This is a genomic window from Bacillota bacterium, assembly GCA_013177945.1.
Classification (GTDB): domain Bacteria; phylum Bacillota; class DSM-12270; order Thermacetogeniales; family Thermacetogeniaceae; genus Ch130.
Window position 1 is genome coordinate 1 of record JABLXW010000016.1, and the last position, 54956, is coordinate 54956.

The following is a 54956-nucleotide window of genomic DNA, read 5'->3' on the forward strand; positions in this document are numbered from 1 at the left end:
TAACCTCGAGAGATATGAGGTTGGCATCTTGCATCGTTATTATGAAAGCTAACGACTGAGGTTTGCCAGGAGCCGTGTACGTGGCCCGTACGCACGGTTCTGTGAGAGGGACAGCGCTAGACTGATCACCTAGCGCTGCCCTACTCGATGGCTCTTTCGCCGCGATCGATCACCTGATTTTTCCTGTTCCCGGCGGCGGCCAGGGATGGGTTAAAAGGTTTTGTGAGATTCCCCGGCCTTTTTCTCGTATTGACAGGGGTACGGGACTGTGCTAAAGTAGACGCGGTACGTTGCAGTTCAGGAGGTGGCGCCATTGCGCGTTGGGATTACGCTGGCATGTACGGAGTGCAAGAACCGTAACTATGCAACGGAAAAAAATAAGAAAAAAAATCCCGAACGTCTGGAGCTGAAGAAATACTGTCCTGTTTGTAAGACACATACCCTTCACCGGGAGACGAAGTAAGGTGTTCTTTTCTGGGAAAGGGATCAATTGAGAAGGAAGTGAGGGCCAGATGGGAAAGAAGGCCGGAGCGGTAAAAGCGCGGAAGGGCGGGAAGATTCGGTCTGAGGGGGCAAAGCCCGGAGCGGCAAAGGAAAAAAGCGAGAATACGGGGGAAGTTGTTCCGCAGTGGAAAGCGGGTTCACTCTTGAGGCTCGTCAAGCCGCGCGGAAATCAATCCCGGGAGAAAGAAGAGAAGAAAAGCGCGGTCAAAGGCAGAGAACATGCCGCGAAAGAGAGCCGGCCCCACCGGGCAAAAGATGTCAGGGAGAAGGCCAAACGGAGATTTTTCCAGGAAGCCGCCCGGTTTTTCCAAAGTGCATGGGGTGAACTCAAGAAAGTACACTGGCCCAACCGTTCAGAAATTATTGTTTATACTTCGGTGGTCTTAAGCTCGGTGGCTTTTGTGGCATTCCTGATCTGGATCGCGGATTCAATTCTCAGCCGGATCCTGGAATTGCTCCTGTAGGTTGCCCGTTTCTATCAAAACGAACCGGGGAGGTGGGGGCCGCGAGGTCCCTTGTCTTTATGGAAAAGAAGTGGTTTGTAATTCACACCTATTCCGGCTATGAAAACAAGGTGAAGGCAAACCTGGAAAAGCGGGTGGCGTCCATGGGGATGCAGGACAAGATTTTCCGCGTCCTCGTGCCCATGGAGGATGAAATCGAAATCAAGGATGGAAAACGCCGCGTTTCCAAGCGAAAGGTTTTTCCCGGTTATGTTTTGGTGGAGATGATCTTGACAGACGACTCCTGGTACGTGGTTCGGAATACACCCGGTGTAACCGGTTTTGTTGGGACTGGGAACAAGCCGGTTCCCCTGCAGCCGGCCGAGGTGCGGGCGATTATGCGGCAGATGGGATTGGAGGAGGCGCGCACAAAGATCGATCTGGACCTGGGCGAAAGCGTCCGCGTGATCGCCGGGCCCTTTGAAAATTTCATCGGCACGGTGGAGGAGATTTACCCTGAAAAGAACAAACTGAAGGTGCTCGTCTCGATGTTCGGGCGGGAGACCCCGGTTGAACTGGACTTCACGCAGATTGAAAAGTTAGATTGAGAAATTTATTTTTAAGAAGGGAAGGACAGGAAATGGCAAAAAAAGTTACTGCCGTGGTAAAGCTTCATATCCCGGCCGGTAAAGCCACCCCGGCGCCCCCGGTAGGATCAGCTTTGGGCCCGCATGGTGTCAACATTATGGCTTTCTGCAAGGAGTTCAACGAGCGTACCGCCGCCGAGGCAGGAATGATTATTCCTGTTGAGGTGACAATATACCAGGATCGTTCCTTCAGCTTTATCTGCAAGACGCCGCCGGCTTCCATTCTTTTGAAGAAGGCGGCGGGAATTGAGTCTGGTTCCGGCGAGCCCAACCGTAAGAAGGTCGGGAAGGTAACGCGCGCCAAGGTCCGGGAAATTGCCGAACTAAAAATGCGGGATCTCAATGCAGCAGATCTCGAGGCTGCGGCAAGGATGATTGAGGGGACGGCCCGGAGCATGGGAATCGAGGTTGTCGATTAGGAGAATGTGGGAGGAGCAATCCGCGCGAACCACAAAGGAGGGGTAGTGATGCCGAAGCGAGGCAAGAAGTACCGGGAAGCTTTAAAGAAGATCGAACGAGGCGTTTTATACGAACCCGAAGCAGCCCTGAGGCTGGTCAAGGAGACAGCCCTGGCCAGGTTTGACGAAACTGTAGAGGTTTCTGTGCGCCTGGGAATCGATCCCCGCCACGCTGACCAGCAGGTGAGGGGAGCGGTTGTGCTTCCCCACGGCACCGGAAAATCCCGCAAGGTGCTTGTTTTTGCGAAGGGCGAAAAGGCCGAGGAGGCTCAAGAAGCGGGAGCCGACTATGTGGGAGCAGAAGAACTGATCGAAAAAATCCAGGGCGGCTGGCTGGACTTTGAGGTTGCCGTTGCCACGCCGGACATGATGAGCAAGGTGGGAAAACTGGGGAAACTGCTCGGGCCGCGGGGGTTGATGCCCAACCCGAAGACGGGAACGGTAACCTTTGACGTGGGCCGGGCGGTGAAAGAGATTAAAGCGGGTAAAATCGAGTACCGCGCGGATAAGACGGGAATTCTGCACGTCCCGATCGGGAAGGTTTCCTTCCCGCTGGAAAACCTCCTTGAGAACTTCAGGACCTTCATGGAGGCCGTAATTAAGGCAAAGCCTGCCGCAGCCCGCGGCCAGTACCTGAAAAGCATCACCGTTTCTTCGACAATGGGCCCGGGGATTAAGATCAACCCCCAGAAAGCCGCCAGCTAAGTTCTAGAAAAGCTTGACCGAGGTTTTCTTGTTTGCTATATTAAATTTGCGCGACCGGAGACAGTAGGTGCCAAAGGGCTTAAAGGTTGCTGCCGCCTACCGAGGTCAGGGGATCAGGATGCTTTTTGCCCTCTGCTGTCTGCGGAGGGTTAACTTTTTGTGAGGAGGAGCAGAATGCTAAAGCTCGAAGAAAAGAAGAGGGTTGTAGCAGAACTCGAAGCAAAGCTTAAGTCCTCCCGGGCAGCCATTTTCACCGATTACCGGGGCCTGAATGTGGCCGAAGCCAACCAGCTCCGAAAGTCCTTCCGGGAGGCTGGTTCCGAATTCCGCGTTGTTAAAAACACCTTGATCAGGCTGGCGGCGCAGCAGGGCGGGATTGAAGGGATCGATCGGTTCCTGACGGGGCCCACGGCGGTTGCCTTTGATTTCCGGGACCCTGTGGTTCCTGCCAAGCTGCTGATGGATTTCACCAAAACAACCCGCAGCCTCGACATCAAGGGTGGCCTTGTTGAAGGCCGGCTCGTGGGGTTTGAGGAAATAAAATACCTGGCCGACCTTCCCGGCCGGGAAGTTTTGATTTCGAGAGTGGTGGGAGGTTTTCTTTCACCCCTTGTGGGGCTGAGTTCGGTTTTACAGGGGCCTTTGCGGAAGCTGGTTTACGCCCTGAAGGCGGTTCAGGAACAAAAACAAAAGGCAGCCGGCTAATTTTCCGGAAGACCTGATTAAAAAAGTTTTATTAAAATCAGTTAGGAGGTTAACAATGAGCAAGGTAGCGGAAATTATCGAAGCGGTTAAGGGAATGACGGTTCTGGAGCTTGCAGAACTGGTAAAAGCCCTGGAGGAGGAGTTTGGGGTAACCGCTGCGGCTCCGGTTGCGATGGCAGCAGGCCCTGCCCCCGCGGCTGTAGAAGCCCCGGCCGAAGAGGAGAAAACCGAATTTGACGTTATTTTGAAAGCTGCCGGAGACAAGAAGATCAACGTAATCAAGGTGGTTCGAGAGATTACGGGGCTTGGGCTGAAAGAGGCAAAAGAGCTTGTTGACAATGCTCCAAAGCCGGTGAAAGAGAAGATCGGCAAAGAAGAGGCAGAGGCCATCAAAGCAAAACTCCAGGAGGCCGGAGCGGAGGTTGAAGTTAAGTAGTCGTCCCGCCGGCAGACAGGGGCTGCAGGCCGCCTGACGGGAGAGATCTCTCTGAGGAAAAACGCTCCCCATGAAAGCGAGGGAAGAAAAGCTTCATCCGGTAAAGAGACTCTCTTCGGGAAGCCAGGAGGGGAGCTCTTTACATTTTTTCAGCCATGCCCCGCGCTTTTTTCAGGGGCCGTCCGGCTCTTCCAGACCGCCTGCGTGGCGGCAATCCGCGGCCTTCCGCATCTGATTTGTGCAGCGGCTGAGTACTCACTGCGGCTTTGAAGTGGCACAAGATTTATCCGTGAGTGAGCCATTTCCCTCTTGGTAAAATTTTAAAAATGAGTGATCGCGGAGACTTGACAGGGCATTACTTTTATGCTAGCATTATAGAATGTCCGTTGGGTCTGCTTTTGTCTTTTTCTGGCAAAGAGTGGTTTGGAATCCGGTGAGCAGGGGCATAATGTAAATATTGCAGTAGCTTGATTTTTAAAGGTGTACTGGAAAAGTTTCAGGTAAAAGTGAGGGATGGTGCCGTGGCTTATCCGTATCCGATTCAGGCAGGACAGCACCAGCGCTGGAATTACGGGCGCATTTCAGAAGTACTCGAAATGCCGAATTTAATTGAAATTCAGCAGCAGTCTTATGAATGGTTTTTAAAAGTCGGATTGCGTGAATTATTTCGCGATGTTTCACCGATCCAGGACTTTACAGGCAACCTGGCTCTTGAGTTTATAGATTACACCTTGGGAGAACCAAAATACACTGTAGAGGAATGCAAGGAGCGGGATGTTACTTACGCCGCACCGCTGCGGGTAAAAGTTCGCCTGACGAACCGGGAAACCGGAGAGATTAAGGAGCAGGATGTTTTTATGGGGGACTTCCCCCTGATGACTGAAAAGGGAACCTTTATCATTAACGGAGCAGAGCGGGTCATTGTCAGCCAGCTTGTCCGGTCGCCCGGTGTTTACTACCACGCCAGCAGTGATGCGGCAGGAAAGAAGATCTATGGAGCTACGGTGATCCCGAACTGGGGGGCCTGGCTGGAACTGGAAACAGATCCTCATGATGCCATCTACGTAAGGGTTGACCGGACCCGAAAACTTCCCGTGACCGTTCTCATCCGCGCCCTGGGCTATTCGACAAATGCAAGCATTCTCGAGCTTTATGATGACAACGAGAGCATCAAAGCAACCCTGGAGCGGGACAATACCCAGTCTTACGAAGAGGCCCTTGTGGAGATTTACAAGCGCCTGCGGCCCGGGGAGCCTCCCACGATAGACAGTGCAAGGGCGCTTCTGGAGGGTCTCTTCTTCGACCCCCGGCGCTACGATCTGGGTTACGTGGGCCGCTACAAGTTAAATAAAAAGCTGAAGCTGGATGTCCCGAGGGAAACCAGGTGCCTGACCAGAGAGGATATTATTAAGGTGGTCGAATATCTCCTGAAGCTCATCAAAGGGGAGGGCCAGGTGGATGACATCGACCATCTGGGAAACCGGCGCCTCCGCTCTGTAGGCGAACTCCTGCAAAACCAGTTCCGGATTGGCCTCGCCCGGATGGAAAGGGTTGTCCGGGAGCGGATGACCATTCAGGACGTTGATACGATCACACCCCAGGCCCTGATCAACATCCGGCCGGTGGTGGCAGCCATAAAAGAATTTTTCGGAAGCAGCCAGCTTTCGCAGTTTATGGACCAGACGAATCCCCTTGCAGAGTTAACCCACAAGCGCCGGCTGAGCGCCCTGGGGCCGGGTGGTTTGAGCCGGGAGCGGGCCGGTTTTGAAGTGCGGGACGTGCACCACTCCCATTACGGGAGGATGTGTCCGATCGAAACTCCTGAAGGGCCGAACATCGGATTAATCGGATCTTTAAGCACCTACGCCCGCGTCAACGAATACGGTTTTATCGAGACCCCCTACCGGAAGGTGGATAAAGAGCGGGGGGTTGTAACCGACGAAATCGTTTACCTTACGGCCGATGAAGAAGATGAATACATCATTGCGCAGGCCAACGCTCCCCTTGACGAAGAAGGGCGCTTTGCAACACCCCGGGTCAACGCCAGGCGCGGACATGAAATCATTGTTGTTCCCTCCTCGGAAGTTGATTACATGGACGTTTCTCCGAAACAGGTGGTGAGCGTCGCGGCGGCTTTGATTCCCTTTCTGGAGCACGATGACGCCAACCGGGCCTTGATGGGCGCCAACATGCAGCGCCAGGCGGTGCCTCTTCTCCGGACCGAGCCGCCCCTGGTGGGCACCGGAATCGAACACCGGGTGGCTCGGGACTCCGGGGTGATCATTACGGCCCATCACGACGGGATCGTTCAGAGCGTAACCGCCGACAAGATTTGCATCAGGCGTGATGATGGGATTGTAGACACCTACACCCTTACTAAGTTTGCCCGGTCGAACCAGGGGACATGTATCAATCAAAAACCTATTGTTACCAAGGGCCAGCGCGTGTCTGCAGGGGATGTGATCGCCGACGGCCCCTGTACTTCAGGAGGGGAACTGGCCCTCGGCCGGAATGTCCTGATCGCGTTTATGCCCTGGGAAGGGTATAACTTTGAGGACGCGATCCTCATCAGCGAAAAGCTTGTCAAGGAGGACTACTTTACTTCCATTCACATTGAAGAATACGAATGTGATGCCCGGGATACCAAGCTGGGGCCCGAGGAGATCACGCGGGACATCCCCAATGTGGGGGAGGATGTGCTCAAGGATCTGGATGAGAGGGGAATCATCCGGGTCGGGGCCGAGGTGAGGCCCGGCGATATCCTCGTGGGCAAGGTGACGCCGAAGGGTGAGACCGAGCTGACCGCCGAGGAGCGCCTCCTCCGGGCAATTTTCGGCGAGAAGGCCCGGGAGGTCAGGGACACCTCTTTGCGGGTGCCCCACGGGGAATCGGGCCGGGTGGTTGATGTCAAGGTCTTTTCCCGGGAAAAAGGGGATGAACTTCCCCCCGGGGTGAACCAGCTGGTGCGGGTCTATGTTGCCCAGAAGAGAAAGATCTCTGTCGGAGACAAAATGGCGGGGCGGCACGGCAACAAGGGAGTCATTTCCAGAATTTTGCCGGAAGAGGACATGCCCTTTCTGCCGGACGGCACCCCGGTCGAGATCGTCCTGAACCCGCTGGGTGTCCCCTCCCGAATGAATATCGGGCAGGTGCTGGAGTGCCACCTGGGCTGGGCAGCCCACGAACTGGGGGTTTACGTGGCCTCTCCTGTCTATGACGGGGCGCGGGAAAATGACATCTTCGAAACCTTAAAGCGCGCCGGTTTGCCTCCTAATGGCAAAACAGTGCTTTACGACGGGCGGACGGGCGAGCCCTACGACCACGAGGTTACCGTGGGGTATCTTTACATGCTGAAGCTCGCCCATCTTGTGGATGACAAGATCCACGCCCGCTCGACGGGGCCTTATTCTCTCGTCACCCAGCAGCCCCTGGGCGGCAAGGCCCAGTTTGGAGGCCAGCGGTTTGGGGAGATGGAGGTGTGGGCGCTCGAGGCCTACGGGGCAGCCTATACGCTCCAGGAAATTCTCACCGTCAAGTCGGACGATGTTGTCGGCCGGGTGAAAACCTACGAGGCGATTGTAAAGGGCGAGAATGTACCGGAGCCGGGGGTGCCGGAGTCCTTTAAAGTCTTGATCAAGGAACTCCAGAGCCTCTGCCTCGACGTCCGGGTTCTTTCCGAAACGGCCGAAGAGATTGAAATCAAGGAAGATGAAGAGGATATCAGCGAAACCGCCAAGGAACTCGACCTGGATCTTGGAGAAGCAAGGGTTCCAGCAGCTGCAAAAACGGGAAAGGCTAAAAGTTTGGCTGCCCAGGAAGGAGAGCCGGATGAAGAGGAAGCCGAAGAGCCGGAAATCGAAGATGTTGCAGAAGATTTTGGGCTTTTGACCGGAAGCGGGGGAAGCTTCGGGCAGAAGTTTCTTGCCGGTGCTAAAGGGGAAGAAGACGAGTACTTTTTGGATTTCAAAGACGAAGAAGACGAAGATTTAACCCGGCAGTCCCGGCGTACCCGTGCCAAAGCGAAAGTGAGCCAGAGAAGGGGTTCCTTTTTGGACGATCTGGCAGCTGAAGAAGATGAATCGTAGTTGTTCGTGCATCAACCCTGGGAAAAAGGGAGTGAGGCTCAATGCTCGATGTCAGCAACTTTGAACAGATGAGAATAGGTCTGGCCTCCCCGGAGCAGATCCGGGCCTGGTCAAGCGGGGAAGTTAAGAAACCGGAAACCATTAATTACCGGACTCTCAAACCGGAGCGCGACGGCCTTTTCTGCGAAAGAATTTTCGGTCCCACAAGAGACTGGGAGTGCCACTGCGGAAAATATAAAAGGGTTCGTTATAAAGGGATCATCTGCGACCGCTGCGGGGTCGAGGTAACCCGTTCCAAGGTCCGGCGGGAGCGTCTGGGGCATATTGAACTGGCAGCACCTGTTTCCCATATCTGGTATTTTAAAGGGATCCCGAGCCGGATGGGGCTCTTGCTTGACATCTCCCCCCGCTCCCTGGAGAAGGTTCTTTATTTTGTTTCTTATATTGTTACCGACCCGGGAGATACGCCGCTCACCAAAAAGCAGCTGCTCACAGAATCGGAGTATCGGGAGAACAGGGAAAAGTACGGAAACCGCTTCAGAGCAGGGATGGGCGCAGAAGCGATCAAGGAGCTGCTTGAAGAAATAGACCTGGATGAGTTGAGCCAGCAGCTGCGGGCGGAACTCAAGGAGGCGACGGGCCAGCGCAAGGTTCGCGCCATCCGGCGCCTGGAGGTTGTTGAAGCCTTCCGGAAGTTGGGGAACCGCCCCGAATGGATGATTCTGGAGGTCATTCCGGTGATTCCCCCGGAGCTCCGGCCGATGGTCCAGCTGGACGGGGGGAGATTTGCCACCTCGGATTTGAACGATCTCTACCGCCGGGTGATCAACCGCAACAACCGGTTGAAGCGCCTGCTTGACCTGGGGGCGCCCGATATCATCGTCAGAAACGAAAAGCGGATGCTCCAGGAGGCGGTTGATGCATTAATCGACAACGGGCGGCGCGGCCGTCCGGTCACAGGGCCCGGCAACAGGCCCTTGAAATCCCTGAGCGATATGCTGAAAGGGAAGCAGGGCCGGTTTCGCCAGAACCTGTTGGGGAAGCGGGTGGACTACTCGGGGCGCTCTGTGATCGTCGTCGGTCCCGAATTGAAGCTCCACCAGTGCGGCCTCCCGAAGGAAATGGCCCTGGAGCTCTTCAAGCCCTTTGTCATGAAGCGCCTGGTAAACCAGGGTTATGCCCATAATATCAAGAGCGCGAAGCGGATGGTTGAGCGGGTTCGCAACGAAGTCTGGGATGTTCTGGAGGATGTCATTAAGGAGCATCCCGTGCTCTTGAACCGCGCTCCCACCCTGCACAGGCTGGGAATCCAGGCCTTTGAGCCGGTTCTGGTGGAGGGCCGGGCGATCCAGATTCACCCCCTCGTCTGTACCGGGTACAATGCCGACTTTGACGGGGATCAGATGGCCGTTCACGTTCCTTTGTCCGCCGAGGCCCAGGCCGAAGCGCGGATCCTGATGCTCTCCAGCCACAATATTCTGAACCCAAAAGACGGGCGCCCCGTAACGACCCCAACCCAGGATATGGTTTTGGGTTGCTACTACCTCACTCTCGACAGGGAGGGGGCTAAAGGGGAAGGCAAGGTCTTCCGGGATTTCAACGAGGCTTATTTTGCTTACGAGAGCAAAGAAATTGACCTCCACGCCAGGATTAAAGTGCGCCTTGATGGAAAACTTGTCGAAACGACGGTCGGCCGGTTGATCTTTAATGAGGTTATTCCTCCAGAGCTGGGTTACATCAATGAGGTTGTCGGGAAGAAGATGCTTGCCCAGATCATCGGGAAGTGCTACCGCCAGCTCGGATACGCCCGGACGGCGGTGCTCCTGGATGGAATTAAGAAGCTCGGCTTTACCTACGCCACGAAGGCAGGGATTACGGTAGGGATTACAGATGTCACTATCCCCCCTGATAAGGACGAGATCCTTGCTGAGGCCGAGGCCGAGGTTGACAGAATTGAGCAGCAGTACCGCCGGGGCCTGATTACCGAAGAGGAGCGCTACGAAAGGGTCACCGGAATCTGGCAGAAAGCCACAGATCGGGTAACAGAATCTCTGCTCAAGACCCTGGATCCGCTCAACCCCGTGTACATGATGGCGACTTCGGGGGCGCGCGGAAACATTCAGCAGATCCGCCAGCTGGCGGGAATGCGCGGCTTGATGGCCGACCCCTCGGGCCGGATCATCGACCTTCCCATTAAGGCGAACTTCCGGGAGGGGCTGACGGTGCTGGAATACTTTATTTCCACCCACGGCGCCCGGAAGGGGCTGGCGGATACCGCGCTCCGCACGGCAGACTCGGGTTACCTCACCAGGCGCCTGGTGGATGTCGCCCAGGATGTGATCGTGCGGGAGGAAGACTGCGGAACCAGGGAAGGTTTTTACGTGGAAGAAGTGACAGATGGCGGCGATGTCATCGAAACTTTAGAAGAGCGCATTGTCGGCCGTTTCACTCTGAAGCCGGTTGTTCATCCCGAAACCGGTGAGGTAATCGTTCCTGCTGATACGGAGATTACCGAGGAGCATGCTGCGGCAATTCTTGCTGCCGGAATCAGGAAGGTCCTGATCAGGTCGGTTTTGACCTGCAAGACCCACTACGGAGTCTGCCAGAAGTGCTACGGGCGGAACCTTGCCACAGGCTTTCCGGTGGAGATCGGAGAGGCTGTGGGAATCATGGCGGCCCAGTCGATTGGAGAGCCCGGGACGCAGTTGACGATGCGAACCTTCCATACCGGTGGGGTTGCCGGCGAAGATATCACCCAGGGGTTGCCCCGGGTGGAAGAGCTTTTTGAGGCCCGGAAGCCAAAGGGGCAGGCGATTATCGCCGAGTGTGACGGGATTGTTCGCATTACGGAAAACAAAGGGAAGAAAGAGGTTGAAATCGTAGGCGAAACGGAAAAGTATACCTACCAGATACCCTTTGGCTCGAGAATCAAGGTGGAAGACGGCCAGTATGTGGAAGCAGGTGAAGAGCTGACCGAGGGCTCCATCAACCCCCACGATCTCCTTCAGGTGAAAGGGATTACGGCCGTGCAGGCTTACCTCCTCCGGGAGGTCCAGCGCGTCTACCGGATGCAGGGGGTTGACATCAATGACAAGCACATTGAGGTCATGATCAGGCAGATGCTGCGCAAGGTGAAGGTTGAAGATCCGGGCGACACGGAACTCCTGCCCGGGGGCCTGATCGAGGTCTTTGATTTTGAGGAGGAGAACGCCCGGGTGCTGGCGGTAGGGGGAGAGCCTGCGACGGCAAAACCGGTCATTTTAGGGATTACGAAAGCTTCGCTGGCAACCGAATCCTTCCTTTCCGCGGCTTCCTTCCAGGAGACCACGAGGGTCTTGACGGAAGCGGCGATTAAGGGGAAGGTGGATCCTCTCCTGGGGCTGAAAGAAAACGTCATCATTGGAAAACTGATTCCGGCCGGAACCGGGATGTCCCGCTACCGCAACATCAAGGTGCTTGATGAGGAAGAGTTCAAGAAGCCTGGAAAAGAGCCGGAGGAGGTTGAAGAGCGGGTTGTCTCCGGCGGGGAGCAGGAGGAGCCTGCAGGAGAAGAAGCGGTTGGCCTGAAGTAATTGACAGGTGCTGCGCCCGGGTGCTAAAATCTACATTGTGTGAATTTCGCAAAGAAGCCTCTCAAAACTGGAATCAAGGGGAGTGAGAGGAAAGTGGAAAGACTGCTTAACGCGCGCAAGAAAACGGTGGGAACAAAACAAACCCGAAAAGCGGTTGAGAAAGGCCAGGCGCGGGTGGTTTATGTTGCAAAAGACGCGGAAGCGCGGATCACTTCTCCTTTGCTCCAGTTGTGCGCTGAGAAGAACGTCGAAGTGGTGATGCTGGATTCCATGGAGGAGCTCGGTAAAGCATGCGGGATTAAGGTGGGAGCAGCCTCGGCGGCAGTCATCGAGTAGCTTTCAGGTGAAAAAGTGCGGGATTTTGCGGGATTTTAAGGAGGTGTTCAGGTGCCGACGCTTAACCAGCTGGTTCGAAGAGGCAGGAAAAAGGCAGAAAAGAAATCGACTGCTCCTGCTCTGAAGAATTCTCCCCAGAAACGGGGGGTCTGCACGAGGGTATATACGACAACACCGAAGAAGCCGAACTCGGCGCTGCGGAAAGTGGCCCGGGTCCGCCTCACAAACGGGGTTGAGATTACCGCTTACATTCCCGGAATCGGGCATAACCTGCAGGAGCATTCTGTCGTCCTTGTCAGGGGAGGCCGGGTCAAGGACCTGCCGGGCGTCCGTTACCACATCATCAGGGGAACCCTGGATACTGCCGGTGTTCAGGGAAGGAACCGGGGCAGGTCGAAGTATGGAACGAAGCGGCCCAAGGCGGCAAAGGCGTAGCAGGAAGGGAGGGATGTGATTGCCTCGCCGTGGTAGTGTCCCCAAGCGGGACGTTTTGCCGGATCCCGTTTACGGGAGCAAGGTTTTTACAAAGCTGGTCAACAAGGTGATGTGGGACGGGAAGAAGAGCCTTGCCGAGAAGATTTGCTACGGCGCTTTTGACATCATCAAGGCCAGGACAAAGCGGAACCCGATGGAGGTCTTCGAGCAGGCCTTGAAGAACGTGATGCCCGTCCTGGAGGTTAAGGCGCGGCGCGTGGGCGGCGCCAACTACCAGGTTCCTGTGGAGGTGCGGCCGGAACGCCGCCTGACCCTGGGAATCCGGTGGCTGGTAAATTACGCGCGGGAACGCGCCGGCAAGAGCATGCAGGAAAAGCTGGCGGCGGAAATTATTGATGCCGCAAACAATACCGGCGGCGCCGTCAAGAAGAAGGAGGATACCCATAAAATGGCGGAGGCCAACAAGGCTTTTGCCCATTACCGGTGGTAAGTGCCGGTGGCAGGCTGATAAACCATACGGAAAGGAGGGATCAAGCATGGCGCGTGAAGTTTCGCTGGAAAAAATTCGCAACATCGGGATCATGGCGCACATTGATGCAGGAAAGACCACGACAACCGAGCGGATCTTGTTCTACACCGGCCGCGTCTATAAGATGGGGGAAGTGGACGACGGAGCGGCAACGATGGACTGGATGGTTCAGGAGCAGGAGCGGGGAATTACAATCACCTCGGCGGCCACTACCTGCCCCTGGCGGGGTTTTACCATAAATTTGATCGACACGCCAGGGCACGTGGACTTTACGGCGGAGGTAGAGCGCTGTCTACGGGTGCTTGATGGCGTGATTGCCGTTTTTTGCGCGGTTGCCGGGGTTGAGCCTCAGTCCGAGACGGTCTGGCGTCAGGCGGACAAGTACCGGATTCCCCGCATCGCCTATTTGAACAAGATGGACCGGGTAGGAGCAAACTTCTTCCGGGCCACCGGGATGATCCGGGAGCGCCTGGGGGCGAATGCGGTGCCGATCCAGCTCCCCATCGGAAGCGAAGACTCGTTCCGGGGAGTTGTTGACCTGGTAAAGAATAAGGCAATTATCTACCTTGATGAATTGGGAACGGTCAGCGAAGAGACCGAGATTCCGCAGGAAATGGCCGGGGAGGCGCGGCGCTACCGGGAGCAGCTGCTGGAAGCTCTTGCAGAACTGGATGAAGATTTGATGGTCAAGTACCTGGAAGGGGAGCCGATCTCCGAAGCAGAGATCAAGGCCGCAATCAGGAAAGGAACACTTTCCTGCAAGCTGGTTCCCGTGCTCTGCGGGTCTTCGCTCCGAAATAAAGGGGTGCAGCCTCTGCTCGATGCAGTTGTTGATTATCTCCCGTCCCCGGCCGACATCCCGCCGGTGGAGGGGGTTCATCCCAGGACCGGAGAAACCGTGGTGCGGCACGCGGGCGACGAGGAGCCGCTGGCCGCCCTCGCCTTCAAGGTGCAGACCGACCTTTACGCGGGAAAGCTGGTCTTTCTGCGGGTGTATGCCGGGACCCTGGAGTCTGGGGCGACGGTTTACAACGCCACCAAGGGGAAGAGAGAGCGGATCGGGCGCCTGGTGAGAATGCACGCCAACCACCGGGAGGACCTCACAGAGGTTCATGCAGGTGACATTGCTGCTGCGGTTGGTTTGAAAGAGACCATCACCGGCGATACGCTGTGCACCGAGGAGGAGCCCCTGGTCCTGGAGCCCATGCATTTTCCTGCTCCGGTTATTTCTGTGGCAATCGAACCCAAAACCAAGGCCGATCAGGATAAAATGGGAACGGCCCTGCACCGCCTTGCCGAGGAGGATCCCACTTTCCGTACCTATACGGATCGGGAGACGGGGCAGCTGCTCATTGCCGGAATGGGCGAGCTTCACCTGGAGATCATTGTGGACCGGCTCCTGCGGGAGTTCAATGTGGATGCCTATGTGGGCAAGCCCCAGGTGGCTTATAAAGAAACGATCAGCCGCAGGGCCCGGGGCGAGGGAAAATTCATCAGGCAGACCGGGGGACGGGGGCAGTACGGGCACGTTGTTTTAGAACTGGAGCCTCTTCCCTCCGGGCGGGGCTGCGAGTTTGAAGACCGCACCAAAGGAGGGGTGATTCCGAAGGAATTTCTTCCCGCCATCGAGGCGGGGATCAGAGAAGCCATGGAAAGCGGTGTGCTCGCCGGTTATCCCATGATCGATATCCGGGCGGCCCTTGTCGGGGGCTCTTTCCATGAGGTTGACTCTTCGGAAATTGCATTTAAGATTGCGGGCGCCTGCGCCTTCCGTTCGGCTGCCGAGAAGGGAGCTCCGGTTTTGCTGGAGCCCATGATGAAAGTCGAAATCACCGTCCCCGAGGAGTATCTGGGTGATGTGATCGGTGATTTCAATGCCCGGCGCGGCCGGATCGAAGCAACCGAATTGAGAGGGACCACCCGGGTCGTCCGGGGAGTGGTTCCGCTCGCGGCGATGTTCGGTTATGCCACCGACCTGCGCTCTTTAACCCAGGGGCGCGGGAACTACGTCATGCAGTATTCTCATTACGAGCAGGTACCTCCTGCGGTTTCGGAGAAGCTTATCAGCCGTCCCCGCAGGAATTGCTTGAACATTTAATTTAAATATAAATAATTTTAAATATAAATTTAGCTTGAGAAAGGAAGGATTCTTGATGGCGAAGAAAAAATTTGAGCGCACCAAACCCCACGTCAACATCGGGACGATCGGGCACGTGGACCACGGCAAAACCACTTTAACCTCGGCGATCACCATCTTTTGAGCAAAAAGGGGCTCGCTCAGGCGACCTCCTACGGCGAAATCGACAAGGCGCCTGAAGAGCGGGAGCGGGGAATTACCATTGCCATCGCCCACGTCGAGTACGAAACAGAAAAGAGGCACTACGCCCACGTCGACTGCCCGGGCCATGCCGACTACATCAAGAACATGATCACCGGAGCAGCCCAGATGGACGGAGCGATCCTTGTCGTCTCGGCGGCAGACGGCCCCATGCCCCAGACCCGGGAGCACATTCTCCTTGCCCGCCAGGTAGGCGTCCCCTATATCGTCGTTTTCCTAAACAAGGCCGACATGGTCGACGACCCCGAGCTCATGGAGCTTGTGGAGCTGGAGGTGCGGGAGCTCTTAAGCGAGTACGAGTTCCCCGGTGACGAGATCCCGATCATTGCCGGAAGCGCCCTCAAAGCAATGGAGTGCGGGTGCGGAAAAGAAGATTGCGAGGCCTGCGGCCCCATCCTCAAGCTCATGGACGCCGTAGACGAATACATCCCCACCCCGGTGCGGGACGTAGACAAACCCTTCCTCATGCCCATCGAGGACGTCTTCAGCATCACCGGCCGCGGGACCGTAGTGACCGGCCGCGTCGAGCGCGGAGTCGTCAAGGTCGGGGATGAGGTGGAGATCATCGGGCTCCGGGACGAGCCCCGCAAGACCGTTGTCACCGGAGTGGAGATGTTCCGGAAAATCCTCGACCAGGGCCAGGCAGGAGACAACATCGGGGTTCTCCTGCGGGGTGTAGAGCGGAAAGAAGTGGAGCGGGGGATGGTCATCGCCAAGCCCGGTTCCATCAAACCCCACACCAGGTTCAAGGCCGAGGTCTACGTCCTCACCAAGGAAGAGGGAGGGCGCCACACCCCCTTCTTCGAAGGCTACAGGCCCCAGTTCTACTTCCGGACCACAGACGTAACCGGCGTCATCAGGCTCCCCGAAGGAGTGGAAATGGTGATGCCGGCGACAACGTCAACATGAACGTGGAGCTGATCACACCCATCGCCATTGAGGAGGGCCTGCGCTTTGCCATCCGGGAAGGAGGCCGGACGGTGGGAGCAGGCGTGGTCACCGGGGTGATTGATTAATAATCTACGCGAGGGCCTTTTTCACAGGCCCGTTGAGGAGGGATGAGAGTGGCGCGTCAGAAGATCCGGATCAGGTTAAAGGCCTTTGACCATAAAATACTCGACCAGTCTGCCCAGAAGATCGTGGAAACAGCCCGGAGAACAGGGGCCTCCATTTCGGGCCCCGTTCCCCTTCCTACGGAAAAGAGCATCATTACCATTTTGAGGTCGCCCCATAAAGATAAGGATTCCCGGGAGCAGTTCGAGATGCGCACCCACAAGCGGCTCATCGATATTTTAGAGCCGACCCCGAAAACGATCGATGCCCTGATGCGTCTTGACCTTCCCGCAGGGGTTGATATTGAGATCAAGCTTTAACCGGAGACGGTCGGGGATTTGGAGGTGAAGATGTTGCGCAAAGGAATTCTTGGAAGAAAACTCGGCATGACCCAGATTTTCAGCGAAGAAGGAGAGGCAGTTCCGGTTACGGTGATCAAGGCGGGCCCCTGCATTGTGGTGCAGAAGAAGACTCCTGAGCGGGATGGCTATGCCGCCCTCCAGTTGGGTTTTGAGGAGGTGCGTGCCGAAGATCTAAGCCTCCCCCGGCGCGGCCACTTCGCCCGGCGGAAATTGAAGCCGCTCCGTTTCTTGCGGGAAATCCGGGTGGATGCAGAAGATCTTGACCGGTATGAAGTGGGCCAGGAGGTCCGGGTCGATATCTTCAAAGCCGGAGAGTATGTTGATGTGCGCGGGACTTCGAAGGGGAAAGGGTTTGCAGGAGGGATTAAAAGGCACGGCTTCCAGCGGGGCCCCATGAAGCACGGGTCCAAGTACCACCGCAGGCCCGGCTCCCTCGGCGCAAAGGGCCCGGCCCGGGTTTTCAAAGGACGGAAGCTTCCCGGGAGAATGGGCGGCGCAAGGGTAACCGTCCAGCATTTAAAGGTTGTCAGGGTGGACCCGGATAGAAATTTACTCCTGGTCCGGGGCGCGGTGCCGGGAATCCGCCAGGGGCTCCTGGTTATTAAGAACTCGCTGCGCTAGCCAGAAAGGAGGCAAGGAGGCATGCCAAAAGCAGCCCTTTACGATCCAGCAGGAACCAGAGTTGGAGATCTGGAACTCCGGGATGACATTTTCGGAGGCCCGGTGAAAAAGTCTGTCCTCCACCAGGCTGTCGTCCGTCACCTGGCATCCATGCGCCGGGGCACTGCGGCGACGAAAACCCGGGGCGAGGTTCGGGGCGGCGGGCGCAAGCCCTGGCGCCAGAAAGGGACCGGACGGGCCCGGGTCGGAAGCATTCGCTCTCCTCTCTGGCGGGGGGGCGGGATTGTCTTCGGGCCGAAGCCCCGGGACTACCGCCAGTCCCTTCCTCGCAAGGTCCGCCGCCTGGCTTTAAAGTCGGCCCTTGCTGCCCGCGCCCAGACGGGGGATCTCGTGGTCATCGAGGATATCCGGCTCGAGGCTCCGAAGACGAGGGAGGTCGTCAAGCTCCTGGAGGCGATGGAAGTCGGGGAGCGCGCCCTGCTGGTTGTTGAAGCTCCAGATCCGCTGCTTGAAAGGTCGACGCGGAACCTGCCGGGGATCCGGATTGCCCTGGCCAGTCAGTTGAATCCTTATGAGATCCTGGCAGCAGGCAAGGTAGTCCTGACGAAGAATGCCCTTGCCAGGGTTGGGGAGGTGTTGGCCGATGCTTAGCCCCCAGGACATTATTATCAGACCGGTTGTGACGGAGAAATCGGTCAACCTGGCGCAGCAGCAGAACAAGTATACTTTTTATGTAAACAAACAGGCCACCAAAATCGACATTAAAAAAGCTGTTGAGGAACTCTTCAAGGTAAAGGTGCTGGCCGTAAATACGGCGATCATCAAGGGCAAACCCAGACGGGTCGGGCGCTTTCGGGGCCGGAGACCGGACCGGAAGAAGGCAATCGTCACTTTGCGACCCGGAGACAAGATCGAAATCTTTGAAGGACTGCTCTAGCAGTAAGCTTTGATCAGAATCTGCAGCAAGAGATGGAAGGGAGGGAAAGGCGTGGCTATCAAAAAGTTCAAACCGACATCTCCAGGGCGGCGCCAGATGACTGTGCTCGGCTTTGAGGAGCTGAGTGATGTAGAACCGGAACGCTCGCTCCTGGAGCCTTTGCGGAAAAAGGCCGGACGCAACAACCAGGGGCGGATTACTGTCCGCCACCGGGGCGGAGGAATGAAGCGTTTCTACCGGATCATTGATTTCAAGCGGAATAAGGATGGAATTCCGGCAAAGGTTGCAACCCTGGAATACGATCCCAACCGCTCGGCGCATATTGCGCTCCTCCACTATGCGGATGGGGAGAAGCGCTACATCCTGGCACCGCTGGGGCTCAAAGTGGGGGATACGGTGGTTTCCGGAGAGGAGGCGGACATCAGGCCCGGAAACGCCCTCCCGTTAAAGAATATTCCGGTGGGGACCCTGATCCACAACATTGAATTGAAGCCGGGTAGGGGCGGCCAGCTTGTGCGGTCGGCCGGGGCGGTGGCCCAGTTGATGGCGAAAGAGGGCCCCTATGCCCACATCCGGATGCCTTCGGGTGAAGTGCGCCTTATTCACCTGGACTGCAAGGCTACCATCGGCCAGGTGGGGAACCTGGATCACGAAAATATTACCATTGGGAAGGCCGGAAGGGCGCGCTGGCTCGGGATCAGACCAACTGTGCGCGGCGTTGTCATGAACCCCTCGGACCACCCCCACGGGGGCGGGGAAGGAAAGTCCCCCATCGGGCGCAACCCCGTAACACCATGGGGCAAGCCTGCCCTGGGGGCGAAGACGCGGAAAAAGAAGAAAGCCTCGGATAAAATGATTATCAAGCGGCGCACCAGGTAAAAGCGCCCTAAGGAGGGTAAGGAAGGAGTGGGCCGTTCTCTTAAAAAGGGGCCTTATTGCGATCCAAAGCTCTTGAAAAAGATCATCGAAATGAACGAGAAGGGCACGAAGCGGGTGATTAAAACGTGGTCGCGGCGTTCGACGATCTTTCCCGAGATGGTCGGCCATACCATCGCAGTGCACGATGGGCGCAGGCATGTTCCCATTTATATCACCGAGGATATGGTGGGTCATAAGCTGGGCGAGTTCGCGCCGACGAGGATCTTCCGCGGCCACGGTGCCCATACAGAGCGTTCAACGGCACTCAAGTAGAAGGGGTGAAGAGCGTGGAGGCACGGGCGGTTGCACGCTATGTCTGGATTTCCCCGCGCAAAGCGCGCCAGGTGGTGGATCTCGTGCGGGGCAAGAAGGTCACTGAAGCGCTGGCGATCTTGCGTTTTACACCGAAGAAAGCGGCGCGTCCTGTTGCGAAGGTGGTGCGTTCGGCCCTCGCGAACGCCGAACACAACTACAATTTGGATCCGGATAACCTGTACATCAAGAGAATTTACGTGGATGTGGGGCCCATTTTCAAGCGCTACCAGCCCCGGGCGCGGGGACGGGCGGACCTCAGGCGCCGGAGAACCAGCCATATTACCGTTGTAGTAGGTGAGCGAAAGGAGGGATAGGGAATGGGACAGAAAGTGCATCCCAAAGGCCTCCGCCTGGGCATCATCAAAGAGTGGGATTCGAAGTGGTATGCCGCAAAGAATTTCCGGGAGCTGCTGCATGAGGATATCGCGATCAGGAATTTTATTAAAAAGCGTCTTTTCCTTGCAGGGATCTCCCGGATTGAGATCGAGAGGGCTGCCCATCGTGTGCGGGTTTCCATCCACACCGCGAAGCCCGGGATCGTGATCGGGCGCGGAGGAGCAGAAGTGGAAGCCCTGCGGAAGGAACTTGAAGGACTGACCGGAAAGCAGGTCAGCGTCAATATCATTGAAATTAAGAAGCCGGAGCTGGAGGCCCAGCTGGTTGCAGAAAATGTTGCAGCACAGCTCGAAAAGCGGGTTGCTTTTCGCAGGGCCATGAAGCAGGCCGTTTCCCGCACCATGCGCATGGGGGCGCAGGGGATCCGGATTGCGGTAAGCGGCCGCCTGGCAGGAGCGGAAATGGCCCGGACCGAGTGGTACAGTGAAGGCAAAGTTCCCCTCCATACACTGAGAGCGGATATCGATTACGGCTTTGCCGAGGCCAATACAACTTACGGGAAAATTGGTGTTAAAGTCTGGATTTACCGGGGCGAGGTTCTCCCTGAAAAGACTCCGCCCAGGCTTGAAGAGAGTGCGGGCGGGGAAGGAGGCAGAGGCTGATGCTGATTCCGAAAAGAGTTACCTACCGGAAGCAACACCTGCGCCGGCCGACGGGGAAGGCGGGCCGGGGCAATGAGGTTACCTTTGGAGAATACGGTCTCCAGGCTCTGGAACCCGGCTGGATCAGCAGCCGGCAGATTGAGGCGGCCAGGATCGCGATGACCAGGTATGTCCGGCGGGGCGGCAAGGTTTGGATTAAGATTTTTCCCGATCAACCTGTTACCGCGAAGCCCGCTGAAACCCGGATGGGGAGCGGGAAGGGGGCTCCGGAATTCTGGGTGGCTGTTGTTAAACCAGGTCGTGTCCTTTTTGAGCTTGCAGGGGTTTCTGAAGATGTGGCGCGGGAGGCAATGCGCCTTGCAGGTCATAAATTGCCGGTGAAGACGAGGTTTGTGAAACGCCACGAAGCGGGTGGTGAGGCCGGTGAAGAAGGTTAGGGAACTTCGGGAGCTGACCGACGAGGAACTGGAACGCAAGCTGGTTGACCTGAAAGAAGAGCTTTTCCGCCTTCGTTTCCAGATGGCGACAGGTCAGCTGGAAAACCCCATGCGGATTCGGGAGATCCGGCGGGACTTTGCCCGCGCCAGGACAATCTTGCGGGAGCGGGAGCTGAGCCGGCAGCGTCAAGAGATCGGGAAGAGACAGGGGGTATCGTAGTTGAACCCACGACCTCAGCGAAAGACGCGGATTGGAAAAGTGGTTAGCGACAAAATGGATAAAACTGTTGTTGTTGCTGTAGAGACCCTGGTCCGGCATCCTCTTTACGGGAAGACGGTGAAAAGAACCAAGAAGTTCAAGGCCCATGATGAGGAGAACGCCTGCCGGATTGGAGACCAGGTGAAGATTATGGAAACCCGCCCTTTGAGCAAAGAAAAGCGGTGGCGGGTGGTGGAGATCCTGGAGCGCGCCGGAGAAAAAGGGTTGATCCAAAAGGAGGATGAAACCGATGATTCAGCCCCAGACCATTCTTAAGGCCGGCGACAACACGGGTGCAAAGAAACTCATGTGCATCCGGGTTTTGGGCGGCTCCTTCCGCCGCTACGCTTCCGTTGGGGATATCATCGTGGCTTCCGTGAAAGAGGCCAGTCCCGGCGGCATGGTGAAAAAGGGGGATGTCGTTCAGGCGGTGGTGGTCCGGACGCGCAAAGAAATTCGCCGGCCTGACGGTTCGTATATCAAGTTCAGCGAAAATGCGGCTGTAATTATCAATGAACAGAAGAACCCGCGCGGAACCCGGATCTTCGGGCCTGTGGCCCGGGAGCTGCGGGATAAGGACTTCATGAAAATAGTTTCCCTGGCACCCGAGGTGCTCTGAGGTGCGTCAGGTTGGAGGTGTGTCTATGGCGCGAAAAAAGGTTCACGTGCGCAAAGGGGATCAGGTGCTGGTAATCACGGGTAAGAACGCGGGCAAGCGGGGAAAAGTGCTCCAGGTTTTTCCGGCCCTCCAGAGGGTGGTTGTTGAAGGTGTGAATATTGTCAAGCGGCACAGCCGGCCCACCCGGACTCTTCCCCAGGGAGGAATTATCGAGAAGGAGGCCCCGATTGCCAGCTCTAATGTGATGCTGATCTGTACGAAATGCAACCGGCCGACCCGAATTGCAAAGAAGCTTGTTGATCAAAAATATTACCGGGCCTGCAAGAAGTGCGGAGAAATCATTGACAGGTAGGGGCTCCGGTGAAGGAGGAGCAGGGATGGGTCTGAAAGAACGCTATCGCAGCGAAATTGTTCCCCAGATGATGAAGAGATTCAGTTATAAAAATGTCATGGAAGTGCCCAGGCTGGAGAAGATCGTCGTCAATATGGGACTGGGTGAGGCCATTCAAAACCCCAAGGCCCTTGAAGCTGCAGTTAACGACCTGACGCAAATTTCGGGGCAGCGCCCGGTGATTACGAGGGCGCGGAAGTCGATTGCGGCTTTCAAGCTGCGGACGGGAATGAAAATCGGCTGCAAGGTCACTTTACGCGGGAACCGTATGTACGATTTTTTAGAGAAGCTGGTGAATGTTGTTCTTCCCAGGGTGAGGGACTTCCGGGGGGTTTCGCCCAGGTCCTTTGACGGACGGGGGAACTATACGCTGGGCCTGAGGGAGCAGGTGATTTTTCCGGAAATCAGCTACGATCAGATAGATAAGATCCGGGGAATGGATATCACCATTGTCACAACGGCGAAAACCGACGAAGAGGCGCGGGAACTCCTCCGCTTGATGGGAATGCCTTTCCGGGAATAAAAGACGGAGTTAAAGGAGGGAAGTGGGTGGCCAAGAAATCACTTATTGCGAAGCAGCAAAGAAAGCCGAAATTCAGGGTCCGGGCCTACAACCGGTGCCGGCTGTGCGGCAGGCCGCGCGCCTACCTGCGGAAATTCGGAATGTGCCGGATCTGTTTCCGGGAGCTGGCCTACAAAGGATATATTCCCGGTGTTGTGAAAGCCAGCTGGTAAAGGCGTAAAGGAGGTTAAAGAGGGATGATGACGGACCCGATCGCAGATTTCCTGACGCGGATTCGGAATGCCAATCAGGTTCACCGGGATCGCGTGGAAGTGCCTGCCTCCAAAATGAAAAAGGCTCTGGCAGAAATTCTCAAAAACGAGGGGTTCATCCGGAATTACGAATACATTGACGACGGGAAGCAGGGGATCCTGCGGTTGTATCTGAAATACGGGCCAAACCGCGAAAGGGTTATTACCGGACTCAAGCGCATCAGCAAGCCGGGCCTTCGGGTTTATGTCAAGAAGGACGAAATTCCCAGGGTCCTGGGTGGTTTGGGTGTGGCGGTTATTTCCACCCCGAAAGGGCTGATGACCGACAAGCAGGCCCGGCAGGAGGGCCTGGGTGGTGAGGTTATTTGCTACGTTTGGTAAGAGAGGTGATACCATGTCCAGAGTTGGACGCCTTCCGGTGGCGATACCGGCAGGAGTAGAGGTAAAGATCCACGACAACGGCGTTGAGGTCAAGGGCCCGAAAGGGAGGCTTTACAAAAAGTTCCATCCCGAGATCAGGGTTTCTCTTGAAGGCGGCCAGCTCGTGGTAGCGAGGCCCTCGGATGAAAAAGAGCACCGGGCGCTCCACGGCCTGACAAGGGCTCTCCTGCAGAATATGGTAGAAGGGGTGACGCGGGGCTTTTCCCGGAGCCTGGAACTGGTGGGAGTGGGTTACAGGGCGGCGAAGCAGGGAAAGAAGCTGGTCCTTACCGTGGGCTATTCCCACCCCGTGGAAATCGAGCCGGAGGAGGGCCTGGAAATCGAAGTTCCTGCCCCCAACAAGATTGTTGTCCGGGGAATCGATAAGGAAAAGGTGGGCGCCCTTGCCGCCCGCATCCGCAGTGTCCGCGAGCCTGAGCCTTATAAAGGAAAAGGGATTAAATACGAGGACGAGGTAATCAAGCGCAAGGTTGGTAAAGCAGGGGTTAAGGGCAAGAAGTAAGGAGCGTGAGGGAAGTTGCTGAAGAAGGAGACGCGCCGAGAACTGCGGCGGCGGAAGCATGCCCGGGTCAGAAAAAAGGTTTTTGGGACACCTGAAAGGCCGCGGCTCAGTGTTTACCGCAGCCTTAACCATATCTACGCCCAGATTATTGACGATACGCGGGGAACAACCCTGGCAGCCGCCTCTACTTTGTCACCCGAAATTCGAGGAGAGGTCGGTAACCGGAAAAACCTCGCAGCGGCGCGGGTCGTGGGCAGGTTGATCGCCGAAAAGGCCCGCGCCCGGGGGATTACCAGAGTTGTTTTCGACCGGGGTGGCTACCCCTATCATGGCCGGATTGCTGCCCTGGCCGAGGCAGCCCGGGAGCACGGCCTGGATTTTTAGAGAACAGGGAGGGAGTAATCGTTTTGCGAATTGATCCCAATACTTTAGAGCTTACAGAAACCGTCGTAAGCATCAACCGGGTTGCCAAGGTTGTGAAGGGCGGGAGACGGTTCAGTTTCAGCGCCCTCGTCGTCGTGGGAGATGGTCAGGGCCACGTTGGGGCAGGCCTGGGGAAAGCAGGGGAAGTGCCCGAGGCAATCCGGAAGGGAATTGAAGATGCGAAAAAGAATATAATTGTGGTTCCCATGAAGGGGACGACAATCCCCCACCCTGTCATTGGGGAATTCGGGGCAGGCAAGGTGCTTTTGAAGCCGGCCTCCCCCGGGACGGGGGTGATTGCGGGGGGGCCTGTGCGGGCCGTTCTGGAGGCCGCGGGAATCAAGGATATTTTGACGAAATCTTTAGGCTCTTCGAATGCCCACAATATGGTTCACGCCACGATCGAGGGCCTGAAAAGCTTGAAGCGGGCGGAAGATGTTGCCCGGCTTCGGGGAAAAACGGTAGAGGAATTGACAGGTTAGGGGGAGTAGAGCGTGGAGTCCTTTTTACGGGTTACCCTGGTGAAAAGCCCGATCGGTTATCCTGAAAAACAGCGGCGGGTTCTGCGTGCCCTTGGTTTGAGGAAGCTCAACAGCACTGTGGTGAAGGCCGATGTTCCGGAAATTCAGGGGATGATCAGAAGCGTTTCTCATTTAGTAAAGGTTGAACCGGTGGGCGAGAAGGAAGGGAGGGTTTGACTTGAAGCTCCATGAACTGCAGCCTGCGCGCGGGGCGCGTTCTGTCCGGACCCGGAAGGGCCGCGGCATCGGGTCTGGCCTGGGCAAAACTGCGGGCCGCGGGCAGAAAGGTCAAAAGGCGCGGTCCGGAGGGGGAGTGCGGCGCGGTTTTGAGGGAGGGCAGATGCCCCTGTACCGCCGGATTCCCAAGCGCGGGTTCAGGAATATCTTTCGGAAAGAGGTTGCCGTTGTCAACGTTCGGGATCTCGCCAGATTTCCTGCAGGAGCTGTTGTGACACCGACGCTTCTCAGGGCGGAAGGGCTGGTTAAGAAAACGGACGCCGTCATTAAACTGCTGGGTAAAGGGGAGCTGGACCGCCCCCTGACGGTAAAGGTTCACCAGGTCAGCAAGGGTGCTGCCGAGAAGGTTGCTGCGGCAGGCGGCAGGGTTGAGGTGATATGATGCTGGAATCTCTTAAAAGCGCCTGGAAGCTGGGGGATCTCCGGAGCAAGCTCCTCTTCACCCTGGTCATGCTGTTGATTTTCCGGGTGGGCGCTCACATCCCGGTTCCCGGAATCAATCACCAGGTGCTGGAGAAACTGCTGGGAGGACAGCTTTTCGGCTTCTTTGACGTCATCTCCGGTGGGGCCTTCCGCCGTTTGTCGGTTTTTGCGATGAGCATCACCCCGTACATTAACGCCTCGATTATCATGCAGTTGTTGACCGTCGTCATTCCCCGCCTGGAGCAGCTTGCGAAAGAAGGGGAAGCCGGAAGAAAGATCATCGTGCAGTATACCAGGTACGGAACGGTTGTCCTTGGGTTTATCCAGGCTATCGGCATGGCGGTTGCGCTGGGCCGGCAGGGCGCCATCCAGCACGCAGGCATCGGGTCGTACCTGCTGATTGCCCTGACCCTGACTGCAGGAACTGCCTTTCTCATGTGGCTGGGGGAAATGATCACGGAAAAGGGGATCGGGAACGGCATTTCTCTCCTTATTTTTGCGGGGATCGTTTCCCGCCTCCCGGCAGGGGCGGTGAACATTTTCCGCCAGCTTCAGGCAGGAACGATAAGCATTGCGAGCGTGGTTATTCTGATCGTGCTGGGGCTCCTTGTCATTGCAGCAGTTGTGGCGGTTCAGGAGGGGCAGCGCCGGATCCCGGTGCAGTATGCGAAACGGGTCATGGGCCGGAAGGTCTACGGAGGGCAGAGCACCCATATCCCCCTCCGGGTGAACCAGGCAGGGGTGATTCCGGTCATCTTTGCCATGTCTATTCTGATGTTCCCGGTCCAGATAGCCCATTGGATCAACCATCCCTGGGCGCAGGGAGTAGCAAGCCACCTCCAGTTCGGGACGCCCTTGAACACCGTTCTCTACGCTCTGCTGATCATTTTCTTCACTTACTTTTACACGGCGATCATTTTCAATCCGATGGATGTGGCGGACAACCTGAAAAAGTACGGAGGGTTTATCCCGGGGCTGCGGCCGGGCCGGCCGACCGGGGAGTACATCAACCGCGTTTTGACGCGAATCACCCTGGCCGGTGCGATTTTCCTTGCTTTCATCGCAATTCTCCCCAACTTCATGATTGCCGTTACCAAGATTCCTTCCCTTTATTTCGGCGGAACGGCGCTTTTGATCGTGGTTGGGGTTGCCCTGGAAACGATGAAGCAGTTTGAAGCACATCTGCTGATGCGCCACTACCAGGGCTTTATGAAATAGGTAACGGGGTGGAGACGGGAAATGAGAATTCTGTTAATCGGACCTCCCGGCGCGGGCAAAGGGACGCAGGCGGCCAGGATCGCGGGCTTCTGCGAAGTTCCGCATATTTCTACAGGCGATATTTTCAGGGCTGCAGTTCAGGCAGGAACGGAGCTCGGCCGGAAAGCCAGGGAGTACCTGGATGCCGGACGGCTGGTTCCCGATGAGATCACGATTGAAATCATCCGGGAACGCCTGAAGCAGCCGGACTGCAGCAGGGGCTTTCTGCTGGACGGTTTTCCCCGGACCCTGCCCCAGGCGGAGGCGCTGGACCGGCTCCTGGCGGATCTGGGGACGCACCTGGATGTGGTTTTATATATCAGGGTGAGTCCGGAGGTGCTGGTGGAGCGCCTTACAGGCCGCAGGGTTTGCCGGAACTGCGGCGCCACTTACCACGTGCTTTTTCAGCCCCCGCGCCTTCCCGGCGTCTGCGACCGCTGCGGCGGGGAGCTTTACCAGCGGAGCGACGACACCGCCGAGACGGTGCGGGACCGCCTGGAAGTTTACATGAGTCAGACTGCTCCCCTGCTGGAATACTACAGGGAACGCGGCCTGCTCAAGGAGATCGACGGGGAGCAGGAAATTGAGGCGGTCTGGGCCGGAATTCAGAACTGTCTGAGGGGTCTTTGCTGAATGATTGTCTTGAAGTCATCACGGGAGATCGCGTACCTGCGCGAGGCAGGACGGATTGCTGCTCTGGCTCTCCAGGAGTTGGGGAAAAGGGTGAAGCCCGGGGTCACAACATGGGAGCTTAACCAGTTCACGGAGGAATTTTTGCGCCGTGCCGGGGCCTCCCCTGCCTTTCTTGGCTATCATGGCTTTCCGGCCAGCATCTGCACCTCGGTCAACAACGAAGTGGTGCACGGGATCCCCGGTTTAAGAAAACTGGAAAACGGAGATATTATTAGTATTGACATCGGGACTGTTTACCGCGATTACTACGGAGATGCTGCCGCAACTTTTCCGGTGGGGGAGATCTCTCCCGAGGCGCGCCGGCTGCTGGAAGTTACCCAAAAGGCGCTTTTTTTGGGGATCGCCCAGGCGGTGCCGGGGAACCGGGTTGGCGACATTTCTGCCGCCATTCAGAACTACGTGGAAAGCAGCGGATTCCATGTTGTGAGGGACTTTGTGGGGCATGGGATCGGGCGCAGCATGCACGAGGAGCCCCAGGTGCCCAATTTCGGCAAGCCAGGTCTGGGGCCGCGGCTGCAGCCGGGTCTTGTGCTGGCAATTGAGCCGATGGTCAATGCGGGAACCTCCGAGGTTTTTGTGCTGCCGGATCGCTGGACCGTTGTTACCAGAGATGGGAGTCTTTCCGCGCATTTTGAGCATACGGTTCTGGTTACGGAAGGAGAGCCGGAAATCCTCACCCGGCTCTGAAGGGGGCAGGAGCGGAAGAGTGAAGGGAAGTTTAGAAGTGGGCCAGTTAGTTTGTTCCAAACGCGGCCGCGATCGGGGAAAGTTTTTCCTCGTGGCTGAAGTAATCGACGACTCTTTTGTTTACCTGGTTGATGGAGAGAAACGCAGGCTGGAAAACCCCAAGCGGAAGAATATTAAGCACCTCGAACCGTTTCCCGTCGTTGCCGAAAACCTGGCAGCGCTGTGGAAAAGTGGCCAGCAGGTTGGGAATCACGAGGTTCGCAGGATCATCGCCGCTTTACGGCAGGCTCACATCAACAAGGAGTCTGAAAACGAGGGGGTAGATAAATGATATGCCCAGGTCGAAGCCGAATGTCATCGAAGTTGAAGGTACCGTGGTCGAGGCCCTCCCTAACGCCATGTTCCGGGTAGAATTGGCGAACGGATATAAGGTGCTGGCACATGTTTCCGGAAAGATCCGGATGAATTTTATCCGAATTCTGCCTGGCGATCGCGTTACCGTGGAACTTTCACCTTATGACTTGACCCGGGGAAGAATCGTTTACCGCTTTAAATAGTCCAGGCAATGATTTGCCGCGGAAGGAGGGGGCTCTGTTGAAGGTTCGCGCTTCTGTCAAGCCGATCTGCGAAAAGTGCAAAGTGATCAGGCGCAAAGGAAAGATTATGATCCTGTGTGAAAACCCGAAACACAAGCAAAAACAGGGGTAGAATCTGAGATTTAGGAGGATTGAGGATGGCGAGAATTGCAGGGGTAGACCTGCCGCGCGACAAGCGGGTGGAAATAGCCCTGACCTACATTTACGGCATCGGCCGGTCAACTGCCAAGCAGATACTCCAGAAAACGGGAATCGATCCCTCCACCAGGGTTAAAGATCTTACCGAAGAGGAAGTAGGTAAGCTGCAGGAAATCATCGATAAGGAGTACAAGGTGGAAGGGGACCTCCGGCGCGAGGTTTCCATGAATATTAAACGCTTGATCGAAATCGGCTGCTACCGGGGCTTGCGCCACCGCCGGGGGCTGCCGGTGCGCGGCCAGCGGACGCGCACCAACGCCCGGACACGGAAAGGGCCCCGGAAAACAGTCGGAGTTCGCCGCAAGAAGTAGCAGGAAAGGAGGAAGAAGGTGGCAAGGAGAGCGGGGAGACCAAAACGCAGGGAAAGGAAGAACGTTGAGCACGGCATTGCTCACATCAAATCCACTTTTAACAACACGATCATTACGATTACGGACATGGCAGGCAACGCGATTGCCTGGGCGAGCGCCGGAACGATGGGATTTAAAGGCACCCGGAAAGGCACTCCCTTTGCAGCCCAGATGGCCGCCGAGGCTGCAGCAAAAGCGGCGATGGAGCACGGAATGAAGCAGGTCGAGTGCTACGTCAAAGGGCCCGGCGGAGGAAGGGAGGCGGCGATCAGGTCCCTCCAGGCGGCGGGTCTGGAAGTGAACATGATTAAAGATGTGACTCCAATTCCTCACAACGGCTGTCGTCCGCCGAAACGCCGGCGCGTTTGATAAAATTCCAAAAGGAGGATCAGATCATGGCAAGATATACAGGTCCGGTATGCCGTCTCTGTCGCCGCGAGGGAATCAAGCTTTACTTAAAGGGAGACCGATGCTACTCGGATAAGTGCGCGCTTGACCGGAGGAACTATCCCCCGGGCGAAAAGGCCCAGGCACGGCGAAAGATGACGGAGTACGGGTTGCAGCTCCGGGAAAAGCAGAGGGCGCGGCGGATTTACGGGGTTCTCGAGCGGCAGTTCAGACGGTACTTTGAAATTGCAGAACGCCAAAAGGGCATTACCGGTGAAAACCTTCTGCGCCTGCTGGAACGCCGCCTGGACAACGTGGTTTACCGGCTCGGGTTTGCCGCCTCGCGGGCTGAGGCGCGCCAGCTGGTCCGGCACGGGCATTTCACCGTAAACGGGAGGCGGGTGGATATTCCTTCTTACCTGGTGAAGATCGGAGATGTGGTCGCCGTTGCCGAGAGAAGCAGGGAACTGACCCGTTTTGCGGAACTTGCCGAGGCCGCAGCCCATAAGACTCCTCCTCCCTGGCTGGAAGTGGATGTCGAAAGAATGCAGGGGCGGGTGTTAGGCTTCCCGGCCCGCGAGGATATAGATATCCCCATCAAAGAACACCTGATTGTGGAGCTTTACTCACGTTAAAGCATCTGCGTGAAAAGGTGTTGGGGAAGGAGGTTTATGGTGGTGTTGGAGATCGAAAAACCTCGCATCGAATGCCTTGAGAAAAACGATGCCGGAACCTATGGCAAATTTGTGATCGAACCGCTTGAGCGCGGTTACGGGACCACCCTGGGGAACAGCCTGCGCCGGGTTCTCCTCTCTTCCCTGCCTGGAGCGGCTGTCACCTCGGTGAAAATCGAGGGGGTGCTCCACGAGTTCAGCACAATTCCCGGGGTGCGCGAGGATACGACAGACATTATTTTGAATTTAAAGGGTCTTGCCATTAAGATGTACACCGATGAACCCCAGGTTGTCAGGATCGAGGCCCAGGGGGAAAGGGTGGTAAGGGCCTCCGACATCATTGCCGGTGCCGAGATTGAAATCATCAATTCCGATCACTACATCGCCACCCTGGAAGCGGACGGCCGCCTCTTTATGGAGATGAACGTGGAGAAAGGGCGGGGTTACGTCCCTGCGGAGAAAAACAAAAAGGGGGACCAGGTGATCGGAATTATTCCCGTCGATTCCCTTTTTTCCCCGGTTCACAAGGTCAATTACACCGTTGAGAACACCCGGGTCGGTCAGGTTACCGACTACGACAGACTTGTCCTGGAGGTCTGGACCAACGGGACGGTGAAGCCGGACGAGGCGATCAGCATTGCCGCGAAAATTCTCATTGACTACCTGAAGTTATTTGTCGGCCTGACAGAAAAGGGTGAGGAAGGGGAGGCGCCTCCGGAAGAACCGGTTGATGAAAAAAGAAAGATCCTGGAGATGCCGATTGAGGATCTGGAGCTTTCGGTGCGCTCTTACAACTGCCTGAAAAGGGCGGGCATCAATACCGTGGAGGATTTGATCCAGCGCACCGAAGAAGATATGATCAAGGTCCGGAACCTGGGGAAGAAATCTCTCGAGGAAGTCGACCAGAAGCTTGCGGAATTGGGGCTTTCGCTGCGGAAGGCAGAGGACTGAAAAGAGGTGATTTTTGTGTACCGGAAACTGGGTTTTCGAAGCGACCACCGCAAGATGATGCTTCGGAACATCGTGACATCTTTGCTTCGGGAAGAGCGCATTGAAACAACGGAGCAGCGGGCCAAGGAGTTGAGGCGCCTGGCAGAAAAGATGATCAGCCTGGGAAAACGGGGAGACCTTCACGCCAGGCGGCAGGCCCTTGCCTTTCTGCTTGATGAAAGTGTGGTCAAAAAGCTTTTTGAGGAAATCGCTCCCAAATATACGGAGCGCTCCGGGGGGTACACCCGCATCCTGAGGCTGGGGAACCGGCGCGGCGACGGCGCCCCGATGGTCCTGGTGGAACTTGTCTGAAAGGATGCGCTACCTGAAGCTGACGCTGGAGTATGACGGCACCGGATTCTGCGGTTTCCAAAAGCAGACGGGGACCGGGCTCCGGACCGTCCAGGGGGTTCTGGAGGCTGCGCTTGAAAAGCTGACCGGGGAGGCGGTCCGCACCTTTGGAGCAGGGCGGACCGATGCCGGGGTTCACGCCCTGGGGCAGGTTGTGCACTTTGCGACGCAGGCGAAGATCCCTGTGGAGCGCTTTCCGCCTGCTTTAAACAGCATCCTCCCCCCCGATTTGGCTGTAAAAAAGGGGGAAGAGGTTGATTCTGCTTTCCATGCAAGGTATTCTGCCCTTGCCAAAAAGTATTGCTACCTGATTTTGAACAGGAAGCACCCCTCTCCCGTCTGGCGCAGCCGCTGCTACCGTTTTCCGTACCCCCTGGATGCGGATTTAATGCAGGAGGGGGCGCGTTACCTGGAAGGCTTCCACGATTTTCGGGCTTTCTCCGCCTCAGGCAGCAACGCGAAAAGCACGAGGAGACACCTTTTTTCTTTCCGGGTAATCCGGCGCGGAGATTGGGTTTGCCTGGCAGCAACGGCAGACGGGTTTCTTTACAAGATGATGCGTTTGATGGGGGGGACGCTCCTGGAAGTGGGGCAGGGAAAATTGCCTCCCCGGAGGGTGCAGGAAATTTTGGCCTCAGGCGTGCGGGGGGAGGGGGGTCCTGCTTTGCCTCCCCAGGGACTTTATTTAGTGCGCGTTTTTTATCCCGGCGATGATTTGAATTTCCGGGAAGAGGATCTTGAAGCAGAGCTTCCTCTGCTTGACGACCTTTCCTGAAAAGGGAACAGGCTGCTTGCAGCAATCTGTTGCCCCGGCTCAGGAGAAGGGTGCCGGGGGAGCAAACCCCCGGTCGGGTTTGACGGAGGAAGCTTGATTCCGGCAGAGGGATGATAGGAGGGTTTAATGATGCGTACATATATGGCCAAGCCCAGGGAAGTGGAGCGGAAGTGGTACGTGATCGACGCTACCGGGAAGACCCTGGGAAGGCTGGCAAGTGAAGCAGCGCGGATTTTGCGGGGAAAACACAAACCAATTTTTACGCCCCATATTGATGTGGGGGACCATGTCGTGATTATCAATGCGGAAAAAGTCAGGCTTACAGGAAAGAAGCTGGAGAAAAAGCTTTACATTTACCACACCCGTTACCCCGGTGGCCTGAAAGTGATGAATTACGAGAAGCTTCTGCGCACCAGGCCAGAAAGGGCTGTGGAAAGAGCCATTTGGGGGATGATTCCGCACAATCGTTTGGGAAGGAAGATTTTCCGGAAGCTCCGGGTCTACCGCGGGCCGGATCATCCCCACGGGGCACAGAAGCCTGAAGTTTGGGAAATTCGCTGACGGAGGGGGTGAATTTTTTGGAGCAGGTACAGTACCAAGGCACCGGAAGGCGCAAAACAGCAGTCGCGCGGGTGCGGATCGTTCCCGGGGAAGGGCAGGTTATTGTAAACGGGCGCCCTGCAGAAGATTATTTTCCAAAGCGCACTTCTATCCTGACGATAATCAGCCAGCCCCTCGAACTGACCAAAACCGCCGGGCGGTTTAATGTCATTGCTTCGGTGAAGGGCGGCGGGGTAACCGGGCAGGCAGGGGCGATCAGGCTGGGCCTGGCCCGCGCCCTTTTAAAAGCAGACCCCAGCCTCCGTCCCTATTTGAAAAAGGCCGGTTTCCTGACCAGGGATCCCAGGATGAAGGAGCGGCGCAAGTACGGGCTGAAGAAGGCCCGGAAGGCTCCTCAATACTCCAAGCGCTAGAACTTCCGCCAGCCCCGCAGCCGGCAGCCCAACTTTCCCTCTCCGCATGTCTTTGATACGGATAATCGGATTGGCCCGCGCATAACATTTTGGAGAGGATCTCAAAAAAGGGGGAGCTGCTTTCTTGCGGGGCTTTATTTTTTTTAAGACAATAAAGCTGGATCACCGTATCGTTTTTGCTTTTTTACTTCTGGTCTTGCTCGGGGGTTCCCTTCACCCTTATTACGTGAGGTTTAGAGAGCGCAGGGCCGTCCAGGCTTTATCATGGTCTGTCGCCAACAGGGTGATTGTTGTCGACCCCGGACACGGGGGGGTGGATCCCGGGGCCGTCGGGCGGACCGGGGTTTTGGAAAAGGATATCAACCTGGCAATCGCAAAGCGCCTTGCCGTACTCCTCACTCAGGCGGGGGCTGCTGTTGTCTTGACCCGGGAGGGGGACTACGACCTGAGCGATCCAGAGCACCAGTTCAGCCTCTCTGTAAGGAAGAAGGACGATCTCGAAGCCCGGGTGGAGCTTGCCAATAAGTACCGGGCAGACCTCTACATCAGCGTTCACGTGAACAGCTTCCCTTCCCCCCGGTGGTGGGGCGCCCAGGTCTTCTATTCCCCCCGCAGTCCAGAAAGCAAACGCCTCGCCTGCCTGATCCAGCAGGAGCTGATCAAGACTTTAGGGGAAAGCTACAGGTGGGTGAAGCCCGAGGATTTTTATGTGATGCGGAATGTCAAAATGCCTGCAGTGGTGGTGGAGGCGGGCTTCATTTCCCACCCCCGGGAGGAGATCCTGATGACCGAACCCGTTTACCAGAGCAAGGTTGCCTGGTGCGTTTTTGCAGGTGTTGTCCGCTATTTTGCCGGCGAGCCTGCCCCGCAATCCCCCTATTAGGTCCGGAGGCCTCCATCCCTGCTTTCGCTCCGCTGCGTACTCCAGCTCGGATTTGTCTTGCCTGCAATTGATTTGAAGATCTTTTTGGGATAGAATGGAAGCAGCAGAACAGCCCTTCAGGATCAGGTCATTTTGGCCGACTTGTGAGAAATAAGGATGGTGAAGCAAGATGCTTGTTTTCGCTGGTTTGGCTCCCCACCCCCCGATTATCGTCCCCGAGGTGGGGGGGCCTGAGTTGGAAAAGGCGGCGCAGACTGTGAGGGGCATGCGGGAGTGGGCGCGCGCTGCAGCCGCGGCCCGGCCCGAGACCCTTGTTTTCATCAGCCCGCACGGCAGCTTCCTGCGGAGCGCGCTGGGGTATCTGGGAGGCAGAGATCTTGCAGGAAGCCTTGCCTCCTTTGGGGCGCCGGAGGTAAGCTTCCGGGCCCCCAACGACCTCGAACTCGGCCGCGCCATTGCGGCCGAGGCGGGAAGGGTGGGGGTTGAGGTTGTGGAGCTGGAGCAGGGGGTACTCGATCTTTACCGGGGCGAGGGTCTTGACCACGGGATCATGGTTCCCCTCTACTACCTCCGGGAGGCGGGGGTGGATGCTGCGCTGGTGGCCTTCGGAATCAGCCTTTTGCCCTTTGAAAAGCTGTTCCAGTTCGGGCGCGCCCTGGATCGGGCGGTGCGGCGCTCGCCCCGGAGGGTCGGGCTGGTTGCCAGCGGGGACCTTTCCCACCGCCTCAAGCGTGGTGCCCCTGCAGGCTACGACCCGCTGGGGAGGGTTTTTGATGAAGCCGTTCGGGACGCCCTGGCGCGGATGGATACGGAGCGCATCCTGACCCTGCCTGAGGAACTGGTAGAGCGCGCGGGAGAGTGCGGGCTCAGGCCGATCATTATGCTGCTCGGCGCCCTTCAGGAGTACGAGGTGGAGAGCAAGATCTACTCCTACGAGGGGCCCTTTGGTGTGGGCTACCTGGTTGCCGGCTTTTCCATCAAAGAGGCGGCGCAGGCCGGGGCGCAGGAGTCTCCCCACGTGCGGCTTGCCCGCGCCAGTCTTGAACACTATCTCCGTACGGGGAAAATGCTCCCCGTACCGGACCCCGTTCCCCCGGGGATGGAGGGGCGGGCAGGGGTCTTTGTTTCTCTGAAAAAGCACGGCCAGCTGCGGGGGTGCATTGGGACAATCGAACCCTATCAGGAAAATATTGCGGCCGAGATCATCCACAACGCCGTCAGTGCCGGAGTCCAGGACCCGCGCTTCTGGCCCGTGACGCTGGAGGAGCTGCCGGAGCTCAAGATCTCTGTTGATGTCCTTACCCCTCCGGAGCCTGTCGCCTCGGAAAAGGATCTGGATCCCAGGCGGTACGGGGTGATCGTGAGAAGCCGCGGCCGCACCGGACTCCTCCTTCCCGATCTGGAAGGGATCGACACCGTAGAAGAGCAGATCCGGATCGCCCGCCAGAAGGCCGGAATTCCCCCTGGAGAGCCTGTGCAGCTGGCGCGCTTTGAAGTAATCAGGTACGAGTGAGGGAATCAGCATGCAGGAGGCCAGATTTTACGAAAAACTGGAAGGTGGCCGGGTCTGGTGCCACCTCTGCCCCCAGAGCTGCCGCATCAGCCCGGGCCACGTGGGATTTTGCCGGGCAAGGAAAAACGAGGGAGGAGTTCTTTGCACCCTGAACTACGGGCGGATTTCCGCCTGGGGGATTGACCCCATTGAGAAGAAGCCCCTCTATCATTTTTATCCGGGCACCCAGATCTTTTCGGTGGGGACCTTCGGCTGCAACTTTCACTGCGGCTTCTGCCAGAACTGGCAGATTGCCCACGGCGAACCGCTCACCCAGACATGTTCCCCCGCAGAACTGGTGGAAATTGCATGCAGGGCAGAGGAGCGATCCGGCTCCATCGGGATCGCCTATACTTATTCGGAACCGATGATCTGGTACGAATACGTCTGCGATGCCGCAAAGCTGGCGCGGGAAAAGGGCCTCAAAAACGTTCTGGTGACCAACGGTTCGGTGGAGGAGGAGCCGCTGCGGGAGCTTCTTCCCTACGTTGATGCCATGAACATCGATGTGAAGGCCTTTACCGAGGACTTCTACCGGGAAATCTGCCGCGGCAAGCTCGGCCCGGTGCTGCGCACCGTGGAGATTGCCTACAGCCGGTGCCATGTGGAGATCACGAACCTGATCGTTCCCACGAAGAACGACGCGGAAGGGGAGATTGCAGCCCTGGTTGACTGGATCGCCTCCCTTGACCCGGCGATTCCCCTCCACTTTTCCCGCTACTTCCCTCAGTACAGGTTCAATCTTCCCCCAACGCCTCTGGCAACCCTCAAGAAGGCGCGGGAGATTGCCCTTAAAAAATTAAAGTATGTTTACATCGGAAATGCCCCGGAGCTGGGGGAAGATGATACCTTCTGTCCGAACTGCCGGAACCTCCTGATCGAGCGGACAGGGTACCGGACCACGGTCACAGGGCTGCGGGAGAGGCGCTGCACACAGTGCGGGAGGGAGATTGAAATCGTGAACTGAGTTGGAAATATATTCATGTACCGCCTGGAGAGAGGCCAGGCGTGTTGTCTTATTCTTATTCTTTTTGATTTTTTGTGGCATGTCTTTTATTTTTTGTGTTCATCCAGGCTGAGACGAAATTTTCTATTGTATTTTTATGCGTTGATGTGTATAATCATAAGGTGCAGATCATATCCTGTTCCAGGGCAACCTTAAGGCAGGCCGCGGGCTTGCTGCCGCAAAAAAACTTTTAAGGAGAGAGAGGAAGATGGATTTCAGGGTTGGGATTGTGGGTGCGACCGGATATGTGGGGGAAGAGCTGATCCGGATCCTGTGCCAGCACCCTCAGGTTACGGGAATTGCTGCTGTTTCCCGGGATTTCCCCGGTTCTTCTCTTGATCGGGTTTTTCCCCATTTGAGGGGCCACGTTGACCTGGAAATTATGGATTTTGAAGAAATTCCAGCACTCATAGACTTTTCGGATCTCGTCTTTATTGCCCTGCCGCATGGGCTTTCGGCGCCGATCGTCCGGCAGGCCCTCGGCAGGGGAAAGCGGGTTGTCGATCTGGCGGCTGACTTCCGGCTTCCCGATCCCTCCCTCTACGAAGCCTGGTATCAGATGCCCCACGGAGCGCCGGAGCTTTTGCGGGAGGCCGTTTACGGCCTGCCCGAGCTTTTCCGTTCGGCGGTTTGTGCAGCACGCCTGGTGGCCAATCCCGGCTGCTACCCCACCAGCGCCCTTCTTGCCCTCGCGCCCCTTCTGAAGCACGGCCTGGTAGATCAGACCTCTCTTATTGTCGATGCCAAATCGGGGGTTTCGGGGGCCGGGCGGACCCTTGCCTTGAGCAGCCACTTTTCCGAGTGCAACGAAAACCTCCGGGCCTACGCGGTTGCCACCCACCGGCACACCCCGGAGATCGTTTGCTATGCTTCGATTCTGGCAGGAGGAAAGGTGGAGGTCACCTTTACCCCCCATTTGGTCCCCATGACGCGGGGGATTTTGAGCACCGTTTACGCCACCCTCCTGCGGCCCCTCGACACCTCCTCCCTGTGCCAGATCTTCCGGGAGTTTTACGCCGGAGAGGCCTTTGTCCAGATTACCGGGGAGGGGGAGTGGCCGCAGACGAAGTGGGTGCAGGGGACGAACAGGTGCTTCCTCGGCCTCACCGTAAACGGAGGGAGGCGGGTGATCGTGGTTTCGGTGATCGACAACCTGGTGAAAGGCGCCGCGGGGCAGGCAGTGCAGAACATGAACCTGATGTTTGGTTTCCCGGAAACGGCGGGGCTGGCTGTTCCCGGCCTCTATCCCTGATTGCGAGGAGGTTTAGCCCGGAATGATTGGAGAGACAACGAGGTGGGAGGTTTTACCCGGGGGCGTGACGGCCCCTCAAGGATTTCTGGCCGCCGGGGTTGGGGCTCAGATCCGGAAGAAGGGGCGGCGCGACCTGGCCTTGATCTATTCCCGGGTGCCGGCTGCGGCGGCGGCCCTTTACACCCAGAACCGGGTGAAGGCAGCTCCGGTTCTGGTGAGCAGGGAGCACCTGGCCGGGGGAGCTGCCCAGGCGATTGTTGTAAACAGCGGGATCGCCAATGCCTGCACGGGGCCCCGGGGGTATGCCGATGCCCGGCGCATGGCCGCTTTGACCGGGGAGGTGCTGGGTATTTCCCCGGAGCTTGTTGTAGTGGCCTCCACCGGAGTGATCGGAGTCCCTCTCCCGATGGAGAAGATCGAGAGGGGGATCCGGGAGGCGGCTTTGAACCTTTCCCGCGCCGGGGGGAGCGCCGCCGCCGAGGCGATCATGACCACAGATACCTGCCCCAAGGAGTATGCTGTGAAGTTCTGCCTTGGGGGGAGGGAGGTCGTGCTCGGGGGGATTGCGAAGGGCTCCGGCATGATCCACCCGAATCTCGCTACAATGCTTTCCTTTTTAACAACAGATGCGGCTGTTGCACCGGAGGCGCTGGCCGCTGCTCTGCGCTGGGCCGGGGCGCGATCCTTCAACGCCGTCACCGTAGACGGAGATACGAGCACCAATGACATGGTTGTTCTGCTGGCCAACGGCCTGGCCGGAAACGATCTCCTGACCGGTGGAGAAGCCGATTATTTCCTCTTCCGGGAGGCGCTGCTTGCGGTCTGCAGGGAGCTGGCGAAGATGATCGCGCGCGACGGGGAAGGGGCAACCAAGTTTCTCGAGATCCGGGTGAGAGGGGCAGAGAAGGAAGAGGAGGCCCGGCTGATTGCCCGGGCCGTGGCCGGGTCAAATCTGGTGAAGGCGGCCATCTTCGGGGAGGATGCCAACTGGGGCCGGATCATCACCGCAGCCGGAAATGCGGGGGTTCCTTTTGATCCGGAACAGGTGGATATTTACCTGGGGGACCTCCAGGTGGCGGAAAAGGGAGCGGGCCTGGAATTCGATGAGGATGAGGCGCGCGCCATTCTGGAGGCGCGGGAGGTTGTCATCACTCTCGACCTGAACCAGGGAACGGCGCAGGGCGTGGCCTGGGGCTGCGATCTCTCTTACGACTACGTCCGGATTAATGCCCATTACCGGACCTAGTCTGGATTTCAACAAACAGGACCTCAAGGGGGAGGAGAACGCGTTGATTTTGACTCCGCAGGAAAAGGCCTCGATCCTTGTGGAGGCGCTGCCGTACATCAGGAAGTTTGCCGGCCAGACCGTTGTCATCAAGTACGGCGGAAGGGTGATGCTGAGCGAGGTGCTGAAGCAGGGGGTGATTACCGACTGCATATTGCTGAAGCTGGTCGGAATTCACCCGGTCCTGGTGCACGGGGGAGGCTCGGCCATTGACGCCATGCTCCGGCGCCTGGGCAAGGAGTGGAACTTCGTGCGGGGCCAGCGGGTGACCGATGAGGAAACAATGGAAATCGTCGAAATGGTACTGGTCGGGAAGGTGAACAAGGAGATTGTGGCCCTCATCAACAAGCTGGGCGGAAAAGGGATCGGGCTCTCCGGAAAAGACGGGAATCTTCTGGAGGCCCGGAAGAAGGTTCTGGCCGGGGCGCCGGGGGAGGAGCCCGTTGATTTGGGATATGTGGGGGAAATCACCCGGGTGAATCCCGAGATCATCGAAACTGTGAAGAGCGAGGGGTATATCCCGGTGGTGGCCCCCATTGGGGTAGGAGAAAACGGGGAGAGTTACAACATCAATGCCGACTACGTTGCTGGAGAACTGGCGGCGGCCCTGGGCGCGAACAAACTGGTGCTCCTCACCGATGTAGAGGGGATTCTGGCCGACCGGGCGGACCCGAAAAGCCTCCTTTCCGTCGTCAGGGTGAGCGAGGTTCCGGAGCTGATCAAACGGGGTGTAATTGCGGGAGGAATGATTCCTAAAGTTGAGTGCTGCGTCCAGGCGCTCCAGAAAGGGGTCGGCCGCACCCACATCATCGACGGGCGGATTCTCCACTCCATCCTGCTGGAGGTTTTTACCGACGAAGGAGTGGGGACGATGGTGGTGAGGGAATAGCGGTGAAAGCATCGAGGGGGGAAGGAGGAAAATGGCGCAGGAAGTGGTGGAGCTTGGCCGGCGGTATCTCATGGAAACATATGCCCGGCTCCCCCTCGTCCTTGTGAAGGGTGAAGGGGCGCGGGTCTGGGACGCGGAAGGGAAATGTTATCTCGATTTTGTGGGCGGGCTGGCGGTTAATTCTGTCGGCCACTGCCACCCGCAGGTTGTTGCGGCGATAAAGGAGCAGGCGGGGCGGCTGCTTCACTGCTCCAATTTGTACTGGTTTCGCCCCACTGTGGATCTTGCCCGGGAGCTTGCGGATTTGAGCGGCCTGGACCGGGTCTTTTTCTGCAACAGCGGAGCCGAGGCGAACGAGGCGGCGATCAAGCTCGTGCGAAAGTTCGGTCACCTGCAGGGAAAGGAGCGCCCCGAAATCATCTCCTTTACCGGATCCTTTCACGGGAGGACGCTGGGGGCTTTGGCGGCTACGGGCCAGGAAAAGTTCTGGGAGGGTTTTGCTCCCCTCCCGCCGGGCTTCCGCCACCTTCCCTTCAACGACCCGCGGGCGCTCCAGAATGCCGTGAATTCCCAGACCGTTGCGGTCTTTGTGGAGCCGGTCCAGGGGGAGGGAGGGGTTCACGTTGCCAGTCCGGAGTTTATGGAGAGCCTGGCGGAGGCCCGGGGGCGCCGCGGGGTGCTCCTGGTTTTCGACGAGGTCCAGTGCGGCCTGGGCCGGACGGGAAAGATGTTTGCCTTCGAGCACTACGGGGTCCGGCCGGACGTCCTGGTGCTCGCCAAGGCGCTGGGGGGCGGTTTGCCCATCGGGGCCGTCCTGGCGCGGGAGGAGGTGGCGGCCGCCTTCCGGCCGGGGAGCCACGGCTCCACCTTTGGGGGAAACCCCGTCGCCTGCGCCGCGGCGCGGGCCGTTTTGAGCGTCCTGAGGGAGGAGGGTCTGGTTGCCAATGCAGAGCGGGTGGGGAGCTACTTCAAGGCCCGGCTTGAAGAACTTGCCCGGCGTTTTTCCTTGATCCGGGAGGTGCGCGGGCTCGGTCTGATGCTGGGGATGGAGCTGGACCGGCCGGGGCAGGGGCTGGTGGCCCGCTGCCAGGAGCGGGGCCTCCTGGTCAACTGTACGGCGGAGCGTGTCATCCGCTTCTTGCCCCCGCTTTCCATCGGGAAGGAAGAGGTTGACGAAGCGGTGGCTGTCCTGGAGGAGGCCCTCGCGGAATTTGGCGGGGAAAAGTTGACGGGAGAGGAAGGAGAATGTCACAGGTTGTGAGCGCCTGCAACCGGGAGCGCTCTTGCCTTTTTAAAAAATCAAAGTGAGAAGGGGAGAGGAAAAATGGCTGCCGCTTACCTGGACACAAGGTTGAAAGGGCGGGACTTTTTGACCATCACTGATTTCAGCAGCGAGGAGATCAGGCTCTTTCTCGACGCCGCCCATGAACTGAAAAAGGAGCTGAAGGGAGGGATTCCCCATCCCGTTCTGAAGGGAAAGGCGCTGGGGATGATCTTCCACAAGCCCTCCACCCGGACGCGTGTCTCCTTCGAGGTGGGGATGTACCAGCTGGGGGGCTACCCTCTGTTTTTGAGCGCCCAGGAGCTTCAGCTCCGCCGGGGGGAGTCCATCGGGGACACCGCCCGCACCCTTTCCCGCTACCTGGACGGGATCATGATCCGCACCTTTGCCCAGGCGGATGTTGAGGAGCTGGCCCGCTATGCTTCCATCCCGGTGATCAACGGCCTGACCGACCTGGTGCACCCCACCCAGGCCCTGGCAGACATCATGACCGTCGAGGAGCACAAAGGGAGGCTGCAGGGGCTGAAGCTTGCCTTCATCGGGGACGGGAACAACGTGGCCCACTCCCTGCTCCAGATCTGCGCGAAGGTTGGAATCAACATGGTGGTTGCCTGCCCGCCCGGGTACGAACCAAACCCCGAGATCGTGGCAGGGGCTCTTGCAGATGCCGCAGAGACCGGGGCCGCCCTCGAAATCATGGAGGACCCCGTTGCTGCCGTCCGGGGGGCAGATGTGGTTTACACCGACATCTGGGCGAGCATGGGGCAGGAGGCGGAGCAGGAGGAGCGCAAAAAGGTTTTTGCCCGCTATCAGGTGAACAGCGAACTGCTCCGGCACGCCGCCCCGGATGTGATCGTGCTCCACTGCCTCCCTGCCCACCGGGGTGAGGAGATTACCGATGAGGTGATGGACGGCCCCCATTCTGTGGTCTTTGATGAGGCGGAGAACCGCCTCCACATGCACAAGGCGATCATGGCCCTGCTGATGTAAAAAAGGAGGAAGAGCGGTGGAAGTAAAAAAAGTTGTGCTGGCCTATTCCGGCGGTCTTGATACATCGGTGGCGATCCCCTGGCTCAAGGAAAACTTCGGGTGCGAGGTCATCTGCTTTGCGGCCGACCTGGGGCAGGAGGAGGAGCTTGAAGGCCTTGAGGAGCGGGCGCTCCGGGCCGGAGCCAGCAAGGTTTACATCAAAGATTTAAAGCGGGAGTTTGTGGAGGACTTCATCTTCCCCACTTTGAAGGCGGGCGCCCTTTACGAAGGGAAGTATCTGCTGGGGACCTCCTTTGCCCGCCCTCTGATCGCCAGGCACCTGGTGGAGATCGCCGGGGAGGAGGGAGCCGACGCTGTTGCCCACGGGGCGACGGGAAAGGGAAACGACCAGGTGCGCTTCGAGGTCGCGGTCCAGGCCCTGAACCCGGATCTCAAGGTGATCGCCCCCTGGCGCCTCTGGGAGATTAAGTCCCGGGAGGATGCCATCGCCTATGCCGCAGCGCGGGGGATCGAGGTGCCTGTAGCCAGGGAGCGGCCCTACAGCATGGACCGGAACATCTGGCACCTGAGCCACGAAGGGGCAGACCTGGAGGATCCCGCCCAGGAGCCCCCCGGTGATCTCTATTTACTGATCACACCTCCGGAGCAGGCCCCCGACCGGCCCACCTATGTGGAGATCGGGTTTGTCCAGGGGGTGCCCCGCACCCTCAACGGAAAAGAGTACGACCCGGTATCCCTTGTCCAGACCCTGAACAAGATCGCGGGAGAGAACGGGGTGGGCATCATCGACCTTGTGGAAAACCGCCTGGTGGGGATGAAGTCCCGGGGCGTCTACGAGTGCCCCGGGGGGACGGTTTTGTTCCTCGCCCACCGGGAGCTGGAGCACCTCACCCTCGACCGGAACACCATGCATTTTAAGGAACTTGTTGCCCTGCGCTACGCAGAGCTGGTCTACGATGGGCTCTGGTATTCCCCCCTGCGGGAGGCTTTGAGCGCCTTTGTTGACGAAACCCAGAAAACCGTCACCGGGACGGTGCGGATGAAGCTTTACAAGGGAAACTGCACCCCTGCGGGAGCGCGTTCTCCCTATTCCCTCTACCACGAGGGGTTCGCCACCTTCGGCCACTTTGAGCTTTACGACCACAAGGACGCCCAGGGGTTCATCAATTTGTTCGGCCTCCCCCTGAAGGTCCGCGCCCTGATGCGCCAAAGGGCTGGCTCGCCTTTATGAGAGGGGCGCCGGGTGCTTGAGCGCGCCCGGCCCCGGCAGCTGCAAAACTCGCTCAATACAATAAAAGAGGAGGGAGCAACTTGAAGCTCTGGGGAGGCCGTTTCCGGAAGGATCCGGCGCCGGAGGCGGCAGGCTTTCTTAATTCCCTTTCCTTTGATTTCCGCCTCTTCAGGCAGGACATCGAGGGGTCCATTGCCCACGCCCGGATGCTGGGGCGCCAGGGGATCATCGGCCCGGAGGAGGCGGAGCTGCTGGTCAGGGGCCTGGAGGAGATCCGGGAGGAGCTGGAGGAGGGAAGGCTGGCCTGCGACCCGGAGGCAGAGGATGTCCACTCCTTCATCGAGGCGCGCCTTGTGGAGAAGGTGGGGGAGGTTGGGAAGAAGCTGCACACCGCCCGCAGCAGGAACGACCAGGTGGCAGCCGACCTGCGCCTTTACCTGAAGGAAGAGATCCGGGCGCTGGGGGGGCTGGTGCTGGACCTGATCGGAGCCCTGGCAAGGCGCGCCCGGGAGACCGGAGAGGTGATCATGCCCGGCTACACGCACCTCCAGCGCGCCCAGCCGGTCACCTTCGCCCACCACCTCCTGGCCTACTGCGAAATGCTGCGGAGGGACTACGACCGCCTGCGGGACTGCTTCAGGAGGGTGGATGTCTGCCCCCTTGGGGCAGGCGCCCTCGCCGGGACGACCTTTCCGGTGGACCGGGAATTCGTAGCGCGGGAGCTGGGGTTCAAAAAGATTGCCGCCAACAGCCTGGACGCCGTGGCGGACCGGGACTTTGTGGCGGAGTTCATCTTCGTTTGCTCCCTCCTGATGATGCACCTGAGCCGGTTCTCCGAAGAGCTGGTCCTCTGGTCGAGCAGCGAGTTCGGCTTCATCGAGCTGGATGATGCCTGCACAACGGGGAGCAGCATCATGCCCCAGAAGAAGAACCCCGATGTGGCGGAGCTGGTGCGGGGGAAGACGGGTCGGGTCTACGGGCACCTCGTGGCGCTTCTCACCGTCCTCAAGGGGCTCCCCCTCGCCTACAACAAGGACCTCCAGGAAGACAAGGAGGCCCTTTTCGACACCGTTGACACCGTCAAAAGCTGTGTGGGCATCTTCATCCTCCTGGTTGAGACCCTGAGTTTAAACGAGGCGCGGATGCTCTCTGCCGCCGGGGAGGGCTTTACGAACGCCACCGATCTGGCCGATTACCTGGTGCGCCGGGGGGTGCCTTTCCGGGAGGCCCATACCGTTGTGGGGAAGGTGGTGCTGCACTGCCTTGCGGCAGGAAAGCGGCTGGAGGATCTTTCCCTCGAGGAGTACCGCGCCTTTTCCCCGGCCTTCGATTCTGATCTCTACGAATTTCTGGAGATCCGGGCCTGTGTGGCAAGGCGCGCTCTGCCCGGGGGCCCCGCGCCTGCCGCCGTTGCCCGCGCCCTGGCAGAACTCACGCAGTGGCTGGAGGAGATGCGCGCCCTCCCCTTTTAAAATTTTCGCCTTGACTGCTGCAGCGGCGAGGGCGGGGTTCCTGTCGGCCTCCCCAAACGGCTGCAGGGAGGCATGCCGGAACAAGGTGCCTTGAAATTTTTGGAGAAGGGGGAAATGCCCCATGGAAGTCCTCATTGCCCTGTTCGCCTTTGCTGCAGGTTGCCTGGTTGCCTGGGCGGCGGCTGCTTCCCGCGCCCGGGCCCTCGAGGGTGTTGTGGCTGAAATAAAGCAGCAGCTGGTGCAGCGGGAGGAGGAGCTGCGCCAGAGCCGGGCTGAGCTCGACACCGAAAGAGCCGCCCGGGTAAGGGCGGAAACCCTGCTGGCAGAGGCGGAGAAGAATGCAGCCGAGCAGAGAAAAATGCTTGACGAAGCGACCCGGAAGCTGAGCGACACCTTCCAGAGCCTGGCGGGCGAGGCCCTCAGGAGCAACAACCAGGCGTTTCTCGATCTGGCCCGGCAGACCCTGGAGGCCTTTCTTGCAGAGGCCAGAGGGGACCTGGGGAAGCGGCAGCAGGCCATTGAGGGCATCGTTGCGCCTTTAAAAGAGGCGCTGGCCCGGTACGACAGAGAAATCCAGGAAATCGAAAGGGCGCGGCGGGAGGCATATGGGAGCCTCAGCAGGCACCTCCAGGAGCTGAGCCAGGTCCAGCAGCAGCTGCAGGGCGAAACCAGGAAGCTTGTCGCGGCGCTGAGGGCCCCCCGGGTCAGGGGCCGCTGGGGGGAGATCACCCTGCAGCGGGTCGTTGAGATGGCGGGGATGTCACCTTTTTGCGATTTCATCAGCCAGCCGACGGTTGATTCCGGTGAGGGCCGGCGGCGCCCCGACCTGATCGTGAACCTCCCCAACGGGCGCGCCATTGTTGTGGATGCCAAAACGCCCCTCGATGCCTACCTGGACGCCGTGGAGGCAGAAAATGAGGAAGCGCGCAAGACTGCCTTGTTGCGCCATGCCCAGGCAGTCCGGAGCCACATGGTCAGCCTGGGCGCGAAGGAGTACCAGAGCCAGTTCAAATTCAGCATCGATTTTGTGGTGCTCTTCCTGCCGGGCGAGCCTTTCTTCGGCGCAGCAGTCGAGCAGGATCCGGCCCTCATTGAAGACGCGCTCAACAGGCACGTCCTGCTGGCCACACCCATCACCCTGGTGGCCCTCCTCAAGGCGGTGGCGTACGGCTGGCAGCAGCGCCAGGCGGCGGAAAACGCGGAAAGGGTTATCGAGGCGGGCAGGCAGCTTTTCGAGCGGATCTGCGTCTTTGCCGAGCACCTGGCAGGGGTCCGCAAGGGGCTCCTGGGGGCGGTAAACTCCTACAACGAAGCTGTTGGCTCCTGGCAGAGCCGCCTGGTTCCTGGAGCGCGCCGCCTCAAAGAACTGGGTGCTGCACCGGCGCGGCGGGAGCTGGAGGATCTGGAGGAGGTGGAAGTGGCCCCGCGGGAGGTGGCCAGCGCTGCTTCCCCGGAGGCGTCAACACCTGAGTTTATCAGATGACCTTGCTCAAACCCGCACAAAACCTGAAGGTGGACATAGTCAAAACAGATAAAGTACATTGGAGTTAGATAGAGTTGCTTCATCGCGTAGGACATTGAGTATTAGGGAAGGATTATTTTTTGATGCCTGGACAGGCGTATTTTTTCAAGTGGCACTTTCATTCCCTCTTCACCGACAAAAGCCCGGGTTGTTGGGAACCCGGGCTCGGAATTTCCGTCAGCTCTGCTGGGGAAAGGCGTTGTTGCTGGTGGCGAGGGTCTTCATTCCTGAGACGTAGTAGGCGATGCGCAGGACCTCGTTGATTTCCTGATCTGTTGCTCCCAGCTCGCGGGCGCGGTTTGCAAGCGCCATTACACCGCGCTCGGAGCCGATATAGGCATCCAGGGCCAGGGCGATAAAGGTTTTTGTCTTTGCATCCAGGGCCCCAGGGGTCATGGCCAGCTCGATGATTTTGACAACCGCCTCGTACAGTTCCGGGTCGCGCTTTTCAATCTGCTGGACAAAGGGCGGGGGTACCGGTTTCACCTGCTTCACCTCCTCCAATGGGTATCAATTGAATTTATGCTTATACTTCTTCTCCTTTCGTTCTTCTATTCCTGCCGTCAGGGCGGAAAAACCGAACTCCTTCCCGCTTGCCGGGTGGACCTTCCCCCCGAGCCTCCCCCGGAGCCAAATAATTTTTCCGGAAAAAAAAGTTAGCTCCACCTTTCGACCGGGTTCAGGCAAAACGGTTGATGAAAATGTTTGAAGGAAAAAAGCTTGGGAACGGCGAAACATTTAAAAAATTAAAATGGATGCAGGGGAGTAAAGAATGCAGCAGGACCGGAACGCAGGTGGCGTCGGAGCCGGGGATGCGGGAAGAGAAAAGCCCTGTCCTTATCCGGGCGGGATAGAAGGGGAACAGGAGCAAACAGGCGGCAGGGAAAGAGGATTCCTGCAGGCAGATCTGGCCTTCATCGGGGGTTCGGGAACCTTTGCCCTTGATTTCCCCGAAGACCTGGAATTTTCCGGGGTTCGCGTGCTGGCCCGCGGCCTGGTGGTAGAGACTCCCTTTGGCCCGAGCCCGGCCCTGAAGCTGTTTTCCCTCCCCACCAGCCCGCCGCGCCTTGTAATAACGGCAAAAATGCACGGGCGGCTGCCCGGGGTTTCCTGGGGCGATGCCTCCCGGCGTTTGTTTTGGGTTTTCAGGGAGGCCGGTGTGAAGAAAATCGTTGCAGAGGGCGGGGTGGGGAGCGTGAACCCCCTGCTGGATCCCCTCGACCTGGTGATCCCCACGGACTATCTTGACTTTTCCCTGCGCCGGGACGTCAGCCTGGGGGAGGATTTTCTCTGCATCATGCGCCAGCCCATCTGTCCCCTGATCCACCGCGCCCTGGCGGAAGCGGCGCGGGATTGGACCCCGGGCCGGGTCTTCCCCCGCGGCACCTATGTGGCAACCGAGGGGCGCCACTTTGAAAGCCCTGCAGAAGTGGCGATGTTCCGCCAGTGGGGAGGGGACGTGGTCGGGCAGACCCTCTGCCCCGAGGTCTACCTTGCCCGGGAGATCGGGGCCTGTTATGCCGGTGCCTACCTGGTGGTGAACTACGGTGAGGGGGTTGTGAAGCCCTGGGACTACGGGCTTTTGAAAGACATCTTTTTTAACCAGGCGGCTCCCTTCGGAAATCTCCTGCTGCGCGCTTTGATGGAGGTTCCTTTAGCTCTTTCCTGCGGCTGTGCCGGACTCCGGAAGCCCACCTTGCTGCGCGGGGAGAACATCGGACGAGCACTTGAGAAAACGGGGGACCGGTGAAGAGGGGAGTCATTGGAAAAAGGGAACAGGAGTTTTGGCGAGAGGATGGGTGAAGGGGAGAAATGAGGAGGATGGGTTGTTTCCGCGAGGTTTTTCCGGGACGGGGGCCGGAAAGTTTCAGGGAGGACGGAGGCAATGCAGCCTTAAAGGCAATTCTGGAGGGGCCGCTGGGTGATCTTGCGGAAAAGGTGCTCGAGGGGCGCCGCCTTGACCGGGCGGACGGCATCCGCCTGGGGGAGTCCAACGACCTCCTGGCCCTTGGGTTTTTGGCCGATTACGCCAGGCGCTGCCGGGTGGGGGATGAGGTGTATTTCATCAACAACGTCCACCTCAACCACACCAACATCTGCCGCAACCTCTGCCTTTTCTGTGCCTTTGGCCGCACGGCAGACGCCCCTGGAGCCTACACCTTGACCATTGAAGAGATTGCCGCAAAAATGGAAAAGGTGAAGGCCTGCCGCCCAACGGAGGTCCACATTGTGGGCGGCTTGAATCCGGCCCTCCCCTTTGCTTACTACGAAGAAGTGCTGGCGACGGTCCGGAGAATCCTGCCGGAGGCCCACATCCAGGCCTTTGATGCCGTTGAAATCGATTTCCTGAGCGAAATTTCCGGCCTGAGCGTTGAGGAGGTGCTGCTCCGGCTCCGGGAGGCCGGCCTGGGCTCCCTACCCGGCGGGGGCGCGGAGATCTTCAACCCCGAGATCCGCCGGCGGATCTGCCCCCGCAAGATCAGCGGGGAGCGCTGGCTGGAGGTGCATGCCACCGCCCACCGCCTGGGCTTCCGCACCAACGCCACCATGCTTTACGGCCACATCGAGAGCATCGCGGACAGGGTGGACCATTTGCTCCGGCTCCGGGAGCTTCAGGATGAGACCGGCGGGTTTCTGGCCTTTATTCCCCTTCCCTTCCATCCCGAAAACACCGCTTTTTCCCATCTGCCCGGAACTTCCGGCTATGACGACTTGAAAACCGTCGCCCTTGCTCGTCTCCTCCTTGACAACTTTTTCGCGATCAAGTCCTTCTGGATCATGCTTACCCCCAAGCTCGCCCAGATTACCTTGAGCTTTGGGGCGAACGACCTGGACGGAACCGTAAGAGAGGAGCGGATTGCCCATGACGCTGGCGCCGCAACCCCCCAGTACCAGCCTGCGCAGGAGTTCATTGCGATGATCCGGGAGGCGGGGCGGATCCCGGTAGAGCGGGATACCCTTTACAATGTGATCAGGCGCTACGACTGAGAGGAGATGGGTGGCGTGGGAGCACCGCGGCTCGGAAGGGTCGGTTACATTAACTGCCTCCCCATTTTTTATGCCCTGGAAAAGGGCCTGATCCAGGTTCCCGCCCGGATCGTTGCGGATCACCCGAGCCGCCTGAACAGCCTGCTGGCAGCCGGGGAGCTTGAGGTTTCGGCAGTTTCTTCGATTGCCTACGCGAGCCTCCGGGAGACCTGCGTGGTTTTGCCCGGGTTGTCCATTGCCAGCGACGGGCCGGTCTGGAGCGTGGCCCTGCTGAGCAGGGTCCCGGTGTCAAGGCTGGAGGGGCGCCGGGTTTCTCTCACCCCCTATTCCGCAACGAGCATCATCCTGCTCCAGATTCTTCTGGCGCGGTTTTACGGGATCGAGGTGGAGCTTTTCACCCGTCCTCCGGGTGTTTCCCCCTGGTGGGGGGAACCGGAGGCAACCCTGGTCATCGGAGATGAGGCGCTGAAATTTGCCTCGCCCCCGTCCTGCCCCAGGGATTGCTACATCTACGACCTGGGTGCGGAGTGGAAAAAGTTTACCGGGAAGCACATGGTCTATGCCTTGTGGGTGGCAAGACGGGAGTTTGCAGAGCAGTCTCCCGCCCTTTTGGAAGAAATCCACCGGGGCTTGCAGGCAGCCAGGCGCTGGGGGCATGAAAACCGGAGCGTGGTTGCGGAAGCGGCCAGTCGTCTTGTTGACCTTCCGGTTTCGACTTTAGTGGATTATTTCCACCACCTGAAGTACGAACTGGATGGAGATTACCTGGAGGGGCTCCACCGTTTCTATGCCTGCGCCTGGCAGTGCAGGCTCCTGGCGCAGCCGGTTCAGGTGGAGCTGTGGAGGGAAGCTGATGCAGGGGGAGTTGAGAATGGAGTCCATCATTGCCAGGGTGAGGCGCGGAGCGCGGCTGAGCCCTGAGGAGGGGCTTTTTCTGCTGGAGCGGGGAGATCTCCTTACCCTGGGCTGGCTTGCGGATGAGGTGAGGAGGGCTAAGCACCCGGAGGGAGTTGTCACCTTCGTCATTGACCGGAACATCAATTACACCAACATCTGCGTTTCCGGCTGCCGCTTTTGTGCCTTTTACCGGCCCCCGGGGCACCCCGAGGGATACCTTTTGAGCCGGGAGGAGATCTTCCAGAAGATCGAGGAGACCCTTGCCGCCGGGGGGACCCAGATCCTGATGCAGGGGGGGCTTAACCCCACCCTCAGCCTGGAGTACTTCGAGGATCTCTTTGCAGCGATCAAAGCGCGCTACCCCGTCACCCTGCACTCCCTCTCCCCTGTGGAGATCGATTACCTGGCGCGCCGGAGCGGCCTTACGCTGGAAGAGGTTATTGCCCGCCTGCGGGCCGCGGGGCTTGACTCCATTCCCGGCGGGGGTGCGGAGATCCTGGTGGACCGGGTGCGCCAGGAGATCAGCCCCCGGAAAACAAGCGCGGCCCGCTGGCTGGAGGTGATGGCCGCCGCCCACCGCCTGGGGCTGAAAACCACCGCTACAATGATGTTCGGGAGCCGGGAGACCCTTGCCGAACGCATTGCCCACCTGGAGGCCATCCGCTCCCTCCAGGATGACACCGGGGGGTTCACCGCCTTTATCCCCTGGCCGTACCAGCCCGGAAATACAGCGCTGGGGGGCGAGCCGGTGTCGGCCCGGGACTACCTGCGCACCCTTGCGGTGAGCCGCCTCTACCTGGATAATATTCCCAACATCCAGGTTTCCTGGGTGACCCAGGGGGCAAAAATCGCCCAGGTTGCCCTGGCCTTTGGCGCCAACGACTTCGGTTCCACGATGCTGGAGGAGAACGTGGTCCGGGCGACCGGGATCTGCAACAGAAGCTCGGCTCCTGAAATTGTGGCCCTCATCAGAAATGCCGGTTTCCGCCCGGCCCAGCGGGACAATTTGTACCGGATTTTGAAGCACTACTAGGCCGGTTAAAGGCCGGAGAGACGGATTTACAACGATTTCGCATCAACCCGTCTGGCGGCCGGGTTTTTTGGCGGCAAGGACAGAGAGAGAAGGACTTCAAGAATGAGGAGAATTCCGCTCAGAATGGAAAAGATTCCGCGGAGAAGCCGGGATGTGATCTGGAATGCTTCAACCTGCTGCTGATCTTCTTGCATCGATTTCTCCTCCCCCAAATTTTTTCTCTTTATCATATTCCCCTTTCTCCTTTTTGGTGCCCTCGACCGGTGCGCCCTGTCGGCTGCCTGCTCCTGGCAGGCGGAGACCGCCAAATCCCCAACAAACCCTTCCCGCCCATGGCCTCTCTTCCTGCGGTGCCGCCGCCTCAACCGGGGACAAAGGGGAAGGATGTGTTAAAATGAATGAGAGAATGCTTGAAGGGGGCGGATCAGATGAAAGCCGGTACCGTCGCGGAAAAACTGGCTGCAGCCTGGCGGGATCCTCGTTTCTGGAGCGAGGCCTGGCAGGCGGCGCGCGAAAAGTCTCTGTTTGCGCGCCAGCGCCCAGAGCGGGCCGGGACTGACTGGTGGAACAGGCGGGCGGCGCGCTTTGCCGCCCAGACTCAAGAAGGGGACATTGAGGAACGGGTCGCGAAAGTAATGCACATGCTCGGGCACAAGGATGCCCTGAAAAAAGAAGCCCGCCTTCTGGACATCGGAGCGGGCCCGGGGAATTTCGCCCTTCCCCTGGCGCGGCGGGTGCAGCAGGTGGTTGCCCTCGATCCGGCCGGGGAAATGCTGGAAATTTTAAGGCAGCGCGCTCAGGAGCAGGGGATTGCCAACGTCGAAGCCGTGAACCGGGCCTGGGAAGAGGTGGATCTGGATGCCGCCGGGTGGCAGGGTGCCTTTGACGTTGTGCTGGCGCTGATGACCCCGGCCCTGAAGGATGAGGAAAGCCTGCGGAAGATGCTGGCTGCCTGCCGGGGCGTTTTCCTCGCCGGGGGGCATCTCCGGCGGGAAGACCCGGTGCGGCAGGAGCTCTGGAGGGAGCTGGGCCTGGGCGAAATGCCGGAAATCTGCCCGGATCCCTTTTACGTTTTCCACTGGCTGTACGCTTCAGGCTTCTGCCCCGACCTGGAAGTCAGTTGCCACTGCTTCGAGCGGGAACTGCTCCCGGATGAGGCCAGAGCTGAGCTGGAGGACTTTCTCTTTCCTTACCTGGAATTGACGCCGCAGATCCGGGAGCGCGTCGGGGATTTCGTGGAGAAACGGAGCCGGAGCGGCACATTCCGCATCACCCGCTTCTTTGTGGTGGGTTGGGTCCTTTGCTCCGTAAAGCCCCAGGGCCATCCCCGGCACCACCATCACTAGCGCCGCCGGAGAATCGGAGCCGATTAAAGCGCACCTTCCTTTCAGGAGCGGAGCTTCGAAAAAGGAATCCCGGACTTCTTCCGGCAAGGGGGTTTGCCGGCCCTCCGGGCCGGTCGCGGCGGCTTCCTGCCCCAAACCCGGGTAAAGGGTTATTCGGTGGGTTGCGGGTACGACCCGCGGTAGATCTGGGAATCCGGAAGATACGGCTGGAGGCGCCGGTTCACCTCGGCCCAGTCGATGTTGCGGAAGAAGGTGTTTAAATACCCGGCCCTGTTGGTGCCGTAGTCGATGAAGTATGCATGTTCGTAAACATCAAGGACGAGGAGAGGAACCGTCCTCTGGATCCCCCCGAGATTGTGGGCGTCCAGCAGAAAGTTGCGCAGCCTCTCTTCGTCCAGGTCGAGGGCGAGGATCCCCCATCCCCGCGCGGCCAGGCCCAGGGCATAGAAATCTTCGCTCCAGGTGCGCCCGGAACCGAAGTCCCGGTCCAGAAAATAGCCGATTTCCCCGTCAGGAGGGCCGCCGCGCCCGCCCAGGTTCCCAAAGTAGAGCTCATGCAGCTTAATCCCGTTCAGGCTGTAGGTTTCTTCCAGCTTGAGCTCCCGGTACTCGCTGTAGGTTGCGTTGGCTGCCGCCCTGTCTGACCGGGGCAGTTTTCCCCGGATCTCGTTTGTTTTGTTGACATAGCCCACGTAGAGCTTGTAGTGTTCCGCGAGCTGCCTCTCCGAAAGCCCCGGCAGGGACCTGTATTTGAGAGGCCTGGGTTTGAATTCTGCCATGCCGTTCCCTCCCTGGTTCCTTTTTTACCAGGGTATGCAGCACCTGCTTCAAAGGTTTTTAACTGCACCAGAGTGCGGGGTGGTGGCTGCAGGCGGCGAGGTTTAAAATGTGCCGGGCCGCCGTGAGGGCTGCCCCGGGCCGCCCGGCCGCCCGGGCGCTTTCCCTCAGCATTTCCAGGAGGGGCGGTTCGCTCAGGAGCTGGATGAGCCTTGCTTCCAGCTGCCTGAGGTTGCGAACGGCAAGGGCGGCTCCGATTTCCGTGAGGTACCTTGTGTTTTCGGCCTCCTGGCCGGGGATGGGGCGGTAAATGAGCATGGGAAGGCCCACGGCCAGGGCTTCGGAAGTGGTCAGCCCTCCTGCCTTGGTGATCAGGAGGTCCGCTGCTGCCATGTACTCCTCCACGTTTTCCACGTAGCCTGAGACCAGGAGCGGCTTTTTCATTTTCGGAGCGAGCCTCCGGAGGCGCCGGTAGAGCCGCCGGTCCTTGCCCGTTACCGCCAGGACCTGGAGGGGGAGAGGGAGGCGGTCCAGCAGCCGGCAGATGGACGGGATTCCCCGGAGCATCCCCACTGCTCCTGCCATGATGAGAATCACGGGGACGCCGGGGTTGAGGCCGAATTTTTCGAACAGGAAGGGCCGGGAGGGGAGGCTGGCGAACTTCGGGTCGATGGGGATCCCGGTGACGGCAATTTTAGTGCCGGGCACACCCCGCCCGATCAGCCCTTCCCGGACCTGCTCCGACCCTACCAGGTAGAGGTCCGTCCAGGGGTGGATCCACTGGTTGTGGACGGCGTAGTCGGTGATCACGGTGACCAGGGGGACCCTGAGCAGTCCCTGCTTTTTCAGGCGCGAAACCGCTCCTGCGGCTACAGAGTAGGTGGCGACGATCAGGTGGGGCCGGCGCGCCTGCAGAAGGCCGAGAATTTTTTGAACTCCTAGGTAGTTGAACTTCTTTTCCCAGAGCGGATCGATTTTCAGGCGGTTCGTGGCACGGTAGAAGTACCCGTAGAGGGAAGGGGCGTTGCGGACCGATTTTGCGTAGGTGAAGGAGGTAACCCTGTTCCAGGTGGGGCTGATCAGCTCCACGAAGTCGACGATTTCTGTCTTCAGATCTTTCTGGTGAAGCAGCAGGGCTTTCGCGACGGCGCGGGCCGCCTGCCAGTGCCCTCCTCCGTAGCTGGCCGTAAAGATG

69 protein-coding genes, 1 pseudogene and 1 other annotated feature (1 of these 71 running past the window's edge) are annotated in these 54956 nt (G+C 58.5%); of the genes and pseudogenes, 65 read left to right on the forward strand and 5 right to left on the reverse strand.

The features are described from left to right. Positions 1-313 precede the first annotated feature (313 nt). The 60 genes and pseudogenes from rpmG to rmuC all read left to right on the forward strand — a co-directional run bounded on the left by rpmG (position 314) and on the right by rmuC (position 46681). Positions 314-463 carry a 50S ribosomal protein L33 gene (rpmG, locus tag HPY58_10760; protein NPV30106.1) on the forward strand — a complete coding sequence of 50 codons (150 nt, stop codon included), beginning with the start codon at positions 314-316 and terminating at the stop codon, positions 461-463. A 49-nt stretch (positions 464-512) separates the two neighbouring features. After that, positions 513-968 (forward strand): preprotein translocase subunit SecE, encoded by a 456-nt coding sequence (gene secE / locus HPY58_10765; protein ID NPV30107.1) that lies wholly within the window; start codon positions 513-515, stop codon positions 966-968. A 59-nt stretch (positions 969-1027) separates the two neighbouring features. Then, positions 1028-1555 (forward strand): transcription termination/antitermination protein NusG, encoded by a 528-nt coding sequence (gene nusG, locus HPY58_10770; GenBank protein ID NPV30108.1) that lies wholly within the window; start codon positions 1028-1030, stop codon positions 1553-1555. 32 nt (positions 1556-1587) lie between these two features. Beyond that, positions 1588-2013 (forward strand): 50S ribosomal protein L11, encoded by a 426-nt coding sequence (gene rplK, locus HPY58_10775; GenBank protein ID NPV30109.1) that lies wholly within the window; start codon positions 1588-1590, stop codon positions 2011-2013. Positions 2014-2061: 48 nt separating this feature from the next. Next, positions 2062-2757 (forward strand): 50S ribosomal protein L1, encoded by a 696-nt coding sequence (rplA, locus tag HPY58_10780; protein NPV30110.1) that lies wholly within the window; start codon positions 2062-2064, stop codon positions 2755-2757. A gap of 36 nt (positions 2758-2793) precedes the next feature. Then, positions 2794-2921 (forward strand) — a sequence feature (ribosomal protein L10 leader region). 10 nt (positions 2922-2931) lie between these two features. Continuing rightward, on the forward strand, positions 2932-3462 hold the full coding sequence (locus HPY58_10785) for a 50S ribosomal protein L10 (protein NPV30111.1): 531 nt from the start codon (positions 2932-2934) through the stop codon (positions 3460-3462). A 55-nt stretch (positions 3463-3517) separates the two neighbouring features. After that, the gene (gene rplL, locus HPY58_10790) at positions 3518-3898 is read left to right on the forward strand and encodes a 50S ribosomal protein L7/L12 (protein NPV30112.1); all 381 of its coding nucleotides are present in this window, start codon (positions 3518-3520) and stop codon (positions 3896-3898) included. 521 nt (positions 3899-4419) lie between these two features. Continuing rightward, positions 4420-7983, forward strand: coding sequence for a DNA-directed RNA polymerase subunit beta (gene rpoB, locus HPY58_10795; protein ID NPV30113.1), 3564 nt, complete (start codon positions 4420-4422; stop codon positions 7981-7983). Positions 7984-8024: 41 nt separating this feature from the next. Beyond that, positions 8025-11555: a DNA-directed RNA polymerase subunit beta' gene (gene rpoC, locus HPY58_10800; protein NPV30114.1), complete on the forward strand. Its 3531-nt coding sequence runs from the start codon at positions 8025-8027 to the stop codon at positions 11553-11555. A 93-nt stretch (positions 11556-11648) separates the two neighbouring features. Beyond that, positions 11649-11891, forward strand: coding sequence for a 50S ribosomal protein L7Ae-like protein (locus tag HPY58_10805; GenBank protein ID NPV30115.1), 243 nt, complete (start codon positions 11649-11651; stop codon positions 11889-11891). Positions 11892-11942: 51 nt separating this feature from the next. Then, positions 11943-12326 carry a 30S ribosomal protein S12 gene (locus HPY58_10810; GenBank protein NPV30116.1) on the forward strand — a complete coding sequence of 128 codons (384 nt, stop codon included), beginning with the start codon at positions 11943-11945 and terminating at the stop codon, positions 12324-12326. A gap of 19 nt (positions 12327-12345) precedes the next feature. Then, positions 12346-12816 carry a 30S ribosomal protein S7 gene (gene rpsG / locus HPY58_10815; GenBank protein NPV30117.1) on the forward strand — a complete coding sequence of 157 codons (471 nt, stop codon included), beginning with the start codon at positions 12346-12348 and terminating at the stop codon, positions 12814-12816. Between the two features lie 46 nt (positions 12817-12862). Continuing rightward, the gene (gene fusA, locus HPY58_10820) at positions 12863-14953 is read left to right on the forward strand and encodes an elongation factor G (protein NPV30118.1); all 2091 of its coding nucleotides are present in this window, start codon (positions 12863-12865) and stop codon (positions 14951-14953) included. Positions 14954-15008: 55 nt separating this feature from the next. Beyond that, a pseudogene (gene tuf, locus HPY58_10825) lies at positions 15009-16209 on the forward strand (elongation factor Tu). A 48-nt stretch (positions 16210-16257) separates the two neighbouring features. Beyond that, a complete protein-coding gene (gene rpsJ, locus HPY58_10830; GenBank protein ID NPV30119.1) occupies positions 16258-16566 on the forward strand; it encodes a 30S ribosomal protein S10 in 309 nt (102 codons plus the stop codon). A gap of 33 nt (positions 16567-16599) precedes the next feature. Then, positions 16600-17229: a 50S ribosomal protein L3 gene (gene rplC / locus HPY58_10835; protein ID NPV30120.1), complete on the forward strand. Its 630-nt coding sequence runs from the start codon at positions 16600-16602 to the stop codon at positions 17227-17229. Between the two features lie 21 nt (positions 17230-17250). After that, entirely contained in the window at positions 17251-17880 is a 630-nt protein-coding gene (rplD, locus tag HPY58_10840; GenBank protein NPV30121.1) for a 50S ribosomal protein L4, read from the forward strand. After that, positions 17873-18166 (forward strand): 50S ribosomal protein L23, encoded by a 294-nt coding sequence (gene rplW / locus HPY58_10845; protein NPV30122.1) that lies wholly within the window; start codon positions 17873-17875, stop codon positions 18164-18166. Before rplD ends, rplW begins: the two co-directional genes overlap by 8 nt. Before the next feature lie 51 nt (positions 18167-18217). Further along, entirely contained in the window at positions 18218-19045 is an 828-nt protein-coding gene (gene rplB, locus HPY58_10850; protein ID NPV30123.1) for a 50S ribosomal protein L2, read from the forward strand. Positions 19046-19072: 27 nt separating this feature from the next. Beyond that, the gene (gene rpsS, locus HPY58_10855; GenBank protein NPV30124.1) at positions 19073-19357 is read left to right on the forward strand and encodes a 30S ribosomal protein S19; all 285 of its coding nucleotides are present in this window, start codon (positions 19073-19075) and stop codon (positions 19355-19357) included. 14 nt (positions 19358-19371) lie between these two features. Beyond that, complete coding sequence (gene rplV, locus HPY58_10860; GenBank protein NPV30125.1) at positions 19372-19713, forward strand: 50S ribosomal protein L22; 342 nt, start codon at positions 19372-19374, stop codon at positions 19711-19713. A gap of 3 nt (positions 19714-19716) precedes the next feature. Then, positions 19717-20397: a 30S ribosomal protein S3 gene (rpsC, locus tag HPY58_10865; GenBank protein NPV30126.1), complete on the forward strand. Its 681-nt coding sequence runs from the start codon at positions 19717-19719 to the stop codon at positions 20395-20397. Beyond that, the gene (gene rplP, locus HPY58_10870; protein NPV30127.1) at positions 20397-20834 is read left to right on the forward strand and encodes a 50S ribosomal protein L16; all 438 of its coding nucleotides are present in this window, start codon (positions 20397-20399) and stop codon (positions 20832-20834) included. Before rpsC ends, rplP begins: the two co-directional genes overlap by 1 nt. Beyond that, a complete protein-coding gene (gene rpmC, locus HPY58_10875; protein ID NPV30128.1) occupies positions 20821-21054 on the forward strand; it encodes a 50S ribosomal protein L29 in 234 nt (77 codons plus the stop codon). The genes rplP and rpmC overlap by 14 nt, the downstream gene beginning before the upstream one ends. After that, positions 21055-21369, forward strand: a complete 315-nt coding sequence (gene rpsQ / locus HPY58_10880) for a 30S ribosomal protein S17 (protein NPV30129.1) — start codon at positions 21055-21057, stop codon at positions 21367-21369. It begins immediately after the preceding gene. Further along, positions 21344-21712: a 50S ribosomal protein L14 gene (gene rplN / locus HPY58_10885; protein ID NPV30130.1), complete on the forward strand. Its 369-nt coding sequence runs from the start codon at positions 21344-21346 to the stop codon at positions 21710-21712. Before rpsQ ends, rplN begins: the two co-directional genes overlap by 26 nt. Positions 21713-21737: 25 nt before the next feature. Further along, positions 21738-22064 carry a 50S ribosomal protein L24 gene (locus HPY58_10890; GenBank protein NPV30131.1) on the forward strand — a complete coding sequence of 109 codons (327 nt, stop codon included), beginning with the start codon at positions 21738-21740 and terminating at the stop codon, positions 22062-22064. Positions 22065-22089: 25 nt separating this feature from the next. After that, positions 22090-22626, forward strand: coding sequence for a 50S ribosomal protein L5 (gene rplE / locus HPY58_10895; GenBank protein NPV30132.1), 537 nt, complete (start codon positions 22090-22092; stop codon positions 22624-22626). Between the two features lie 26 nt (positions 22627-22652). After that, positions 22653-22838, forward strand: a complete 186-nt coding sequence (locus tag HPY58_10900) for a type Z 30S ribosomal protein S14 (GenBank protein ID NPV30133.1) — start codon at positions 22653-22655, stop codon at positions 22836-22838. A 24-nt stretch (positions 22839-22862) separates the two neighbouring features. After that, entirely contained in the window at positions 22863-23258 is a 396-nt protein-coding gene (rpsH, locus tag HPY58_10905; protein ID NPV30134.1) for a 30S ribosomal protein S8, read from the forward strand. A 13-nt stretch (positions 23259-23271) separates the two neighbouring features. Next, on the forward strand, positions 23272-23820 hold the full coding sequence (rplF, locus tag HPY58_10910) for a 50S ribosomal protein L6 (GenBank protein ID NPV30135.1): 549 nt from the start codon (positions 23272-23274) through the stop codon (positions 23818-23820). A 15-nt stretch (positions 23821-23835) separates the two neighbouring features. Next, on the forward strand, positions 23836-24204 hold the full coding sequence (locus HPY58_10915; GenBank protein ID NPV30136.1) for a 50S ribosomal protein L18: 369 nt from the start codon (positions 23836-23838) through the stop codon (positions 24202-24204). 23 nt (positions 24205-24227) lie between these two features. Beyond that, positions 24228-24725: a 30S ribosomal protein S5 gene (gene rpsE, locus HPY58_10920; protein NPV30137.1), complete on the forward strand. Its 498-nt coding sequence runs from the start codon at positions 24228-24230 to the stop codon at positions 24723-24725. Between the two features lie 12 nt (positions 24726-24737). Continuing rightward, positions 24738-24941, forward strand: a complete 204-nt coding sequence (gene rpmD / locus HPY58_10925; protein ID NPV30138.1) for a 50S ribosomal protein L30 — start codon at positions 24738-24740, stop codon at positions 24939-24941. A 1-nt stretch (position 24942) separates the two neighbouring features. Next, positions 24943-25383: a 50S ribosomal protein L15 gene (gene rplO, locus HPY58_10930; protein ID NPV30139.1), complete on the forward strand. Its 441-nt coding sequence runs from the start codon at positions 24943-24945 to the stop codon at positions 25381-25383. Next, a complete protein-coding gene (gene secY / locus HPY58_10935) occupies positions 25383-26642 on the forward strand; it encodes a preprotein translocase subunit SecY (protein NPV30140.1) in 1260 nt (419 codons plus the stop codon). The genes rplO and secY overlap by 1 nt, the downstream gene beginning before the upstream one ends. 21 nt (positions 26643-26663) lie before the next feature. Further along, entirely contained in the window at positions 26664-27314 is a 651-nt protein-coding gene (locus tag HPY58_10940) for an adenylate kinase (protein ID NPV30141.1), read from the forward strand. Next, positions 27315-28061 (forward strand): type I methionyl aminopeptidase, encoded by a 747-nt coding sequence (gene map, locus HPY58_10945; GenBank protein NPV30142.1) that lies wholly within the window; start codon positions 27315-27317, stop codon positions 28059-28061. A 19-nt stretch (positions 28062-28080) separates the two neighbouring features. Then, entirely contained in the window at positions 28081-28392 is a 312-nt protein-coding gene (locus HPY58_10950) for an RNA-binding protein (GenBank protein NPV30143.1), read from the forward strand. A gap of 1 nt (position 28393) precedes the next feature. Beyond that, entirely contained in the window at positions 28394-28618 is a 225-nt protein-coding gene (gene infA, locus HPY58_10955; GenBank protein NPV30144.1) for a translation initiation factor IF-1, read from the forward strand. A 37-nt stretch (positions 28619-28655) separates the two neighbouring features. Then, positions 28656-28769: a 50S ribosomal protein L36 gene (rpmJ, locus tag HPY58_10960; GenBank protein NPV30145.1), complete on the forward strand. Its 114-nt coding sequence runs from the start codon at positions 28656-28658 to the stop codon at positions 28767-28769. 25 nt (positions 28770-28794) lie between these two features. After that, positions 28795-29166 carry a 30S ribosomal protein S13 gene (gene rpsM, locus HPY58_10965; protein NPV30146.1) on the forward strand — a complete coding sequence of 124 codons (372 nt, stop codon included), beginning with the start codon at positions 28795-28797 and terminating at the stop codon, positions 29164-29166. An 18-nt stretch (positions 29167-29184) separates the two neighbouring features. Then, a complete protein-coding gene (gene rpsK, locus HPY58_10970; protein ID NPV30147.1) occupies positions 29185-29574 on the forward strand; it encodes a 30S ribosomal protein S11 in 390 nt (129 codons plus the stop codon). 26 nt (positions 29575-29600) lie between these two features. Then, positions 29601-30227 carry a 30S ribosomal protein S4 gene (gene rpsD / locus HPY58_10975; GenBank protein ID NPV30148.1) on the forward strand — a complete coding sequence of 209 codons (627 nt, stop codon included), beginning with the start codon at positions 29601-29603 and terminating at the stop codon, positions 30225-30227. A gap of 42 nt (positions 30228-30269) precedes the next feature. Further along, on the forward strand, positions 30270-31217 hold the full coding sequence (locus tag HPY58_10980) for a DNA-directed RNA polymerase subunit alpha (protein NPV30149.1): 948 nt from the start codon (positions 30270-30272) through the stop codon (positions 31215-31217). Positions 31218-31226: 9 nt separating this feature from the next. After that, on the forward strand, positions 31227-31568 hold the full coding sequence (gene rplQ / locus HPY58_10985) for a 50S ribosomal protein L17 (protein NPV30150.1): 342 nt from the start codon (positions 31227-31229) through the stop codon (positions 31566-31568). Positions 31569-31572: 4 nt separating this feature from the next. Beyond that, on the forward strand, positions 31573-32382 hold the full coding sequence (gene truA / locus HPY58_10990) for a tRNA pseudouridine(38-40) synthase TruA (protein NPV30151.1): 810 nt from the start codon (positions 31573-31575) through the stop codon (positions 32380-32382). Positions 32383-32508: 126 nt separating this feature from the next. Beyond that, positions 32509-32943 (forward strand): 50S ribosomal protein L13, encoded by a 435-nt coding sequence (rplM, locus tag HPY58_10995; GenBank protein ID NPV30152.1) that lies wholly within the window; start codon positions 32509-32511, stop codon positions 32941-32943. Positions 32944-32960: 17 nt separating this feature from the next. Next, complete coding sequence (rpsI, locus tag HPY58_11000) at positions 32961-33356, forward strand: 30S ribosomal protein S9 (protein NPV30153.1); 396 nt, start codon at positions 32961-32963, stop codon at positions 33354-33356. 136 nt (positions 33357-33492) lie between these two features. Next, positions 33493-34239, forward strand: coding sequence for an N-acetylmuramoyl-L-alanine amidase CwlD (gene cwlD, locus HPY58_11005; GenBank protein NPV30154.1), 747 nt, complete (start codon positions 33493-33495; stop codon positions 34237-34239). Positions 34240-34408: 169 nt separating this feature from the next. Then, positions 34409-35752: an AmmeMemoRadiSam system protein A gene (amrA, locus tag HPY58_11010; GenBank protein ID NPV30155.1), complete on the forward strand. Its 1344-nt coding sequence runs from the start codon at positions 34409-34411 to the stop codon at positions 35750-35752. A 10-nt stretch (positions 35753-35762) separates the two neighbouring features. Beyond that, positions 35763-36758 carry an AmmeMemoRadiSam system radical SAM enzyme gene (amrS, locus tag HPY58_11015; GenBank protein NPV30156.1) on the forward strand — a complete coding sequence of 332 codons (996 nt, stop codon included), beginning with the start codon at positions 35763-35765 and terminating at the stop codon, positions 36756-36758. 247 nt (positions 36759-37005) lie between these two features. Further along, the gene (locus tag HPY58_11020; GenBank protein ID NPV30157.1) at positions 37006-38049 is read left to right on the forward strand and encodes an N-acetyl-gamma-glutamyl-phosphate reductase; all 1044 of its coding nucleotides are present in this window, start codon (positions 37006-37008) and stop codon (positions 38047-38049) included. A gap of 22 nt (positions 38050-38071) precedes the next feature. Further along, a complete protein-coding gene (gene argJ, locus HPY58_11025) occupies positions 38072-39295 on the forward strand; it encodes a bifunctional glutamate N-acetyltransferase/amino-acid acetyltransferase ArgJ (protein ID NPV30158.1) in 1224 nt (407 codons plus the stop codon). A gap of 46 nt (positions 39296-39341) precedes the next feature. Further along, positions 39342-40223, forward strand: a complete 882-nt coding sequence (argB, locus tag HPY58_11030; GenBank protein ID NPV30159.1) for an acetylglutamate kinase — start codon at positions 39342-39344, stop codon at positions 40221-40223. Positions 40224-40254: 31 nt separating this feature from the next. Next, positions 40255-41484: an acetylornithine transaminase gene (locus tag HPY58_11035; protein NPV30160.1), complete on the forward strand. Its 1230-nt coding sequence runs from the start codon at positions 40255-40257 to the stop codon at positions 41482-41484. A 63-nt stretch (positions 41485-41547) separates the two neighbouring features. Next, positions 41548-42495 carry an ornithine carbamoyltransferase gene (gene argF, locus HPY58_11040; protein ID NPV30161.1) on the forward strand — a complete coding sequence of 316 codons (948 nt, stop codon included), beginning with the start codon at positions 41548-41550 and terminating at the stop codon, positions 42493-42495. Between the two features lie 16 nt (positions 42496-42511). Further along, positions 42512-43726: an argininosuccinate synthase gene (locus HPY58_11045; GenBank protein ID NPV30162.1), complete on the forward strand. Its 1215-nt coding sequence runs from the start codon at positions 42512-42514 to the stop codon at positions 43724-43726. An 80-nt stretch (positions 43727-43806) separates the two neighbouring features. Then, complete coding sequence (argH, locus tag HPY58_11050) at positions 43807-45198, forward strand: argininosuccinate lyase (GenBank protein NPV30163.1); 1392 nt, start codon at positions 43807-43809, stop codon at positions 45196-45198. Between the two features lie 121 nt (positions 45199-45319). Further along, on the forward strand, positions 45320-46681 hold the full coding sequence (rmuC, locus tag HPY58_11055) for a DNA recombination protein RmuC (protein NPV30164.1): 1362 nt from the start codon (positions 45320-45322) through the stop codon (positions 46679-46681). 216 nt (positions 46682-46897) lie between these two features. Here rmuC and HPY58_11060 read toward each other — a convergent pair whose 3' ends face one another. Further along, on the reverse strand, positions 46898-47206 hold the full coding sequence (locus HPY58_11060) for a carboxymuconolactone decarboxylase family protein (GenBank protein NPV30165.1): 309 nt from the start codon (positions 47204-47206) through the stop codon (positions 46898-46900). Positions 47207-47230: 24 nt separating this feature from the next. Then, positions 47231-47386, reverse strand: a complete 156-nt coding sequence (locus HPY58_11065) for a hypothetical protein (GenBank protein ID NPV30166.1) — start codon at positions 47384-47386, stop codon at positions 47231-47233. 106 nt (positions 47387-47492) lie between these two features. Here HPY58_11065 and HPY58_11070 point away from each other — a divergent pair, with 106 nt between their 5' ends. The 4 genes from HPY58_11070 (at position 47493) to mqnC (ending at position 51638) form a co-directional block, all read left to right on the forward strand. Beyond that, positions 47493-48470 (forward strand): MTAP family purine nucleoside phosphorylase, encoded by a 978-nt coding sequence (locus HPY58_11070; protein NPV30167.1) that lies wholly within the window; start codon positions 47493-47495, stop codon positions 48468-48470. A 71-nt stretch (positions 48471-48541) separates the two neighbouring features. Beyond that, positions 48542-49708, forward strand: a complete 1167-nt coding sequence (mqnE, locus tag HPY58_11075; GenBank protein ID NPV30168.1) for an aminofutalosine synthase MqnE — start codon at positions 48542-48544, stop codon at positions 49706-49708. Between the two features lie 15 nt (positions 49709-49723). Continuing rightward, entirely contained in the window at positions 49724-50629 is a 906-nt protein-coding gene (locus HPY58_11080; GenBank protein ID NPV30169.1) for a menaquinone biosynthesis protein, read from the forward strand. Then, a complete protein-coding gene (mqnC, locus tag HPY58_11085) occupies positions 50562-51638 on the forward strand; it encodes a dehypoxanthine futalosine cyclase (protein ID NPV30170.1) in 1077 nt (358 codons plus the stop codon). The genes HPY58_11080 and mqnC overlap by 68 nt, the downstream gene beginning before the upstream one ends. Before the next feature lie 26 nt (positions 51639-51664). On the opposite strand, the gene HPY58_11090 is transcribed toward mqnC, so the two are convergent. Continuing rightward, positions 51665-51832, reverse strand: coding sequence for a hypothetical protein (locus tag HPY58_11090; protein NPV30171.1), 168 nt, complete (start codon positions 51830-51832; stop codon positions 51665-51667). 234 nt (positions 51833-52066) lie between these two features. Between HPY58_11090 and HPY58_11095 the strand changes: the two genes are divergently transcribed. After that, complete coding sequence (locus tag HPY58_11095) at positions 52067-52984, forward strand: class I SAM-dependent methyltransferase (protein NPV30172.1); 918 nt, start codon at positions 52067-52069, stop codon at positions 52982-52984. Between the two features lie 149 nt (positions 52985-53133). Here HPY58_11095 and HPY58_11100 read toward each other — a convergent pair whose 3' ends face one another. Then, positions 53134-53763 (reverse strand): superoxide dismutase, encoded by a 630-nt coding sequence (locus HPY58_11100; GenBank protein NPV30173.1) that lies wholly within the window; start codon positions 53761-53763, stop codon positions 53134-53136. Between the two features lie 58 nt (positions 53764-53821). Further along, positions 53822-54956 carry the 3' portion of a glycosyltransferase gene (locus HPY58_11105; GenBank protein NPV30174.1) on the reverse strand. It continues 14 nt past the right edge of the window, so only the last 1135 of its 1149 coding nucleotides appear in the window; its start codon lies beyond the right edge, outside the window; it ends in the stop codon at positions 53822-53824.

What these genes read in the sequence shown, in the direction of transcription:
- secE (NPV30107.1), top strand. Translation starts at nt 513, where the DNA reads ATGGGAAAGAAGGCCGGAGCGGTAAAAGCGCGGAAGGGCGGGAAGATT.
- nusG (NPV30108.1), top strand. Translation starts at nt 1,028, where the DNA reads ATGGAAAAGAAGTGGTTTGTAATTCACACCTATTCCGGCTATGAAAAC.
- rplK (NPV30109.1), top strand. Translation starts at nt 1,588, where the DNA reads ATGGCAAAAAAAGTTACTGCCGTGGTAAAGCTTCATATCCCGGCCGGT.
- rplA (NPV30110.1), top strand. Translation starts at nt 2,062, where the DNA reads ATGCCGAAGCGAGGCAAGAAGTACCGGGAAGCTTTAAAGAAGATCGAA.
- HPY58_10785 (NPV30111.1), top strand. Translation starts at nt 2,932, where the DNA reads ATGCTAAAGCTCGAAGAAAAGAAGAGGGTTGTAGCAGAACTCGAAGCA.
- rplL (NPV30112.1), top strand. Translation starts at nt 3,518, where the DNA reads ATGAGCAAGGTAGCGGAAATTATCGAAGCGGTTAAGGGAATGACGGTT.
- rpoC (NPV30114.1), top strand. Translation starts at nt 8,025, where the DNA reads ATGCTCGATGTCAGCAACTTTGAACAGATGAGAATAGGTCTGGCCTCC.
- fusA (NPV30118.1), top strand. Translation starts at nt 12,863, where the DNA reads ATGGCGCGTGAAGTTTCGCTGGAAAAAATTCGCAACATCGGGATCATG.
- rplD (NPV30121.1), top strand. Translation starts at nt 17,251, where the DNA reads ATGCCAAAAGCAGCCCTTTACGATCCAGCAGGAACCAGAGTTGGAGAT.
- rplW (NPV30122.1), top strand. Translation starts at nt 17,873, where the DNA reads ATGCTTAGCCCCCAGGACATTATTATCAGACCGGTTGTGACGGAGAAA.
- rpsC (NPV30126.1), top strand. Translation starts at nt 19,717, where the DNA reads ATGGGACAGAAAGTGCATCCCAAAGGCCTCCGCCTGGGCATCATCAAA.
- rplP (NPV30127.1), top strand. Translation starts at nt 20,397, where the DNA reads ATGCTGATTCCGAAAAGAGTTACCTACCGGAAGCAACACCTGCGCCGG.
- rplN (NPV30130.1), top strand. Translation starts at nt 21,344, where the DNA reads ATGATTCAGCCCCAGACCATTCTTAAGGCCGGCGACAACACGGGTGCA.
- HPY58_10890 (NPV30131.1), top strand. Translation starts at nt 21,738, where the DNA reads ATGGCGCGAAAAAAGGTTCACGTGCGCAAAGGGGATCAGGTGCTGGTA.
- rplE (NPV30132.1), top strand. Translation starts at nt 22,090, where the DNA reads ATGGGTCTGAAAGAACGCTATCGCAGCGAAATTGTTCCCCAGATGATG.
- rpsH (NPV30134.1), top strand. Translation starts at nt 22,863, where the DNA reads ATGATGACGGACCCGATCGCAGATTTCCTGACGCGGATTCGGAATGCC.
- rplF (NPV30135.1), top strand. Translation starts at nt 23,272, where the DNA reads ATGTCCAGAGTTGGACGCCTTCCGGTGGCGATACCGGCAGGAGTAGAG.
- secY (NPV30140.1), top strand. Translation starts at nt 25,383, where the DNA reads ATGCTGGAATCTCTTAAAAGCGCCTGGAAGCTGGGGGATCTCCGGAGC.
- HPY58_10940 (NPV30141.1), top strand. Translation starts at nt 26,664, where the DNA reads ATGAGAATTCTGTTAATCGGACCTCCCGGCGCGGGCAAAGGGACGCAG.
- map (NPV30142.1), top strand. Translation starts at nt 27,315, where the DNA reads ATGATTGTCTTGAAGTCATCACGGGAGATCGCGTACCTGCGCGAGGCA.
- infA (NPV30144.1), top strand. Translation starts at nt 28,394, where the DNA reads ATGCCCAGGTCGAAGCCGAATGTCATCGAAGTTGAAGGTACCGTGGTC.
- rpsM (NPV30146.1), top strand. Translation starts at nt 28,795, where the DNA reads ATGGCGAGAATTGCAGGGGTAGACCTGCCGCGCGACAAGCGGGTGGAA.
- rpsD (NPV30148.1), top strand. Translation starts at nt 29,601, where the DNA reads ATGGCAAGATATACAGGTCCGGTATGCCGTCTCTGTCGCCGCGAGGGA.
- truA (NPV30151.1), top strand. Translation starts at nt 31,573, where the DNA reads ATGCGCTACCTGAAGCTGACGCTGGAGTATGACGGCACCGGATTCTGC.
- rplM (NPV30152.1), top strand. Translation starts at nt 32,509, where the DNA reads ATGATGCGTACATATATGGCCAAGCCCAGGGAAGTGGAGCGGAAGTGG.
- amrA (NPV30155.1), top strand. Translation starts at nt 34,409, where the DNA reads ATGCTTGTTTTCGCTGGTTTGGCTCCCCACCCCCCGATTATCGTCCCC.
- amrS (NPV30156.1), top strand. Translation starts at nt 35,763, where the DNA reads ATGCAGGAGGCCAGATTTTACGAAAAACTGGAAGGTGGCCGGGTCTGG.
- HPY58_11020 (NPV30157.1), top strand. Translation starts at nt 37,006, where the DNA reads ATGGATTTCAGGGTTGGGATTGTGGGTGCGACCGGATATGTGGGGGAA.
- argJ (NPV30158.1), top strand. Translation starts at nt 38,072, where the DNA reads ATGATTGGAGAGACAACGAGGTGGGAGGTTTTACCCGGGGGCGTGACG.
- HPY58_11035 (NPV30160.1), top strand. Translation starts at nt 40,255, where the DNA reads ATGGCGCAGGAAGTGGTGGAGCTTGGCCGGCGGTATCTCATGGAAACA.
- argF (NPV30161.1), top strand. Translation starts at nt 41,548, where the DNA reads ATGGCTGCCGCTTACCTGGACACAAGGTTGAAAGGGCGGGACTTTTTG.
- rmuC (NPV30164.1), top strand. Translation starts at nt 45,320, where the DNA reads ATGGAAGTCCTCATTGCCCTGTTCGCCTTTGCTGCAGGTTGCCTGGTT.
- HPY58_11070 (NPV30167.1), top strand. Translation starts at nt 47,493, where the DNA reads ATGCAGCAGGACCGGAACGCAGGTGGCGTCGGAGCCGGGGATGCGGGA.
- mqnE (NPV30168.1), top strand. Translation starts at nt 48,542, where the DNA reads ATGGGTTGTTTCCGCGAGGTTTTTCCGGGACGGGGGCCGGAAAGTTTC.
- mqnC (NPV30170.1), top strand. Translation starts at nt 50,562, where the DNA reads ATGCAGGGGGAGTTGAGAATGGAGTCCATCATTGCCAGGGTGAGGCGC.
- HPY58_11090 (NPV30171.1), bottom strand. Translation starts at nt 51,832, where the DNA reads ATGCAAGAAGATCAGCAGCAGGTTGAAGCATTCCAGATCACATCCCGG.
- HPY58_11095 (NPV30172.1), top strand. Translation starts at nt 52,067, where the DNA reads ATGAAAGCCGGTACCGTCGCGGAAAAACTGGCTGCAGCCTGGCGGGAT.
- HPY58_11100 (NPV30173.1), bottom strand. Translation starts at nt 53,763, where the DNA reads ATGGCAGAATTCAAACCCAGGCCTCTCAAATACAGGTCCCTGCCGGGG.